Origin of the sequence: Cryobacterium sinapicolor (genome assembly GCF_004403465.1) — a bacterium.
GTDB lineage: Bacteria > Actinomycetota > Actinomycetes > Actinomycetales > Microbacteriaceae > Cryobacterium > Cryobacterium sinapicolor.
This window is the reverse complement of record NZ_SOGQ01000092.1, coordinates 1-57671: the sequence shown is the minus strand read 5'-3', so window position 1 is coordinate 57671 and position 57671 is coordinate 1. Positions and strand designations below refer to the sequence as shown.

Below are 57671 nucleotides of genomic sequence, written 5' to 3'. Positions count from 1 at the left end.
ACCTCCGTCATCTTCGACGACACCTGCGGCAACCTGATCCAGCTCCACGAAGACGAGCAGTAGCGGGCCCCCGGGGCCGACCGGGTTCCGAGCTCGAACCGTCTCCCGCCGCGCTTCTCCGGCCGACTCCCGTGGCTAACTCAGGAGATCCCGGCCGCCGGCATCACCAAGCGTACTGTTTCCGCGGCGGATGGGTCCCGAGCGCGACCGGACCAGCATATCTCCTGAGTTAGCCCCCGGACCGGGCGCGCGACACCCGGAATACCCGGACCGGGCGCGCGACACCCGGAATACCCGGACCGGGCGCGCGACACCCGGAATACCGGGCCCGGGTCATCCGTTGACGCCAGTGTGAATCGATCCGCGAACGACCTGCTGCCCGCGTCCACCGGTATGGGCGCGGTGACCCTGCGCGTGGGTGACCTCGACGCCATGATCACGTATTACCGCGACGCGGTGACCCTCGAGTTGCAGAGCCACGAGGGCCCGGTCGCCGTGCTCGGACGCGGAACCGTGCCGATCGTCATCCTGCAGCACGCCCCGGAGCTGACCGCCGCCGAGCCCCGCTCCAGCGGGCTGTTCCACACCGCCATCCTCTTCGACACTCAGGCGCAGCTCGCCGCGTCCGTCTACTCGGTGGGCACGACGCATCCGGGATCGTTCACCGGCAGCGCCGATCACCTGGTCAGCCAGGCCTTCTACTTCACCGACCCGGAGGGCAACGGCATCGAGCTCTACTGGGACCGCGACCGCACCGAGTGGAGTTGGAACCACGGCCAGGTCGAGATGGCCACCCTCCGCCTCGACCCGAACACCTTCATCGGCGAGCATCTGACCCGGGACGGCCAGGCGCATCCGTCGACGGGAAACGCCATCGTCGGGCACGTGCACCTGTCCGTCGGCGATGTGGGCACGGCCCGCGAGTTCTACGTGGACCGCCTCGGCTTCGAGGCCACCGCGAATCTCGGCGGCCAGGCCCTGTTCGTCTCGGCCGGCGGTTACCACCACCACATGGCGATGAACACCTGGAACAGCGCCGGCGCCGGTAAGCGCCGCCTGGCACTCGGGCTCGGCGAGGTCGACATCATTCTGCCGGGCACGGACGACATCGGTGCCCTGAACGAACGGATGTCCCACTTCGGCGTGCAGACCCGCCACGACGGGCAGACCCTCGGCTTCGACGACCCGTGGGGCAACCAGATCGTGGTGCGTACGAAGTAGCCCGGCGGCCCGCGCCCGCCCGTCCCGCGGCCCGCGCCCACCCGTCCGCCCGCCCGTCCCGCGGCCCGCGAATCCGCCGAGTGTCGCCGTTTGCGCCGAGGCGACCCACTGGGGCGGCGACTCTCGGTAGAAGTGGCGACTCTCGGCAGCCGAGGCTGCCCTCACGCGTCACCGCGACCGGCGCCGAGGTCGACACATCCGGTCGAGTTCGACCGGCGCACCACGTGAACTCGACGCAGAACCACGCCGAGGCTTCGGCTACGCGTCCGCGGCGGAGCCGGTTCCGGTTCCGGTTCCGGTTCCGGTTCCGGGGGCGGCGCCGGCTACGCGTCCGCGCCGGAGGCGGTTCCGGGGGCGGCGCCGGCTACGCGTCCGCGGCGGAGCCGGTGCCGGAGCCGGTTCCGGGGGCGGCTCCGGCACCACGGGAGGCCGCCCGGGTGGCGCGGCGGCTGAGGCCGTGCACCGCCGCCTGGTACTCCTTGGCGCCGAGCGGGCGTCCCGGCAGCTTGGGTCGGTCCCGGTCGATGGTCCGCAGTCCGTCGAGAACGATCGACAGCTGGCGCCGCCACTGGCCGGTGTAACCGCCGCCGAGGGTGCCGAGCGAGCCCACCATGGTGACGAGGACCGCGAGGTCGACCGTGTCGACATCCGTTCGGAGGTCGCCGTCGCGCTTGGCCTGCGTCACGAGGCCCGACAGCATCGTCTTGAACGAGGCGACCTTGCCGCGCGCCGGGTCGATCGTCTCCATGCGTTTGAGGATAGGCGGCAGGGACGGGTCCGCGACCAACCATTCGGCAACGCGTTCGGTGTAGACGACGATGCCGTCCCAGGCGGTGGGGGCGGCGGCGATCTCGTCGCGCACCGAGGAAAGCTCGGCGAGGGAAATGTCGTGCAGGGCTCGGACGAGGTCGTCACGGGTGGGGAAGTTGCGGTACAAAGTGGCAACGCCCACGTCAGCGCGGCGGGCGATCTCCTCCAGCGAGGCGTCGACACCGTGCACGGCGATCAGCGCCCGCGCCTCGACGAGGAGACGCTCACGGTTCTGCCGGGCGTCACGCCGTCTGGGCTGCGCCCCGTCCTGCGGGGTCGATTCGGACGAAGTCATGACCCTGATTCTAGGACCCGAACCTTGGCGTCGCGGAGGCTAACCTCCACGACCCCCGGGCGGGTGTCACCGGTTGCGCCGGGCCGGGCTGTCCCGCAGAATGCAGTCAGCACCCGAACGAAACGGAGCACCATGTCGGTCGAGTACAACACTCGCGAGTTCGATCCCGAGATCGTGACGGACTTCCGGGAGCGGATGAGCTATGGCTCCTACCTCGATCTCGACACCCTGCTCAGCGCCCAGAAACCGGTCAGCGCGCCCGAGCACCACGACGAGCTTCTGTTCATCATCCAGCACCAGACCACCGAGCTCTGGCTCAAGCTCGTGCTGCACGAGCTGCGCGCCGCAACCGCGTTCCTGCGCCAGGACCAGATCGCCCCGGCTCTCAAATGCATCGCCCGGGTCAAGCACATCCAGCGCACCCTGACCGAGCAGTGGTCGGTTCTGGCCACGCTCACGCCCAGCGAATACGCCGAATTCCGGCACTTCCTGGGCAGCTCCTCCGGCTTCCAGTCGTACCAGTACCGGGCCGTTGAATTCGCGCTCGGCAACAAGAACCGGCGCATGCTGAGCGTGTTCGAGAGCGACGCGGATGCCCACGCGCTCCTCTCCGAGATGCTCGAAGCCCCCAGCATCTACGACGAGTTCCTGCGCTACCTGCACCGGCAGGGGTTCGCGATTCCGGCATCCGTGCGGGGGCGCGACGTGACCGAGGCGTGGGTGCTGCACCCGGAACTCGTGGCCACCTTCCGCGGGATCTACGAGAACGCGGGCGAGCACTGGGGTGCCTACGAGGCCTGCGAGGAGCTCGTCGACCTGGAGGACAACTTCCAGCTCTGGCGGTTCCGGCACCTCAAGACCGTGCAGCGCATCATCGGCATGAAGTCCGGCACAGGCGGATCGAGCGGCGCGGCCTTCCTGCAGAAGGCGCTCGAGCTGACCTTCTTCCCCGAGCTGTTCGCCGTGCGCACCGAACTCGGAACCTGAGACCAGACCGGTGAGTGACACCGTGCTGCCGGGCTTCCTCGACGCGCATGTGCACTTCGCGCTGATCGACCCGGCGCCGCTCACCGCGGGCGGGATTGCGCGCGTGCTCGACCTCGGTGGATGGACGCCGCAGGGCTCCCCGGGTGCAGCGCAGCCGGCAGCCGTGTTCGCGGGAGCGTTCCTCGCCGCGCCGGGCGGCTACCCGAGCGAACGGTCCTGGGCCCCGGCCGGGAGCGTGCGCTTCGTGGCCCAGGCCACGGATGCCGCGGCAGCCGTCGATGACCAGCTGGAGCTCGGGGCATCCGTGATCAAGGTGACGCTGAACGGCGACGCCGGCCCGGTACTGCCACCCGAGGTGCTCGCTGCCATCACCCGGCACGCCCACGACCGCGGGGCCCCGGTGCTCGCCCACGCCGAAGGGGCCGGCCAGGCGCTCCGCGCGTTCGAAGCCGGGGTGGACGCCCTGGCGCACACGCCGTTCAGCGAGCGGCTCGACGACGAGCTGATCGCGGCTATGGCCGGGCGGATGGCGTGGATCAGCACCCTGGACATCCACGGCTGGGGCGAGCCGACCGATGACTTCGATCGCGCGGTCGAGAATCTGCGCCGCTTCCACCGCGCCGGCGGGCAGGTGCTCTATGGCACCGACCTCGGCAACGGCCCGTTGCCGGTGGGGCTGAACCGACGGGAGATCGATGCGCTGCTCGGCGCCGGGCTGAGCCGCGACGACGTGCTGGGGAGCCTGACCATGGAGCACCTTGGGGGCTTCCGGACCGTGCTGCGCGGCCCGGCGGGTGTCGGCGGGCGACTGGTCACCGTGTTGCGCGGCGAGCGCCCGGTCGACCCGTCCGCGTTCAGCGGCTGGCTCTGCACCGCCCGCGCGGTCAGCCCGACCGACCTCGCCCCACCGCATGCCTGACCGCACCACGGCGCGCATCCGCTGCCGCGCCGGCGACCGCACCGCAGACCGCACACCGAGCCGCGCACCCGGCCGCACTCGCGCCGCCCCCCGCGCGGGTGGGATACTTCCAGCGCGGCACGGTGTCGGCGACTCCCCGGGAAGCGCGCATCGCTGCGAGAGCGCTGCCCATCATCCGTTCGACCTCGAGGAATCCAGATGACCCCCAGCACCGACATCAGCCCCGCCGGCAACGGCAGCCAGGATGCCCACCTCGCCTTCGCCCGCCGGATGGACCGCATCGACGGACTCGGGCACTACCGGCGGCAGTTCGTCGGCATCGATCCCGCCACCGCGGCCGCCGGAGCGACCGGCGCGGCGGGGCATACCCCGAACCCCGTCGCCTACCTCGATGGCAACTCCCTCGGCCGCCCCCTCCGTGCCAGCGTGGCCCGCATCACCGAGTTCCTCACCCATGACTGGGGCACCCGGCTGATCCGCGGCTGGGACGAGGCCTGGATGGACCTGCCGCTGAAGATCGGCGACGACATCGGCCGCGCCGCCCTCGGAGCCGGACCCGGCCAGGTCTTCGTCGGCGACTCCACCACCGTGCTGCTCTACAAGCTGGCGCGGGCGGCAGTCGACTACCTCCGAGTCGACACGGAACCGATGCGCACCGAGATCGTGCTCGACACCGACAACTTCCCCACCGACCGCTACCTGCTCGAGGGCGTCGCGGCCGAACGAGGCATGACGCTCCGCTGGATCCACTCCGACCCCGCGAGCGGCGTCACCGTGGAGCAGGTGCGGCAGGCCGTGGGCCCGCAGACCGCGCTCGTGCTGCTCAGTCACGTTGCCTACCGCTCCGGGTTCCTCGCCGACATGCGCGCGATCACCACGGTGGTGCACGCCGCGGGCGGCCTCGTGCTCTGGGACCTCAGCCACTCGGTCGGCTCCGTGGTGGTCGAGCTCGACCTGTGCGACGTGGACCTGGCCGTCGGCTGCTCCTACAAATACCTGAACGGCGGCCCCGGCGCCCCCGCGTTCGCCTATGTGCGCCGCGACCTGCAGGACGTGCTCACCCAGCCGATTCAAGGCTGGATGGGAACGAAGGATGTCTTCACGATGGGCCCGGGGTATGTGCCGGCCGACGGCATTCGTCGTTTCATGAGCGGAACCCCGCCGATCGTCGGGATGCTGGCCATGCAGGATTCGATCGCGATGATCGAGGAGGCCGGCATCGACTCGTTGCGAGCCAAGTCAGTGGCGCTGACCGAATTCGCGCTGACCCTCGTGGACGCCTGGCTCGCGCCGATGGGCGTGACCGTATCGTCGCCTCGGGAGCCCACGCACCGCGGCGGTCACCTGACCGTGAACCATCCCGCCATGCTGCAGGTGACGCAGATCCTGTGGGAGCACGACGTGATCCCCGACTTCCGCACGCCCGACGCCCTGCGCATCGGCCTCTCCCCGCTGAGCACGAGCTTCGTGGAGACCTTCGAGGGGGTCGCCGCGATCCGGGACGTGCTGCGCGGCGTGCTGCTCGGGCAGAGCGGGCTCGCGGGCGGCAACGGCACGGGTCTCGGTAGCGGCCTGGGCGCCGGTGCCGCCGGTGCGCTCGGGGCCCCGGGGGTCGGCCTGTAGAATCGTGGCATCCACCCCCCGACGTCTCCGGAGTGAGCTATGCCAACAATCGTCGTAGAAGTTATGCCCAAGGCCGAGCTGCTCGACCCGCAGGGGAAGGCCGTCGCCGGCGCCCTGGGTCGCCTCGGCAAGACCCGGTTCACCAGCGTTCGCCTGGGCAAGCGGTTCGAGATCACCGTCGACGGCCACGTCGATGACGCCGTGCTCGCCGAGGTGCAGGAACTCGCCGACACCGTGCTCTCCAACTCCGTGATCGAGGATGTCGTCGGCATCCACGTGCTCGAGGCACCGGCCGGAGAGACGCACTGATGCGCATCGGCGTCGTCACGTTCCCCGGTTCGCTCGACGATCGCGACGCCGCGCGCGCCATCCGTCTGGCCGGCGCCGAGCCTGTCGCCCTCTGGCACGGTGAGCACGACCTGCACGACGTCGACGCGCTCGTGCTGCCCGGCGGGTTCAGCTACGGCGACTACCTGCGCTGCGGCGCCATCGCGAGCCTCTCGCCGATCATGGCCGAGGTCATCAGCGCTGCGAACGGTGGCATGCCCGTGCTCGGCATCTGCAACGGTTTCCAGATGCTGACCGAGGCGCACCTTCTCGAGGGTGGCCTGATCCGCAACGACCACGGCTCGTTCATCTGTCGCGACCAGGGGTTGCGCGTCGAGAACGCCCTCACCGACTGGACCGGCGGTTTCGCGGCCGGCCAGGAGATCACCATCCCGCTCAAGAACGGCGAGGGCGGCTTCATCGCCTCCGCCGACACGCTCGAGCGCCTCGAGGGTGAGGGCCGCGTGGTCGTGCGCTACGTCGGCATGAACCCGAACGGTTCCCTCAACGACATTGCCGGCATCAGCAATGCGCGCGGTAACGTCGTCGGCCTGATGCCGCACCCCGAGCACGCGGTCGAGCCCGGCTTCGGCCCCGACACCGACGACGCCATGCGCAGCGGCACCGACGGGATCACCTTCTTCACCTCCGTGATCGAACGGATGCTGGTCAGCGCGTAGCAGCATCCGCTCACCGCAGGGTGCCCGTTCCTCAGGTCACTCTCGACCGGAACGGGCACCCTCGCGAGACCGACTCCCCTCGCCGAGATCAGGCGTGCCGGGTGATCAGGCGATGATCGTCCACGGGTTCTCGATCAGACGGGTCAGCGTCTGCAGGAACCGCGCAGCCACGGCGCCGTCGATGATCCGGTGGTCGGCGGACAGGGTGTAGCGCATCCGGTGACGGGCGACGATCTCGTCCCCGACCACGACCGCCTCGCGCGCGGTGCCGCCGACGGCCAGGATCGCCCCTTCGGGCGGGTTGATGATCGCGGTGAACTGCTCCACCCCGAACATGCCGAGGTTGCTGATGGTGAACGTGCCGCCCGACATCTGACCGGCTGTGAGCTTCTTGGCATTGGCCAGGCCGACGAGGTGCTTGGCCTCCGTGCCGAGCCGGCTGACCGTCTTCTGGTCCGCGTCCTCGATCACGGGAACAACGAGGCCGTGGCCCGAGGCGACGGCCACACCGATGTTGACCCGGTGGTGCACCAACATCTCGCCGCTCGAATCGTCGATGTAGGACGCGTTGACCTCGGGGTGCTCGCGCAGGGCGAGCGCGCTCGCCCGAATCAGCAGGTCGTTGATGCTCACCTTCGGCCGACCGGCCAGAACGAGCTGCGCGTTCAACTCGGTGCGCAGCTGCACCAGGTTCTCGGCATCCGCCGCTCCGGTGACGAAGAAGTGCGGGACGGTGCGGGCGCTCTCACCCAGCCGCCGCGCGATGATGCGGCGCATGTTACTCAGTGGGACAGCCTCGGATGCGCGCTTGTCGACGGTGTCCGGTGATGCCACGGCAGCCGGCGTGGCGACGGGAGAGGCCACGGGCACGCTGGGCGCGGCGGCGGAGTCGGGTGCGGTCGCCTGCGAGAGCAGGGCGTCGGTATCCGAGCGGATGATGCGCCCGCCGGGTCCCGTGCCGCGCACCTGGCTCAGGTCGAGGTGGTTTTCCCGTGCGAGCTTGCGCACCAGCGGTGAGGCGAAGAGACGCTCACCGGTTCCGGCGTTAATCCCGGCGTTAGTCTCGACGACATTTTCGGCGGCCGGAGACGATGCCGGTGCCGGATCGGCCACCGGTGCCGGGCTCGCGGAGGTAGCCTCGGCCGCCGGGGCGGCAGCCGGGCTCGCGGCAGCAGCAGGTGCGTCAGCAGCGTCGGCCGGCGTCGCCGCCGCCGCCGGCGCGGCGCTCGGCTCGCCGTCGTCCAGGAGCGCGATGGGAACGCCGATGGAGACCAGTTTCCCCTCGGGCACGAGCTGCTCGGACAGCGTTCCGGCCTCGTAGGCCTCGTATTCCATCGTGGCCTTGTCGGTCTCGATCTCGACGAGCAGGTCACCGACCTCGACCCGGTCACCGGGCTGCTTGTGCCAGATCGCGATCGCGCCTTCCTCCATCGTGTCGGAGAGACGGGGCATTGTGATTTCGATCATGATTTTTCACCCATCGGGTAGCGGCGGCGACCGACGGCGTCGAGGGTCTGACGGATGGCGCCGATGACGTCCTCCGCCGACGGCAACGCGGCCGTCTCCAGCGGTTTTGAGTACGGCAGCGGCACCTCGGCCATGGCGACGCGTCGAACGGGTGCGTCCAGGTAGTCGAAGGCGCCGTCGGAGATCGTGGCCGCGATTTCGGCGCCGATCCCATAGGTCAGCCAGTCATCCTCGAGGATGACGGCGGCGTGCGTCTTTTTGACGGACTCGACAACCGTTTCGCGGTCGAGCGGACGCAGGCTGCGCAGGTCGATGACCTCGATGTCGAGGCCGTCCGATTCCGCGAGCTGCTGCGCCACCTGAAACGCGACGTGGGCCATCCGTGAATAGCCGATCAGGGTGATGTCGCGGCCCGTGCGCGTGACGGCGGCCTTGCCGATTTCTGCCGGAACGTCGCCGTCGGGCACCTCGCCCTTGACGTTGTAGAGGGAGAGGTTCTCCAGGAAGAGAACGGGGTCATCGTCCCGGATCGCCGCGATCAGTAGCGCCTTGGCGTCGGCCGGCGTGCTGGGCGCGACGACCTTCATCCCGGGGACGAAGGCGTAGAAGAGTTCGATGTTCTGCGAGTGGGTCGCTCCCAGCTGCTGTCCGCCGCCGCCGGGCGTGCGGATGACGAGGGGCACTCTGGCCTGTCCGCCGAACATGCCGTAGATCTTGGCGGCGTGGTTCACGATCTGGTCGAGCGCGAGCAGGGAGAAGTTGATGGTCATGATCTCGACCACGGGGCGAAGCCCGAGCATCGCGGCGCCGATGGCGGCGCCGGTGAAGCCCTCTTCGGCGATCGAGGTGTCCCGCACGCGCTTCTCGCCGAACTCGTCGAGCATGCCCGCGGTGATCTTGTACGCGCCCTCGAAGAGGCCGATCTCCTCGCCCATCAGGAACACGTTCTCGTCCCGCAGCATCTCGGAACGCAGCGTGTCGTGCAGGGCCTGACGATAGGTCATGATGCTCATCGGTTGACTCCGTAGTCGGGGATCGGCGCCGGCTCGAACAGGGGCTGCCCGGGCAACCGATGGGAGTCATTGGCCACGGGGGTGGCATAGGTGTAGTCGAACAGGGTCGACACGTCCGGGAACGGACTATTCTCGGCGAAGGCCGCCGCCTCGGTCGCCTGAAGGGTTGCCTCCGCGTCGATCTTCGCCAGTTCCTGCTCGTCGAGCAGGCCGTCGGCGACCAGCATGGCGGCGAAGGTGTGCACCGGGTCTCTCTCCGTGACCAGGGCCATCTCCTCGTCGGAGCGGTACTTGGCCGGGTCGACCACGGAGTGTCCACGAAGTCGTTCCGTCACGACCTCGAGCAGGAAGGGCTTGCCGCTGCGAGCCATCGCGACGGCGCGCTGGGCTGCCTCGAACACGGCGACGGGGTCGAGCCCATCGACGCGATCCGACGCCATCCGGTAGGCGGATGCCCGCTTGTAGAGGTCCGGTTCGGCCGACGCCCTGTCGACGGTCGTCGCCATTCCCAGCCTGTTGTTGATGATGACGTAGACGATCGGCAGGTTCCAGAGAGCCGCGATGTTCAGCGACTCGTGAAAGGCCCCGATATTCGTGGTGCCATCGCCCATCGTGCACAACACGATCTCGTCCCCGTCGCGGTAGTCGATGGCCAGGGCTGCGCCCGTCGCCAACGGGATCTGACCGCCGACGATGCCGTAGCCGCCCAGCATCCGCTTCTCGAGGTCGAACATGTGCATGGAGCCGCCCCACCCCTTGGACACCCCGTCGGAGCGGCCGTACAGCTCGGCCATCACCCGGTTGGGGTGGATGCCGCGGGTGATCGCGTAGCCGTGCTCGCGGTAGTTGGTGAAGAGGTAATCGCTCGGGCGCAGCGCGGACATGAGACCGACGACCGCAGCCTCCTCACCGAGATTCAGGTGGCAGTAGCCGCCGATCAGCGCCTGCGTGTAGGCGCGGGCTGCTCGCTCTTCGAACCGGCGGATGAGCATCATCTGCCGGTAGAAACCGGTCAGGCGCTCCCGATCAGCCGGCAAGACGACGGGTTGTGCGTCAGGGGTCGATCGACCCGAGGCAGTGGATGGTCGGGACTTGGTCGCCACGGCTGTTCGCGGTCGGGTTGACATGAAAGAACTCCCTGCTCGGCCTTCATGAGGCCGGGGATCGAAGAGTCGCATCGAATTTTAATGATACGAATTAGTTTCATTCTACATCCGAGAGTACGTTTGCCGTAAACCTTTTTCGCAGATCCGAAGGGCGGACCATGGAGCCGGCAACCACAGCGAGCCCGGTCCGCAAGCTCGGCCGGCCCACGGAGGAGGGGCGCATCGAACGTCGAGGTCAGATCCTCGACGCGGCCTTGCCGGTCTTCCTCGAATACGGCTTCGGCAACGCGACGGTGGACCGGATTGCCGCCGCGGCCCGCGTCACCAAACGCACCATCTACACCTACTTCGGCAACAAGGACGGCGTCTTCACCGAGATGCAGCAGAGGCTCGCCAAGAACGTCAGCGGCGAGCCTCTGCACCCGGAGACGCTGGAGTCCCTCGCCGCACGCATCGTCTACGGATTGCACTCCGCCCAGATGATCGGACTGCACCGCCTCGTGATCGCCGAGTCGCTGCGGTTTCCCGAACTCGCCCGACGGCTGCACGACAACGGTGACATGCGGCACGTCGCGCGCCTCGCGGATCACCTTCGGGCCGAGCACGGTGAGGCCGCGGCCGCCCATGCCGAATCGCTCTACGCCCTACTGCTCGGCGAAGACTACCGGCGGCGGTTGCTCGGGCTGCTCGGCCCGGTGACCGAGGCCGAGGCCACGGTTCAGGCTCGGTCCGCGCTGGCCCTCATCCAGCTGGCCGAAACGACTGCACCTCAGGCCGATGACGCCCCGTCGGCGCCCACCGCCACAGCAGGGTCGCGTTCCGGGGGCAGCGGTTCATAGTCCGTGCGGCTGATTTCGAGCGTGCAGGTGTTCCGCTCGACGAACGGGTGGAGTGCGTCGGCACTGAGCGGCCCGTCGGTCTGTTCGAGTATCCCCCGGAGCAAACCGAAGTGCACGCGGCAGACTTCCGGGTGCACTCGAGCCATCTCGCTGTAGGGGCATTCGTGCAGGTGGACGTGCCTGCCGTCAGCGGCGAGTTTTGCGTCGAATCCGGTCTGGTCGAGGTGGTCGTCCAGGGCGTCGATCTGGCGCTGCAGGGGCGAATGCAGAACCGCCTCGATCGGGAGCATCTGGCGCACCTGGTCGCCGCGTAGCTCTGATGCCTGCGCCTGGGCTTCCCTGATACAGCCGTCACGGGAGTCGGCGCCGCTGGCGGCGGTGTACAGGATGCGCGGGCGCCCCTTGGCCTCTCGGTGCTCCACCTCCCAGGTGACGAAACCGTCTCTGATCAAGCGCTGCAGGTGCTCCCGGGTGGTGTTGTGGTGGAGCTCGGCCGCCTCGGCCAGATCGCCCACGGTCATGGTTCCGCGCTGCATCAGGTGGTGAAGCAGAGTGATCCTGCTGAACGACGCGAGCGTGCGATAGCTCGATGACTGGTGGTGCGGCATCCGTTAAGTATTCATCTCGTGTCGGTGAAAGACCAGCAACTCGGTTGTAGTGGACGGCCTGCGCCGAGCACCCCAGGCTCGTCGCCATCCGGCCCGGTCGATACCGGGTGCCGCCGACAGGCCCCCCGGTGGGACGGTGCGTGCTCGGGCCGACGGCCGTGCACTGACGTCGGTGAAATCCGGAACCGCGATTTCGTGATCGATGACCGCGCCGTCGGCGATGAAGGCCCCGCGGCCGATCTGCGTATTGCTGGCCAGGCGCGCCTCGTTTCCGACGATCGCATCGGCCCCGACGTGAACGTTCGCTCCAACGAAGACCCGTGCGCCGATGATCGCCCCGTGGTCGATCCAGCTGCCCTGCCCGATCCACGATTCGGGCCCGACCTGGGCGTCACTCTCGACATAGGTTGCGCTCGAAACATAGGCACTCGGGTTCACCTGGGCCCCAGGCGACACCAGTCCACGCCCGTTCTCGTGCCGGCGGTATTTCGTCACCTCACCCTTGTCGAGTTCCACTTCTACATTCATTCTTGCCACTAGCAGCCTCCTCGATTTCATCTTGCGATGATTTAAAAGGATATATCTGCTTTTAAGGACTGTCGAGGAGAGATCTCCGGCCACCACCGGAACGGTCGTCGCACCGGCCGGCGCGCGGACCAGACCCGGGCCAGGATCGGACCCGGCCCCGGGCCGGGTGCGGGTGCGGGTCCGGGTCCGGGTCCGGGTCCGTCAGCCTAGACGGCGCTGGACGGCTCCCACAGGTTGATGCCCATGTCGACGGCTTGCTCGTCGATCGCGGCGATCTCTCCCGCCGTGAACGCGAGGTTGTCGATCGCGGCGATGTTCGACTCCAGCTGCTTCACCGACGAGGCGCCGACGAGCGCCGAGGTGACGGTGTCGCGTCGCAGCACCCAGGACAGGGCGAGCTGGGCGAGCGACTGGCCGCGGGCATCCGCGATCTCGGTCAGGGCACGGATGCGCCCCACCGTCGCATCGTTCACCATGTCACGACTCATCGAACCGGCCTGCGAGGCGCGGGAGCCCTCGGGCACCCCGTTCAGGTAGCGGTCGGTGAGCAGCCCCTGGGCCAGCGGGGAGAAGGCGATGCAGCCGACGCCGAGGTCGTCGAGGGTGTCGAGCAGTCCGTCTTCGACCCAGCGGTTGAACATCGAGTAGGAGGGCTGATGGATCAGCAGCGGCGTGCCCATCTCGGCGAGGATCGCGGCGGCCTGCCGGGTGCGCTCGGGCGAGTACGACGAGATGCCGGCGTACAGCGCCCGCCCGCTTGTGACAGCCGTGTGCAGCGCACCCATGGTCTCTTCGAGCGGCGTGTCCGGATCGGCCCGGTGGGAGTAGAAGATGTCGACGTAGTCCAGGCCCATCCGGCCGAGGGACTGGTCGAGGCTGGACAGCAGGTACTTGCGCGAGCCGAAGTTGCCGTACGGGCCCGACCACATGTCGTACCCGGCCTTGGTCGAGATGACCAGCTCGTCGCGGTGCGGGGCGAAGTCCTGCGCGAGGTGCACGCCGAAGTTGCTCTCGGCGCTGCCCTTGGGCGGTCCGTAGTTGTTGGCCAGGTCGAAGTGCGTGACGCCCAGGTCGAAGGCTCGGCACAGGATGGCGCGCTGCGTCTCCATCGGCGCGGTGCCGCCGAAGTTCTGCCAGAGGCCAAGCGAGATCGCAGGCAGTTTGAGTCCGCTGCGTCCGGTGCGGCGGTAGGGCATGGAGTCGTAACGGGTTTCTGCGGGAAGGTACGTCATTCCTTCAGACTCGCACAGTCGGCTGAGGGCCCTCGGCGCGACGGCCCCACCCCACAGCCGAAGCCGCCGAGCGAACCGGTGCTGACCTGCTGATCCACCGAGTCATCCTCTCGGCCGATGCGGCGCGCCCTGCAACCCTGCGAAGATCGAAGTTCCCCATTCATCCTGTTCCCCGCCTCCTGGAGTGTTGCCCGTGTCACCCCGACTGCTCTACCGCTCCCTGTCGATCGCCGAGGCGATCACCTGGACCATCCTGATCACGGCGATGCTGCTCAAGTACGTGTTCGCTCCCGGCGAGTTCGGCGACGGAGCGGTTCGGGTCGGCGGCTTCGTGCACGGGCTGGTGTTCCTGGCCTATGGGATCACCGCGGTGCTCGTGGGGGTCAACCAGCACTGGCGGCTCCGGCTGATGCTGCTCGCAGTGGCCACCGCGGTGGTTCCGTATGCCACGATCCCCTTCGACCGCTGGCTCGAGCGGCGCACCCTGCTTGAGGGCGACTGGCGCCGCAAGGCCACCAGCGACCCCCGCGACCACACCCTGGCGAGCCGGCTTCTGCGCATCGGCCTGGCGAGGCCGATCCTGCTGGCCTCCGTTCTGGTGGTTGGACTGGTCGCCGTGTTCACGGTGATGCTGTCGCTGGGCCCGCCCGGTGGCGGCGCCTGACTGCTGCGCCCCGACCGCTCAGCCAGGATCGAGGTTGTCCGGCCTCGACCGTCCGGCGCACGCGGCGAACTGCGACAGCGGCCAGATCGCGATCCAGCTGTACATCGCGGCGCGATGAACGCACCCGTGGGCTGGGGCGGGGAACAGCCCGGCGGGTAGACTGACCGGGTCAAGCATCCGTTATCTCTGGGAGAACGCCACTCGTGACCGCTGTTACCACCACACCCTCCCGCGGCATTGCGGACACCGTTGCGAACGCGATTGCGACGCCGGAGAAGGAGCAGCCGTTCGACGCGCTGGGGCTGACGCCGGGCGAGTACGCGGAGATCCGCCAGATCCTCGGCCGCCGCCCCACGAGCGGCGAGCTCGCCATGTACTCGGTGATGTGGAGCGAGCACTGCTCCTACAAGAGCTCGAAGAAGTACCTGCGCTCGTTCGGCGAGAAGGTCTCCCCCGCCATGAAGAAGAATCTCATGGTCGGCATGGGCGAGAACGCCGGCGTGCTGGATGTCGGCGAGGGCTGGGCGGTCACGTTCAAGATCGAGTCGCACAACCACCCCTCCTACATCGAGCCGTTCCAGGGTGCCGCAACCGGCGTCGGCGGCATCGTGCGCGACATCATCTCGATGGGCGCCCGCCCGGTCGCCGTGATGGACGCGCTGCGATTCGGGGACATCGACGATCCAGACACGGCCCGCGTCGTGCACGGCGTCGTCTCCGGCATCTCCTTCTACGGCAACTGCCTCGGCTTGCCCAACATCGGCGGCGAGACCTGGTTCGACCGGGTCTACCAGGGCAACCCCCTCGTCAACGCACTCTCCGTGGGCGTGCTGCGTCACGAAGACCTCCACCTCGCCAACGCCACCGGCGCGGGCAACCAGGTCGTGCTCTTCGGAGCCCGCACCGGCGGTGACGGCATCGGCGGAGCATCCATTCTCGCCTCGGACACCTTCTCTGAGGGCGGCCCCACCAAGCGGCCCGCCGTGCAGGTCGGCGACCCGTTCGCCGAGAAGGTGCTGATCGAGTGCTGCCTCGAGCTCTACCGCGAGAAGCTCGTCGAGGGCATCCAGGACCTGGGCGCCGCGGGAATCTCCTGCGCCACCAGCGAGCTGGCCTCCAACGGCGACGGCGGCATGTTCATCGAGCTCGACAGGGTGCTGCTGCGCGACCCCACCCTGACGGCCGAAGAGATCCTGATGAGCGAGAGCCAGGAGCGCATGATGGCCGTCGTCACCCCCGAGAAGCTCGCCGGCTTCCTCGCGGTGACCGCCAAGTGGGATGTCGAGACGAGCGTGCTCGGCGAGGTCACCGATTCCGGCCGCCTGATCATCGACTGGCACGGCGAAGAGATCGTCAACGTCGACCCGCGCACCGTCGCCGTCGACGGCCCGGTCTACGACCGCCCGGTCGCCTACCCCACCTGGCTCGACGCGCTGCAGGCCGACACCGCCTCCGCGCTGCCTCGCCCGCTCTCGCCCGAAGCGTTGCGCGAGCAGTTCCTCGCCCTGCTCGGATCGCCGAACCTGGCCGACCCGAGCTGGATCACCGACCAGTACGACCGCTACGTGATGGGCAACACGGCTCTCTCGTTCCCCGACGACGCGGGCATGATCCGCATCGATGAGGAGTCCGGCCTCGGCTTCGTCATCGCCACCGACGCGAACGGCCGCTACTGTCAGCTCGACCCGTACCGCGGAGCCCAGCTGGCCCTCGCCGAGGCCTACCGCAACGTGGCCGTCACCGGCGCGGTGCCGGTCGGCATCAGCGACTGCCTCAACTTCGGTTCGCCGGAGAACCCCGAGGTCATGTGGCAGTTCTCCCAGACCGTCGACGGCCTGGCCGACGGATGCCTGGCCCTCGAGATCCCGGTCACCGGCGGCAACGTGTCCTTCTACAACCAGACCGGCGACCAGCCGATCTTCCCGACCCCCGTGGTCGCCGTGCTCGGCGTGATCGACGACGTCGCCCGCCGTGTGCCCAGCGGATGGCAGGACGACGGACACAACATCTACCTGCTCGGCGTGACCCGGGAGGAGCTCGACGGCTCGGCCTGGGCAGGCGTCATCCACGACCACCTGGGCGGGCTGCCGCCGGTCGTCGACCTGGCCGGCGAGGCCGCCCTCGCCGGGCTGCTGCACGCGGCGTCGATCGAGGCGCTCGTCGACAGTGCGCACGACCTCAGCTCGGGCGGGCTCGCCCAGACCCTCGCCGAAGCCGTACTCCGGTTCGGGGTCGGAGCCCGCGTGTGGCTCGGCGACATCTGCGAGCGCGACGGGATCGACGCATCCGTCGCCCTGTTCTCGGAGTCGGCCGGCCGCGTGATCGTGTCGGTGCCGCGGGAAGACGACGTGAAGTTCCTCGGCCTGTGCGAGGGGCGCAACTACCCGGTGCTGCGCATCGGCGTGACCGACTCGACCTCGGCGAGCCTGGAGATCCAGGACCAGTTCACGGTGTCACTCGCCGACCTGCAGTCGCGTCACCGCAGCACGCTGCCGTCCCGCTTCGCGCAGTAGAGGCTCCCCCGACCGACCCCGTCTCTCCCGTGCGTGCGGCCAATCGGCCGCCATGGCCCGGCCGAAAGCGGACCTTTCCGCGCACGCGCGAGGCCCGCGGGTCGGCGGCTGCCTGTGGATAGAGCACCGGGCGACTGGCGACGAGTGACATCATCGTGCGATGAGGCCGCCTTCTGAGTTACCACCCGAGCTCGGTGATGGACCGTTTTCAGTTGCAGACGCCCATCAGCTGGGAGTCAATTCCGGGCGGCTGCGGCGCAGCGACCTCGCGCGGCCCTTCCACGGCGTGCGCGTGCGCGCGGGGCGCAGCCTGTCTCCACATCCCACCAGCGAAGCCGGCAGGTGGTCCCGCATCCGGGCAGCAGCGCGCGCCCGCGCCGAGCACTATGCGGTGCGGATGCCGGCAGATCAGTTCTTCAGCCACGCGACGGCCGCGCTTCTCCACGGGCTGCCTCTCCCCATCCGGCTCCTGGAGCAGTCAAGCGTGGATGTCGGTACGAGCGTTCGGACCCGTCGCCGCAGCGGCAAGGGCGTGCGCGGGCATTTCATTCCTCCGGATCGGGTGCGCATCGTCAAGGTGGGACACCTCCCCGTCGCTTCGGAGGTCGATGCGTGGGTCCAGCTGTCGACGGTGCTCACCCTCGATGAGCTGATCATCCTCGGCGACTCCCTCGTGCACCGGCAGCGGCCTCCGGCCACGATGGCAGAACTACGCGCAGCCGGGGCACGACAGGCCGGATTGCCCGGTGCACGTCGCCTGCGCGAGGCCCTCAGCCTGGTGCGTCCACGCACCGATTCTCCCAGGGAAACAGTGCTTCGCCTCCTGATCGTGCGGGCCGGTCTACCTGAGCCGGAAGTGAATCTGACACTACTCAATCGTTTTGGCGCCTTCATGGCATTGGGTGATCTCGCGTATCGCCGCTACAAGGTTCTCATCGAGTATGACGGCGGGCAGCACCGCGAAGACGAACGACAGTTTCACCGTGACATCGACCGCCTGGACGAGCCGATGGAAGAAGGATGGCGAGTCATCCGTGTCAACAAATCGCATCTTCCGCAGGCGATAATCGCTCGCATCCGCACCGCACTCCTTGATCGCGGTTGGATCCCCTGACACTCACCGGGCCCAGATCCGCGGGACGCGTGCGCTTGAAACGCCGCCATCCCCCGTCGGCAGGCGGCGTTTCGAGCGCACGCGCTGACGGCGGTCCGATAGACGGCGAAGCGCGAGCTAGACGGTGAAGGGGGCGCCGAGGAGCAGCTCCGTGCGCGACCACAGCGACTCCGCAACCGCGGGGTCGAGCGAGGTGCGCGTGGGCTCCTGCAGCGTCGGCAGGCCGCGCGTGAGGTAGCGCGGGCCGTAGTAGTCGCCGCCACGGGCATCCGGGTCGACGGCCGCGCTCACCGTGGGCCAGGCGCCGGCATCCTTGCCCTGCGCGCCGAAGGCCTGCAGATTGTCGGCGAACCGGCTCGCCCGCGACGGCTGATTGACCCCACGGATGCCCGGCGTCAGCCCTGAAATCGAGTAGCCGGGGTGAGCGACGAGGCTTTGCACCCCGTCAGTGCCGCCGGCTCCGGCCGCCCGCAGCCGTCGATCGAGCTCGAAGCCGAACACCTGCATGGCGATCTTCGACTGCGCGTAGGCCTTCCACCGGTTGTAGCCGGACTCCAGCTGCAGGTCGAGCAGCGGGGAATCCAGCAGCCGGGAAATCATCGATCCGAGCGCCACGACCCGGCTGCCCGGCGTGCGCAGCAGTGCCGGCAGGACCCGCGCGGTGAGCGCGAAATGGCCGAGGTAGTTGGTCGCGAAGACGATTTCGTGCCCGTCGGGACTCAGCTCGCGCATGCGCGGCGGATGCACGATGCCCGCGTTCAGGATCAGTGCGTCGATCCGCGGCAACTCCAGCAGCGCATCCGCGGCCCGGCGCACCTGGGTGAGATCGCTCAGGTCCAGCGGCACCGCCGACACGGATGCCCCGGGCACCCGGGCGCGGATGGCCGCCAGCGCGGCATCCGTCTTCGCCGGATTGCGGCAGGCCAGCACGACGTGGGCGCCCGCGGCGGCGAGCTGCTCGGCCGTGAAATAGCCGAGTCCGGCGTTGGCGCCGGTGACGACGAAGGTCTTGCCGAACTGGGCCGGGAGGGCGCGGGTCGCGACGGGCCGGGCTGAGGTCAGCGCGGTCATGAGGCCGCCGGCGACGTGATGGGAGAGGAATCGGGGCCGGTCGCCTCCGAGTGAGAATCGGGGCCCAATGAATCGGAGCGAGAGGCAGCGGTGCCCGTGCCCGACGCCGAGTCTGCGGTGCCTGTCCCCGCGTCCGAGGCTGCGGTGCCGGTGCCGGCAGTCGGAGATGCGGCATCCGCTCGCGCGCCCGCGGCCCGAGGCGCGGGACCGTGCGCCGACTCAGTACCGGCGATTCTCTCGTGGTGGTGGATGACCTCGGCGATGATGAAGTTGAGGAACTTCTCGGCGAAGGCCGGGTCGAGCCGGGCCTCCTCGGCGAGCCCACGCAGCCGCCGGATCTGCAGCAGTTCCCGCTCGGGGTCGGCGGGCGGCAGGCCGTGCGCGGCCTTGAGCCGTCCGACCTGCTGGGTGAACTTGAACCGCTCCGCGAGCAGGTGGATCAGCGCGGCATCGATATTGTCGATGCTCTGACGGATGCTGCCCAGCTCGTCGATCGCTTCCTGACCCGCGCCGGCGGGCAATTCCTCGTGTGCAGCCATGGTTCGACGATACCGTTTCGGACGTACTGCGCGCGCGGCCCGCCTGCCTCCCAGCGGCGTTCGGGCGCACTTCCCCGACGGATGCCCCGAGCAGCCACCCGGGGCGGCCATCCGTTCCCGCCGCATTCCGAACCTTTCCCGTCGAGTACGTCAGTTCCGGTCGAATTCGCCCGGCACAGCACGCGATCTCGGCCGGAAGTGTCGAGTTCGGCGCCGTCTCGGTCGCGGCTACCGCGGTGACCCGTGCAGCGCTGCGGGTGATTCGGCCGAGGACTCGGCCGATGTCTCAGTCACCGACCCGGATGGCTCGGCAGCCACCGAGGGCGAGCCCCGCGAAACCGCCCGCGAAGCCGCCCGCGAAGCACCCCGCCGAGCCCGTGCCCGCCGTGTCTTCAGCGCCCACGAGGGCGCCGACCACCCTGGCAACCGCAGCCGCCGCTGGGTCAGCAGGATGCCGAGCAGCACCAGCGCCGCCCCGGCCGGCTCGTGCCAGGAGAAGGTCTCCGACAACACGAGCACCCCCAGCAGAACCCCGACCACGGGGGTGACATACGTCACCGTGGACGCGTTCGTCGGACCCCAGGCGCGCAGCACGTTGATGTGCCAGATGTAGGCCAGTCCCGTGCCGAGCGCACCGAGGGTGAGCAGCCCGGCCACGATCGGCGCGGTCAGCGCCACCGGATGCCACGCCACCACAGGGGTGGCCAGGAGCATGATCACCCCGGCGATGCCGATGTTCAGGAACGCGAAGGTCGCGGGAGCGATCGGCCGCCCGCTCAGGAACCGCCGGGTGTAGCCGAAGGTGAAGCCGTAGCAGAGCGCAGCGCCCAGGCAGGCGAACTGGCCCCAGAGGTCGCCGGTCAGGGCCGCGTAACGCCACGGCGCGATGATCACGACAACGCCGGCGATGCCCACGAGGATGCCCGCCACCTGCCCGCGCGCGAGCCGCTCCACCCGGAACGCCAGCGTCGCCATCACCGCGGTCATGATCGGCGTCACGGCGTTGTAGATGCTGGCCAGACTCGAGGACACGTATTGCTCGGCCCACGCGAACAGAAGGTGCGGCACGACGCATCCGGTGATTGCGATCACCAGGAAATGCAGCCAGACGATCTTCTCGCGCGGCAGCACCGGGCCGTTGGCCACGCGTGGACGGCTGACCAGCACGATCAGGCCGAGCGTGAGCCCGCCGAGCACCAGCCGGGACCACGCGACCTGGCCGAATGTGACCCCCTCGAGGGCGATCTTCATGAATAGAAAGCTGGCTCCCCAGATGACGCCCATGCCCAGGAACTGGAGGGTGACCAGCGTTCGGCCGGCGGCGGGAGCGTCTGTCACCTGCCGACTGTACCGCGCCCCGCCGACACCCCGCGCCCGTACCGACCGTGCCCGTCTGCCACGGCCGAAACCCGCCGCCGCCCGTGAACGAATTCGACGGAGATGTTCACGAGAACGGATGCCGCGGGCCGGTTTTCGCCTCCGGGGAGCAAAATCTCCGTCGAATTCGTTCGGGCGCTGAGCCGATGGGGCGCGGAACCGGGCGCCGGCACGGGCCGGCCGTGCCCTGTCACGCCACGCGACGCCGTCACGCCACGCGCCCTGTCAGACGACGCGACGCCGTCACGCCACGCGCCCTGTCCGACCCCGCGACGCCGTCACGCCACGTCACTCGTCTCGAACGGCCGCACCCGGTACTGCACCGACCGCGCGCCGTATCCGTCGAGCCGCGCCCGCAGCCCGGCCCGCACTCGGGGCCACTCGCTGTCGAGGATCGAGTAGATCACGGTGTCCCGCCAACTGCCGTCGGCTCGGCGCCGCTCCCGGCGGATGATCCCCTCATACGTGGCCCCGAGGCCCGCGATGGCCGCGCAGGACCGAACGTTCATCACATCCGCCTGGATCTTCACCCGCCCGAACCCGTGGTCAAAGGCCAGCCCGAGCAGCAGCAGTTTCGTCTCCGCGTTGACAGCAGTGCCCCAGACCCGGGGGTCGTAGGCGGTCCAGCCGACATGCGCCGACTCGTGCTCCAGGTGCAGGTCGCCGAGGGTGGACATGCCCACGAGATCACCGCCGTGCGCGCCGCCGACGAGGCGCACCGCGTAGGGCAGTCCCGCCCAGTGCACGTAGGCATCCGCCCAGTCCGTGAACTCGGCCAGATCCGTGCGGAGCCCGCCCGGGCCACCGCCGAAACCACCGTCGAAGACCAGCGGATGCGCAATCGCGCCGTGCAACTCCGGCAGTAGCGCCCGGGTAAGAGGTTCGAGCCGCACATAGTGGCCCACGATGGCGATGCTCTGAGGTCGCTCGGCAGTCATCCCGATACTGTCGCAGCGCCGGGTTGCCGCCGAATGAACGGCAGCGGTCCGGTCAGTGCGAACGAATTCGACGGAGATTCTCACGAAAACGGATGCTTCGGGCCGGTTTTAGCCCTCCAGCAGCAAAATCTCCGTCGAATTCGTCAGGGCACCCCGGGCGGAGGCCCGCGCGGGCTCGCCGGCCCTGCACCGGCAGCAATACCGACAGCGACAGTGGCAGCAATACCGACAGCGACAGTGGCAGCAATACCGACAGCGACAGTGACCGTTCCGGTCGAGAGTGACCGCTACAACGGGCACTCTCGACCGGAACGGCCACAGGAGGCGCAACAGGCGGTGGAACGGATCAGGGGGGCGACCTCAGTCGACGAGATCGTGACGCGAAATGATCGCCTCGCGGCCGGGTCCGACGCCGATCGCAGATATGCGGGCGCCGCTCATCTTCTCGATCGCGAGCACGTACGCCTGGGCGTTCGGCGGCAGGTCCTCGAAGGTTCTGGCGCCGGTGATGTCTTCGGTCCAGCCGGGGAAGTCCTCGAAGATGGGCTTCGCGTGGTGGAAGTCGGACTGCGACACGGGCACCTCGTCGTAGCGCACGCCGTCGACGCTGTAGGCGACGCAGACGGGGATCGTAGCCAGGCCGGTCAGCACGTCGAGCTTGGTCAGCACGAAGTCGGTGACCCCGTTGATGCGGGCCGTGTACCGGGCGACGGGTGCGTCGTACCAGCCGCAGCGGCGCGGGCGCCCCGTGGTGGTGCCGAACTCGAAGCCGTTGGCACGCAGGAACTCCCCGGACTCGTCGAAGAGTTCGGTCGGGAACGGGCCGGCGCCGACGCGGGTCGTGTATGCCTTGACGACGGCGATGATGCGGTCGATCCGGTTCGGGCCGATGCCCGAGCCGGTCACGGCGCCGCCGGAGGTCGCGTTCGAGGAGGTAACGAACGGGTAGGTGCCGTGGTCGACATCCAGCATTGTGGCCTGGCCGCCCTCGAACAGCACGGTCTTGCCGACGGTGAGTGCCTCGTGCAGCAGCAGCGCGGTGTCGGCGACCATCGGGCGCAGGCGTTCGGCGTAACCGAGCAGGTCCTCGACGATCTCGTCGACCGTGATCGCGCGGCGGTTGTAGACCTTGACCAGCAGGTGGTTCTTCTGGGCGAGGGCACCCTCGACCTTCTGGCGCAGGATGTTCTCGTCGAACAGGTCCTGCACGCGGATGCCCACGCGGTTGATCTTGTCGGCGTAGGTCGGGCCGATGCCACGGCCGGTGGTGCCGATCTGGCGCTTGCCGAGGAAACGCTCGGTGACCTTGTCGACCGTGCGGTGGTACTGGGTGATGATGTGCGCGTTGGCGCTCACCTTGAGCCGGGACACGTCGACGCCGCGGGAGATCAGAGCGTCGAGTTCTTCGAAGAGCACCTCGATGTCGACGACCACGCCGTTGGCGATGATCGGGGTGACACCGGCGGTGAGGATGCCCGACGGCAGCAGGTGCAGCGCGTACTTCTCGGTGCCGATGACCACGGTGTGGCCGGCGTTGTTTCCGCCGTTGAACTTGACCACGTAGTCAACCCGGCTGCCGAGGAGGTCGGTGGCCTTGCCCTTGCCCTCGTCGCCCCACTGGGCTCCGATCAGAACGATCGCTGGCATTTAGTTTTCTCCTCGGATAAAGAACGCCTCGGTGGGCGGGGCCGGGTCGGTGGCCCGGTAGCCGTCCGGCGTGATGGTCTGCTGCTCGATGCGGCTGATCACGGTGGGATCGGCGTCGTTCAGGAAGGTGGTGAGACGGTCGAACTCGTTCTGTTCGCCGATCTCGCCCGCGGACCGGCGCAGCGCGTAGAGCGCCCGCAGGACTCCGCGGTTGGGTTCGTGGGTCCAGCGCACCGGGCCCTGGCCGTGCCAGCCGGCCTTGCGGAGCGCGTCTAGTCCGCGGTGGTAGCCCACGCGCGCATAAGCGTAGGACTCCAGGGTGCGACCCTCGAGGTGGGTGGCGTCCGCCAGCACCGCCCAGGCCAGGGAGGAGGTCGGATGCGCCGCCACCACGGCGGACAGACTGCTGCCATCGGCTCCACGGAGCGCCTCGATCACCTCCGGTTCCGCGGGAAGAAGGGTCTCGGGCTGCTCGATCAAGTTGTCGCCGGTCACACTCGATCCTAACGTGGCCCGGGCCGCTCCTCGCCGAACAGTCCTCCGGAGAGGGATTCGAGGATGGCCGCAGCCACCTCGTCCCGCGGCCGTTCCGGCTCGAAAACGAGCCATTCCAGACCCCCCATCAGCACGGCGCCGAACACGCTGGAGGCCATCAGCCCGCAGGTCGCGTCGGCGCGGAGCTCCGGCTTCGCCTCCGCGATCGCCTCGGCGAACACGGCGAGCGCCTCGTGCCGCAGGGCGAAAAGTGTCTTCTGCCAGGTGCGGTCGGTGCGGAAGATCTCCGCCGCCATCAGCTTCGACAGTGCCGTGTTCGCCGCGATCCCCTCGAGAAGCGCGTGCACCAGCGCCTCGAGGGCCGCGCTGCCGTGCAGCCCGACCGAGGATTGACGGAGGGTTTCGGCGAGCGCGCCGACCCCCTCCTGCAGCAGTTCCTCGAACAATTTATCCTTGGAGCTGAAGTTGTAGTACAGGCTGCCCTTGGCCACCCCGGCCCGTTCCGCGACCTCGTCCATCGTGGTGCCGCTGATGCCCTTGGTCGCGGCGAGTTGCAGCGTGGCGTCGAGGATGGCGCGTTTCGTTCCGGTGGCGCGTGCCATGGGAGGTCCTTTCCGGGAGCCGGTTCGGTCCCAGCCGGTTCGGTCCCGGCCGGGGCCACTCTAGATGGTCAGTTCCGGGTGCAGCCGGCCCACGGTCCAGATCCGCTGGCGGCCGGCGCTCCAGGCGCTGATCGCGATCGAGCCGACCAGCATGACGGCGAGAACGACTACCGAAACCCACAGTCTAGAGTCGATGCCGCCGGTGATCAGTTCGCGCAGCCCGGTGACGACGTACGACGCCGGCATGAACGGATGCAGCACCTGGAAGAACACGGGCGTGGTCTCCACCGGGTAGGTCCCGCCCGACGAGCTCAGCTGCAGCATGAGCAGCACGAGGCTGACCACCCGGCCCGCCGCGGTGCCGAGCAGGATAATGAACATTTGCTGCAGGGCCAGGAAGGCGAGGGTCGTCAGGTAGAGGAACGCGCTCATCCCGAGCCAGTGTTCGGGCTGCAGGCCGATCCCGTAGACCAGCACAAGCACCATGATTACGACCTGGGCGAGCCCGATGGCCATCGCCGGCAGGAAGCCGGTCATGGTCGATCGCAGGCCGGAGGCGGCGCTGGCGAGGGCCCGGGTGGGCAGCGCCCGCAGGATCAGCCAGGTGATCAGCCCGCCGACGAAGGTGGCCAGGGCCAGGAAGAAGGGCGCGAACCCCTCGCCGAAGCTACCGGAGGCGTTCTCCCACTTCTGCACGAGCGTGACCGGGCTGGCGATCACGGCCGTCTTCGCTGCGATCTGGTCGACGGAGAGGTCCGGGGCGCTCTGCCCGCCCTCGGCGAGGGCGTCGGAGAGGGTGCCGCTGCCGGTGGCGAGTTCGGCGGCGCCGGTATTCAGGCTCGAACCGCCGGCGGCGAGCTCGCTGGTTCCACCGACCAGGGCCGCCGTGCCCGCCGCGAGTTCCGTGCTCCCCGCGGAGAGTGCGTGAGCACCGGAGGCCGCGGTTCCGGCCCCGTCCGCCAAGGACGCCGCGCCGGCCGCGAGCTGCCCGGCACCGGTGGCGACCTCGGCGGCGCCGGGTGCCCCGGCGGTCAGCCTGCCGGAGAGTTCCTGAGTCCCGGCGGAGAACTGGGCGCTGAGTCCGGCATAGGTCTGGGTCTGCGTGAGCGCCCCCTGAGCGCCCGTGTTCACGGTGGCGGCGCCGGCGCCGAGCTGCTCCACGGCCGGCAGGAACGCCGACACCGGGGTGCCTGCCGGTGCCGCCTGCATCTGCAGGAGCAGGTCCTTCAGTCCGGTCGACACCGAGGCGGTGCCGCCGGCGAGGGTAACGGTTCCGTCGGCGATCCGGTCGGCGCCGTCGGCGAGTCCCACCGACTTCTCGGACAGGGTCGCGGCACCCGCGGCGGCGGCCTGCAGCCCCTCGGACACCTGCACGGTGCCGTCGGAGAGCGTCACCGAAGACCCGGCGAGGGTCTGGGCGCCGTCGGACAGCGTGTCCAGCCCCGTCGCCAGGGTTCCGGTGCCGTCGGTGAGCCGCGCGGCGCCGTCGTCGAGGGCCACCGCACCATCGGCGAGGGCGTCGAGGCCGACCAGGAGGGAGCCAGCCCCGGCCGACGCGGTGGTGAGCCCGTCGAACAGTCGACCCGCGCCATCCGCTGCCGAACGGATGCCGTCACCGGCATCGTCCACTCCCACCAGGAGCGCGTTCACGGTCTGGTCGCCGATCTCGGTGGCGACCGCGTCCCGCAGTTGCACCATGGCCTGCTTGCCCATGGTGGTGGCGAGGAAGCTGTTGCTGTCGTTGTAGTCGACCTGCACAGTGGCCGGCAGCGGGGTGCCGGTGCCCGCGGAGACGGCGCTGGCCGAGAAGTCGCTCGGGATGGTGACCGAGAAGTAGTAGTCGCCGTCCTTGACGCCCGCGGCGGCCTCCTTCGCGTTCGTCACGGTCCAGGCGAGCTCGTGCCCGTCGACCAGCTCATCGACCAGGTCCTGGCCGGCAGTGACCGGTTCGCCGTCGCGGCTGGCACCGGCGTCCACGTTGACGAGCGCCACGGGGAGGTGGTCGAGTTCGTGGTCGGGCGCCCAGAAGGCCCACAGGTAGAGCGCCCCGTAGATCAGCGGGATGAACATGAGCACGACGAGTGCGATCTTGGGCATCTTGCCCCTGCCGAAGCGGTGCAGCTCAGTGCCGGAAGAGAGGAAGGCGAACATCTAGCGGGTCTCCTGATTCACAACGGCCTGGTTCAGCGGAACGGCCGGGGTCATCCCGGCTTTGTTCATCACGACGACGGTCGGGTCGAGGCCGAGCTCGGCCCACATCTCGGTTTCGGGCGCGGTCGCGGAGGCGATCACGCTGGTTCCGGCAGCGGCGAGCGCCGCCAGGCGCTGCCAGAGGATGCGCCGGGACTCCGGCTCGTGCACCTGCTCGACCTGGTCGAAGAAAAGGATGCTCGGCTGGTTCATGACCGCGAGCGCGGCCCGCAGCAGCACGGTCTGCACCTCGTCGAGGTCCCAGATCACGGTGTCCGCGGCCGGAATCGGCACGTCACCGAAAACGGGGGCACACACGCGGCGCACCTCCGAGTCGTCGACCGAGCGGATGAACGCCCACCAGGGCGAGATCCAGGCCGTGCGTTCACGGATGGCGGCTCCGACCGTGACCGACTCCTCGAGGGCGTCGATGTCGTGGAAGCCCGAGATGCCGGTGCGCTTCTGCACCCGGCGGGCCCGTCGGGGTAGCTCGTGGCCGAGCACCTCGAGGGTTCCCTCGCTCGGCTTCATGCGACCGGCCAGGGTCAGCATCAGGCTGGTGCGGCCGCTGCCGGTGGGGCCGCAGAGCACGGTGAGACCGGCGCCGGCCTCAAAGCTCAGGGGCCCGTAGACAGCGCCCCGCTTGAATCGCAGGGCCAGGTCGTGCGCCCTCACTGTCGACTGCACGTCGATCCTTTCGTTTGTACTGACTAGTCAGTATAGAACGAAAGATCGACGCGCTGCACCCCACGGTGCAGGCCGGCGTGCTCCGGGCGCCGCCCGGACCGCCTATTCCGCTGGAGCCGCCGTCGGCACGGCCGTCGGTTCCGCAGTCGGTTCCGCCGTGGGCACAGCCGTGGCCAGCTCCGCGAGGATGTCCTGCACTTCCTCGTTCTTCAGCAGTCGCCAGGGTGAGGCGGTCGCCCCCTCTAGCGCCGCCTGGGGGCTGTCGCTTTGGTTCCACCACTTCGCGATGAGCGCCCGTCCGCCGAACAGGACCAGGTCATCCTGCTGGTAGACGGTCTCGGTGGACCACTCCGGGTAGGTTCCCGCCGGCACGGTCAGAACGGGAACGGGCTTGTCGCCCGGTAGGACCGGCCCGATCAGGCTCCAGGCCGCGTCCGAGGCCGCAGCCGACGGGTCGTCGGGCAGATCTCCGCTCGTCCACCACTTCGCGGCATAGACGTTGCCGTGCCAGACGATGCGGTCGCCCTTGACGTACGCGACTTCCTCGTCCCAGATCGGATACGGACTCGTGGCCGGGTTGTCGACCACCGCGGCGTTCGCGGTGGGCTCCACCTCGGGAACGTCCGAGTCCAGCTGGCCGGTGATCTTCTGGCCGAGCACATCCACGAATCGAAGATCTCCCTGATCGACGCCGCTGCAGCCATCGGACACGCGCTTCACGTCGGGATAGTTCGGCGCGCAGGTCGCGTCGCGGTTCAGCGACCACAGCGACACCCGCCCGAGGCCCTTGTCCCGGGCGAACGCGTTCAGCCCGGCGGCGTCCTCCAGTGTGAAGATCTCCCCCGGAACGTCGTTCTGACCGATCATGGGCGTCACACCGATCTGGCGCCAGAGCGTCTGCGAGCCGATCGCCCGGCCGTCGTTCTCGTAGAGGTCGGACACCTGCGAGTGGGTGGCCTCGGCCGCCGCGATCGACGCGTCGAGCATCGAGGTCGGACGGCTTCCGAAGTCCATGGTCATCACGTTGACGCCGGCCAGCTCGACCTCGGCGTCGAGCATCTGCTGCACCGCGGTGAGACCCGCCTCGGTGAGGCCGGTTTGGGCCACCGGGAGGGTCAGCCAGACCGTGAGGTCCTCATCGGCGGCGCGCTTCTTCTTCTGCAGGGCGGCGATCGCTTCGGCCCGGCGCTCGCCGGCGGCCGTGTCGGTGAGGTTGTCCCCCTCGACGTCCAGGTCGATCGACGTGAGGTTGTAACGATCTACGACGGCGGCATAGGCCTTGGTGAGCTTGCGGGGGTCCGTGCAGGCCGTGGCCAGCTCGTCGTTGGCCAGGCCGCCGAAGGAGACGGACACCTCGCCGCCGTCCCCGACCAGCCGGGCGATCCGCCGGTCCAGGTCCAGGTTCATCTCGGCCTCGCCGAGGGTCTGGGTGGCACCCCAGGTGGGCGTGCAGCCATCGGCCGGGTCGGCCACGATGAAGGACAGCACCACGTTGGCGGCCTCATCGGAGGCAGGCTGCTCGAACGCGTAGGTGGGCGTTGCCGTGACGTCGACGTAACCGGCGAAGCCGGACGAACCTGCGGCCGCGGCGCGGGAATCCTCGAATCCGTTCCAGCCATAGCCGGCTCCGACGACGACGGCTCCGGCCGCAACACCGAGGGCGAGCACCCTGACGAGCGACAATTTGCGACCAGGAAAGCGCTTTGACAAAAAATTTCTCCCCACAATGATCCGGCCAGACCGGCACGGCGTTTCTCCATCGCCTATTATGAAGGCAATTATCGGATGATAGGGGCCCGATTTGGAGCCCAAGGTCCGAAAGTTCCACGGGCGACTGACCCGTTCGGCCAGTGCTCGGAGAAACATGACGGATCAGGCACTATCTTCAGACGCAATTGTGGGCGTCCCCCTGCTCGACGCGGATGCGGCCTCCCGCGTCACCGCGGCCCGCAAGAGGCAGTGGGGTTCCGAGAAGCGCTCCGAGCCGCTGTCGATCGTGCATCCGGTGCCGTCGCAGCGCAAACTGACGCTCGGCCGGCTGGGCATCGTCATCACTATTCTGGCCTGGGCCTACTACCTGTTCTCGACGATCTTCAAGCAGCTCGCCAACAACCCCGACGCGGGCTTCCGGTTCCAGGTGGAGACCCTCTCCTACGTGGTCGTGGTCACCTTCCTGACCTTCTCGGCCCTGATGTACCTGCTGGCCCGCCAGGGGGCGCTCTACCGGTTCAAGGACCACCAGCGGGTTCCCCGCGGCGAACTCGACCGCCACTATGCGCACTACACCGAGGGCATCACCGTCCTCGTCCCCTCCTACGCGGAGGAACCCCATGTGGTGCGGGCCACGCTCTGGTCCGCTGCACTCCAGGAATTCCCCGACCTGAAAATCGTGCTGCTCGTCGACGATCCGCCTTTCCCGACCGATTCGGCCATCCGGGCCCGACTCGAGGAGACCCGGGCGCTGACGGATGACATCGCCGCGGTCATGGCCGGTCCCGCAGCCCGCTTCACGGCGGCCCTTGAGGGCTTCCGGCACCGTGTGCACGCCGACGCGGCCGGCTCCCGGGCGGAGCTCCCGCTCCTCATCGTCGAGTACGAGGCTGCCGCCGCCTGGCTCGAGCAGATGGCCGAGGCGGAGCGCATCGAGGATCACGTCGACGAGTTCTTCGTGGACCTGGTCGTCATGGGTCTCGCCCGCGAACTGCGGCTGACCATCCTCGCCCTCACCTCGGCCCTGGCCCAGGGCACGGCACCGGACAACACCCGGATCAGGCAGCTGTACCAGCGCCTGACCTGGATCTTCAGCGTGCGCACCGAAACCTTCGAGCGCAAGAAGTTCAGCAACCTGTCGCACGAGGCCAACAAGGCGATGAACCTCAACTCGTACATCTCCCTGATGGGGCACCGCTGGCAGAGCGAGGAGACCGCCGGCTCCGTCGTGCTCCGGGAGGCCGATGACACGCCTCACCCCGACGATCTGGTCGCCCCCGACACGACCTACCTCCTGACACTCGATGCCGACTCGCTTCTACTGCGCGACTACTGCCTGCGGCTCGTCTACTTCCTGGAGTCGGCCGGCAACGAACGCGTCGCCGTCACGCAGACTCCGTACTCCTCCTTCCGGGGTGCCCCGACCCGGATCGAGCGCCTGGCCGGCGCCACCACCGACATCCAGCACATCCTGCACCAGGGCATGACGTACTACGGCGCGACCTTCTGGGTGGGAGCCAACGCCATCATCCGCAAGAAGGCCATCGAGGACATCGTCGAGGTGGAGACCGTGGGCGGGTTCGAGATCCGCACCTACATCCAGGACCGCACGGTGATCGAGGACACCGAGTCGAGCGTCGACCTCGGCACGCACGGGTGGACGCTCGCCAACTACCCGGAACGTCTCAGCTACAGCGCCACGCCCCCGGACTTCGGCTCCCTCGTCGTTCAGCGTCGACGCTGGGCCAACGGCGGCCTGCTCATCCTGCCCAAGCTCTGGACCCAGCTGACCCACCGTCGTCACCAGCGCGAGAAGATCCTCTTCCGTGAGGTGCTGCTGCGGGTGAACTACATGGCGTCCATCGCCTGGGCCAGCTTCGGCCTGCTGTTCCTGCTCGGCTACCCCTACGACAGCCGCCTGCTCAGCCCCGTCGTCTTCATCGCGGCGCTGCCGTACTTCCTGGCCATGGGCAGCGACCTCCGGGACTCCGGGCACCGCTTCAGCGACATCTTCCGCATCTACGGGTTCAACCTCGTGCTCCTGCCCGTCAACCTGGCGGGCGTGCTCAAGTCCATGCAGCAGGCCATCACCGGGGAGAAAATCCCCTTCGTGCGCACGCCGAAGGTGAAGAACCGCACGGCCGCGCCGGCCCTGTACGTGGTCGTCCCCTACCTGATCGTCGCGTTCTCGCTGCTCACGATCTGGCGCAACTACCTGGACCAGAGCTGGGGCAACGTGGCCTTCGCCACGTTGAACGCCGTGCTCGCCGCATCGGCCATCAAGTCGTACATCGGTATCCGCAACTCGATCGTGGACATCGTGCTGGGAATGGTGAGCTGGCTCTATGTCGCGCCGAAAAAGCCCAAGGCGACGGCGCCGGTGATCGTGCCCAGAACCCCGGAAGAGGTCGACTGGGCCTCCGTGCTGTACTTCGGAGACCGCCGCCTCAACCGTGACCTTCGCGGAGGCAACGACCGACGCCGTCGCGCAAACCTGAGCTGAGCCGGGGCCGCCCCCGCGGCGGGGCGCTACCGCTCTGGCCGGTCACGACCGGTCGACAGACCGCCGGATGAAGCGCGGCGACGCGGGAACGTCACCGCGTCGCCGCGGCTGGGGAGCCCGGAGAGCTCTGCCTCTGCGGGGGTCGGAGCTTCGGCCGGGGCCGGGAGAGTCGACCAGCGCAGCAGCGCGGCGATACTCGTCTCCGCCGGAAGCTCGCCGGGAGACACAACCATCACCCGCGCATCCGTCAGGATTGCCGCACGGATCAGCGCGTCGGCGGCCGGCACCGAGCCGAGTTCGCCTGCGCCGAGGGCATCGGCCGAGCTGCCGGCCAGCCAGGGCTCACGGTCGAGGGCGATCAGGGTCTCCCCCGGCATCCGATCCGGGGCCAGCATCAGCACGTCGACCTGGTGCTGCTGCAGGGCGCGCACCACGGCCGCGAAGTCGAGCTCGGAGAGGCCGCTGCCCTGTCCCGCCCCCAGCCGTTCGAGGGCATCGTGCTCCTCCTGCGCGAGGATCGCAGCAAGGTGGCGGTTGAGGTCCCCTTCGAGTTCCTCCTGGGCGGCGCCGCCCGGACGGGTGTTCGTGGGCAGGACCTGCAGCACTTCGCGGCTGGTGGGCGAGAGCTGGTCGACGAGAAGCTGTCGCGCACGCACGTCACCGGTGAGCATGAGAAGTTCGGCCTTGCTGTCACGCACGACCTCGTCGATCGCGGCGGCGATCTGGCCCTCGTTGCGCTTCCACACCTCCTCCGTGCGGTGCTGATAGCGTCCGTTCGCGAGGAAGTCGTCTTCGGAACCCACCTTCGTGAGGAACTCGGTGTCGCCCTTCACCCTCACCTTCGACAGCGGGTGCGTGCGGCTCAGCCGGTACAGGGTGACCTCGCCGCCGTCGCGCCCGACCTCGGCCACCACGTAGTTGAGGTCCCGTGGGCGGTGGATCAGCAGTGGGATCAGAGCGGGCACGGGCCCGTAGGAGACCAACAACTCGCCGAGCGGCTCTCCTGAGAGCACCTCGTTGAACTCGACCACCCCCTCCCGCACGACCATCAGCCGGCCCATTCGGCCTCCCACACCCGGCGGCTCCTCGATCAGCTCGATGATGGTGCCGATGTCGATCTCCGGGGCGCCGGCTTCGGTCAGCGCCTCCCGCAGGGTGCGCTGGCGCAGGGAGGAGGTGCGCCGGGGGTTCTGCGCGTCCTGGGTCACGTCCACATAGGCGCTCGACACCGAACCGGCTCGACGGTACAGGTCCGCGAGCCCCTCATTACCGAAATCAGCCATTGCCGGAGTCCCTTCTGTGGCAGTTTGTCGGCCACGGTATCCCCGGGTTCCGGCGTCCACAACCCTGCCGGGACGGGCCACAACACAGCGGACCGGAGCGGGAAAACCGCCCCGTCGGGCCGCTACCGGGCGGTCTGCTGGTGCGCCGCGACACACCAGCCGCCGTCGGCGAATACGTAGGTCGTGGCCGCGTTCGTCTCGATCATCTCGTCGCCGCGGTGGGCCAGGAGCCGGTAGACGAGCACGCCGGCGTGGTCGTTGAGGCGCACCACGGCCGGCTCGCGCAGCTGGTAGCCGGTGATGGCAGGCATCCCCTTGAAGAAGGCGATCGCCTCGTCACGGGTGACGATCCTGCCCGGCAGGATCAGCAGCCCGTCCGCGGTCATCGTTCGCCGGTAGTAGTCACCGCCGTGGCCGGCGACGATCGCCTGCCACCCCTCGTGCTCTTCGTGCAGGAGGCGGGCGGGCAGATCGTCAGTGATCGCAGTCATGAGCCAACGCTAGCCCTAAACGATGACAGCCGGGGTCCCCCTCCCGCCGCAACCGTGGCCCGGTCGGACAACTGTTGCCCGCACACGGGCGACAGTCGTCCGCTTCGGCAACAGTTGCCCCCGGTCGCGGGCGGTCAGCGCTCAGAATCGGTGCTGCAGCACCCAGTCGTGCATCGTGACGGCCGCGGCGGCCGACGCGTTGAGCGAGCGGGTGGAGCCGAACTGGCTGATCTCGACGACGGCATCCGCTGCCTGGATCGCCTCCGGAGACAGTCCGGGACCCTCCTGCCCGAACAGGAGCACGCAACGCTCGGGGAAGCGGAAAGTTTCGATGATCACGCTGCCGGGCACGTTGTCGATGGCGATGATCGGTAGGGTCTCGGCGGCGGCCCACTCGACGAAGGTGGCGACATCCGGGTGGTGCAGCACGTGCTGGTATCGGTCGGTGACCATGGCCCCGCGCTTGTTCCACCGCTTCCGGCCGATGATGTGCACCGTGTCGGCGGCGAACGCGTTGGCGCTGCGCACGATCGAGCCGATGTTCATGTCGTGCTGCCAGTTCTCGATGGCGACGTGGAACGGATGCCGCTTCTCGTCAAGGTCGGCGACGATCGCCGCCATACTCCAGTAGCGGTAGCGGTCGATCACGTTGCGCGTGTCACCGCGCTCGAGCAGCTCGCGGTCGTAGAACGACTCCTCGGGCCAGTCTCCGGCCCAGGGTCCGACGCCGTGGGTGGACAATTCGGGCGTGGGGTTCTGCGACTCTTGCACTGATCCACCGTATCCCGCCGAGCACCGCAGGGCGTGCCGGGATCAGCGTCGGGTACTCTAGCGTGCAGGGTTCGCGTTTCGCCGGCTCGCACCCCGATTGAAGGAACCACCACCATGCATCCCACGCTCTTCGGCATCGACTTTCTCGACTCGGAGTGGCTGATCGGCTGGTTCGGGTCGTTCGTGCTCCTCGGCGTCGCCGCCGTCGTCTTCGTCGAGACCGGCTTCATCGTGCTGTCCTTCCTGCCCGGAGACTCCCTCCTCTTCACTGTGGGCCTGCTCACCGCCACCGGGGACGTGCCGTTCCCGATCTGGGTGACCTGCCTGGTCATCTTCATCGCCGCGTTCTCCGGCGACCAGCTCGCCTATTACATCGGTCGGAAGGCGGGTCCCGCCGTCTTCGCCCGCGAACAGAACCGCCTGTTCAACCCGAAGAACGTGGAACGCACCAACGCGTTCTTCGCCAAGCACGGCGGCAAGGCCGTCATCATCGCCCGCTTCCTGCCCGTGTTCCGCGCCTTCGTGCCGGTCGCCGCCGGCGTCGGCCGGATGAAATATCGCACCTTCGTGCTCTTCAACCTGATCGGTGCCTTCGCCTGGGGTGTCGGCCTCACCCTCGTCGGCTTCCTGCTCGGCCAGATCGAGTTCGTGGCGAAGTACTCCGAGTACTTCATCATCGCCATCGTGCTGCTCTCGGGCGTGCCGATCCTGTCCGAGCTCTACAAAGCAGGCCGCGAGACGATGCGCACCCGCGGCAAGAGCCCCGTGCCCGTCACCACGATCCCCGAGGACCTGCGCGAGGAGTAACCACTACGGCGGTGCGGCGGCGATCTTTCGGTCTGCCTAAATCTGCCCTATCCTTTCGGTGTGGCTAAAAACAACGTGCGCACGGATGCGAGAGGCCCGATCCCGGAGATCGCGACCGCGCCATCCTCTCGCTTGCTCTGGCTGCTCGGCCCGGCCCTGGTCGCGGGCGTCGCCTACCTCGACCCCGGCAACGTCGCCAGCAACATGACCGCCGGCGCCCGCTACGGCTACCTGCTGGTCTGGGTGGTCGTGGCCGGCAACGTGATGGCCTGGCTGATCCAATACCTCTCGGCCAAGCTCGGCATCGTCACCGGCACGAGCCTGCCGGAGATCCTCGGGGTGCGGATGCGGCGTCCCCTCACCCGGCGCCTCTATTGGGTGCAGGCGGAACTGGTGGCCATGGCCACCGACCTGGCCGAGATCATCGGCGGCGCGGTCGCGCTGAACCTGCTCTTCGGCCTTCCCCTGCTCGCCGGCGGCGTGATCACCGGCGTCATCTCGATGATCGTTCTCACGGTGCAGACCCGTCGCGGCCCTCGCATCTTCGAACGCGTCATCGTGGCACTGCTGCTCATCATCACCGTGGGCTTCACGGCCGGGGTGTTTTTCGCCCCACCGGATGCCGGCAGCGTCCTCTCCGGCCTCGTGCCGCGCTTCGACGGCGCGAACTCGGTGCTCCTGGCCGCGTCCATCCTCGGTGCGACGATCATGCCGCACGCCATCTACGCGCACTCCGCTCTCACCCGGGACCGCTTCCCGGTCGTGGCGGACCGCGCGGCGACGCGTCGCCTGCTCTGGGCCACCAAGTGGGACGTCACGATCGCGATGGTGATCGCCGGAACGGTGAACCTGTCGATCCTGTTGCTCGCGGCATCCGCTCTGCAGGGCGTCGCCGGCACCGACACGCTCGAGGGTGCCCACGTGGCCCTGGAGGCAACCCTCGGGCCGGTGATCGCGACGGTGTTCGCGGTCGGGCTGCTGGCCTCCGGGCTGGCGTCGACCTCGGTCGGGGCGTACGCGGGCGCGGAGATCATGCACGGCCTGCTGCGCGTGCGGGTGCCTCTGGTGGCGCGCCGGGTGGTCACCCTCATTCCGGCGCTGCTGATCCTCGGCGTGGGTTTCGACCCGACCGAGGCCCTGGTGCTCAGCCAGGTCGTGCTGTCGTTCGGCATCCCGTTCGCGCTGATCCCGCTGGTCTGGCTCACCATGCAGCACGGGGTGCTCGGTGAGCACGCCAACCGCTGGTTCACGACCCTCGCCGGCGCGATCTGCGCGGTGCTCCTGGTGGCGCTGAACGTGGTGCTGCTGGTGCTCGTGTTCACCGGGGCGTGAGGGCGTCATGAAGCACACCACCCCCGCGGCCGAGGACTACCTCAAGACCATCTACGCGCACACCGAGTGGCAGCCGAGCCCGATCACGCCCTCGGTGCTGGCCGCGCGGCTGGGGGTGGCGCCGTCGTCGGTCACCGAGATGGTGAAGAAGCTCGCCGCCGGCGGCCTGATCGAGCACGTCCCGTACGGGCCGCTCACCCTGACCCGGGCCGGTTTCCTACGCGCGACCGCGGTGGTGCGCCGGCACCGGCTGATCGAGACCTGGCTCGTGCGGGAGATGGGCTACGACTGGCACGAGGTGCACGACGAGGCGGAGGTGCTCGAGCATTCCATCTCCGACCGGCTGCTGGCCGCGATCGACGACCGGCTGGGGCATCCGTCCGCCGACCCGCACGGCGACCCGATCCCGGCCGAAGATGGAACCCTGGCCCGCCCTGCCGCCGTGCTGCTGGCGGAGGCCGCCCCCGGCCATGTCGGGGAGGTGGTGCGGATCAGCGACCGCGACCCGGACATCCTGCGCGACCTCGCCGTGGATCGGGTCGGCCCGGGAACCCGGCTCACCGTGCTCGAACCCGGCGCGGTGCGGCTGCCGGGCGGCGGCATCCGTCGGCTGTCGACAGCGGCGGCCCGGTCGATCTGGCTCACCGCGTAACTGACTGGAAACCTCGCGCCGCTAGGCTTGTCCCCGAACCGAGGGAGCACCAATGACACGCCGCGAAGACATCGAATGCTGGCTCACCGATATGGACGGCGTGCTCGTCCACGAAAACAGCCCGCTTCCGGGCGCCGCAGAACTGCTGCAGCAGTGGAGCGACGCCGGTACGCCGTTCCTGGTTCTCACCAACAACTCGATCTTCACCCCTCGGGACCTCAGTGCCCGCCTGCGGGCATCGGGCCTGAACGTGCCGGAGGACCGCATCTGGACCTCCGCCCTGGCGACGGCCGACTTCCTGCGCTCCCAGGCGCCCGGCGGTACCGCCTTCGTGATCGGGGAAGTCGGGCTGACGACCGCGCTGCACGAGGCCGGCTTCATCATGACCGAGACCAACCCGGACTACGTGGTGGTCGGCGAAACCCGCAACTACTCGTTCGAGGCCATCACCAAGGCCATCCGTCTGCTCCTGAACGGCGCCCGGTTCATTGCGACGAACCCGGATGCGACCGGCCCCAGCGCGGACGGCCCCCTGCCTGCCACGGGTGCGATCTCGGCCCTCATCACCAAGGCCACCGGCATGGAGCCCTATGTGGTGGGCAAGCCGAACCCGATGATGTTCCGTTCGGCGATGAACAAGATCGGCGCGCATTCGGAGAACACCGCCATGATCGGCGACCGAATGGACACCGACATCGTCGCCGGCATCGAGGCCGGGCTGCACACCATCCTCGTGATGACCGGCATCAGCGACACGGCTGAGATCAGCCGCTACCCGTTCCGCCCGGACGAGATCCTCTCCGGCGTTCACGAGCTCGTCTCCAAGGAGCCGGTGGAGTCCGACGCGATCTAGGGTGCGTCGCGCGGCGAGCCGCGGCGGCGGCGCCCGCCGAACCGGCGGCGCCCGCCGCCGCATCCGTTGCCCCGCCGCGGGGGTGTCCTGACGAATTCGACGGAGATTTTGGCCTGGAACCCCGTTTTCAGACCGAAACAGGCCATTCTCGGCACAATCTCCGTCGAATTCGTTCGGGTAGCGGTTAGCGGGCGGTTAGCGGGCGGTTAGCGGGCGGTTAGCGGGTAGCAGAGGGCGGGCGACGGATGCCGCGAGTCGTCACACCCGCTCAACCATTCTGCCTGGGCAGTGCAGTTAGGCGGCCGGTTCCGGACCGGGACCCGCGACGCTCGCGGTGAGCGGCTCACCCGAGGCCCGGCTCACGAAGCAGTAGTAGTAGCGGGCACCCTCAAACCACTGTTTCTCGGTGATCGGGTAACTGCCCTGCACCTGCACGTCGTCGTAGGCCGACGCCGCGGCCAGGTCGATGACGCCGGTCGCGCTGCAGAGCAGGTTGATCTGCCCGGCCAGCTCGGCCTCCCCCGGGAAGGGGGCGGCGGTATCCCCGGCGAACAGGCCGCGGTACACGAGCTGCGCGGCATGCGGTGCGGCGCAGTCGGCGACCGTGAACTCGTCTTCCCAGGGGCTCACATAGGGCTGAAGGCATTCGCCGCCGAACAGTGTGTCCCACGGGTGGTCGCCGACCGGCTGCGGGCCGGTGGCCTCGGCCGGCGCCGACGGCGCGGTACTTGGGGTGGCGCTCGGGGCCGGTGCGGCACTGGACGTGGACACCGCGACCGGAGTGGCGTCGCCGCCGACCAGACTCTGCCCGAGGAAGAACAGCGCCGCCAGCGCGAGCACCAGAACCAAGCCGCCCGCGATCCAGATGCGGAGCCGGGGCTTGCCGGGTCGGGATCCTCCGGGCGGGCGACCAACCGAGGCAGGCCGTGCCGTGCCTGCACCGGCACCGGCACCGGAACCGGCACCGGACGATGCACCCGCCGAGGCACGCGCCCCGGACGCGGCGACCGGGGCATTGGTGCCCGACGAGGCGCTTGTGCCGAGCGCGGAGCGCGGGGCCGCCGTGCCGACCAGGCTGTTCGTGCCGGTCGTGCCCGCCGAGGCGATCGGGGTGGTCGGGGCTTCCGTAGCCCCCGCGGCGGTCGGGCCGGTCGTACCGGCGGAGGCGAGCGGGGCGGCGGCAGCACTCGGACCGGCTTGGGCGGTGGCCACGGTCGGAGCTGGTGCGGGTTCGGGGGAACGCGGGGCGGCAGCTGCGGCTGCGGCTGCGGCTGCGGCTCCGGCTGCGGCCGGTTGCACCGAAGGCGCGGCTAAGGGAGATGCGGGGGTCCCGGCGGGCGCGGCTGCGGCGCGGGCCGCGGCGGAGGCCTGCGCGGCCGTCTCGGCCAGCCGAGTGTGAGAGTGGGTGCCTGGTGCGGGAACAGCTGCCGCGGGTGCGGGGGTCGGGCCCGCGACGGAGGCGGGAACCGACAGCGACGCGGCCAGGCGTGCCCGCAAACGGCCGCGGGCGGAGACCGGAGCCGGCAACGGGGTCGGCTCGGGTGCCGGCGCAGGCGGCGTGCGCCCGGCCAGCAGGTCGGCGGCCGCGATCTCTTCGGGGGTCAGCTCGAGTGGGGACTGGGCGAGGCTGGCCCACCACGGCGCCGGCGCGAGATCGGCTTCCACCGAACGGATGCCGTCGCTCCCGTGTGCACGGTCCGATCCGTTCCCGCCGGGCACCGGCATGGGCGCTGGGGCCTCGACGGGCCGCGAAGGTGCGGGTGCCGAAGGTGCGGGTGCCTCGGTCGACACAGGGTCGGGTACCGAACGGGCGGGCACCGAGCCCGAAGGCGGACGCGGGCCGGCCGGAGTCAGTTCCGAAGCCAAGTCATCCGTGCGCGCAGCGGTCGACGGGTTCGATCCGGCAGCGGCCGTGTTCGCGTACGCGGCCGGCTGCAGCTCGGAAGAGGCCGACGCAGGGGCAGACGCAGGAGAAGAGGGAGAAACAGGAAGAGACGCAGCCACGGAAGAAGACGCGGAGACGGGAGAAGACGCAGCGACGGGAGCAGACGGCGCAGTCCGGGCGGCACCTGCCGCATTGCCGGCTGAGGCGGCACCGGTCGTGGTCACACGCGCCGGATTCGCGGGCGTCACGACGAACAGGGCCGCTGTCGTGGTCGGCACGGATCCCGTCGCGGTCGACGACACCGCAGACGGCGACCCCGCAGGCAGCGGACCAGGCACCGACGTCGACGGCGCCGAAGCGGCGGGAATCACGGGGACCGCACCGGCCCCACCAGCAGCAGCAGCAGCGGCCGCCGCCCGTGCCGCTGCCCCCTTGGCGAGCCGAGGATCAGGCTGGGAGGTGGGCTTGAGCCCCCAGAGGAAGACGCCGGTATGGGTCGTCGGCTCGACGGGCGCCGGTGGAACGATGCGCGAGGTTCTCGGCCAGCGCGGCGACTGGCGGGGCGAGTACTCGTCCGGCAGCGCCGGGCGCGCACCATCACCGAGCTGAGATGCCAGCCACGCCATACCGTCTTCGCCGGGCACCTCGTCCTTGGGCACTAGTTCAGCCCCAGGTCCTCAAGGCCGATGGCGGCGTAGTAGGGGTAGCCCGCGGCTTCGATCACTTCGCGGGCACCGGTGTTGCGGTCGACGACGACGGCGACGCCGGCGATGATCGCGCCCACTTTGAGGAGCGCGTCGATGGCCGCCAGCGGGGAGCCGCCCGTGGTGGACGTGTCCTCGAGCACGACGACGCGCTTACCGGCGAGGTCGGGTCCTTCGACCTGCTTTCCCCGGCCGTGGTCCTTGGGCTCCTTGCGCACGACGAACGCGTCGTACGCGGCGCCGCGGGCCACACCCTGGTGCAGGATGGCCGCGGCCACCGGGTCGGCACCCATGGTCATGCCGCCGACCGCGGTGACATCAGGGATGTCCGCGATCAGGTCGAGCATGACCTGGCCGATCAGGGGGGCGACGCGGTGGTCGAGGCTGACCTTGCGCAGATCGACGTAGTACGTCGCCTTCTTGCCGCTGGTCAGGGTGAAATCCCCATGGAAAACGGCCTCGGCCGAGATGTGGGCGATGAGCTGCTGGCGTGTGTCCGTCACAGGTCCAACTTTAGGCCATCGGCCGGTCGGAGAGCCTGAGGGCAAGCGAGCCCTTAGAAGATGCGAACGAGCTTGCGCTCGGGCACGCGACGGAAGCCGTCCTTGTGCACGTCGACGACGACGGCAACGACGGAAGAGATGACGATGAGAACGAGAACGGCGAGAAGAACAAACACGGTCGTACCTTTCGGGTAATGGGGTTGAGTGTCGGGGAGACGGAGGCACCATTGCACGAGTTCGACATATTTATTTCACCATCTTTAACTTTGCAGCACAATCGCATTGTTCTGCACGGAGTGTGTAGCTTTGCTACATGGATGTCCAACGACTCGAACTGCTCCGCGAACTGGCCGAACGCCACAGCATCACGGAGGTCGCACGCGCCACGCACCGCACGCCATCTGCTGTCTCGCAGCAGCTGAAAGTGCTCGAACGCGAGGCCGGACTGCCGCTCACCGAGCGCAGCGGCCGCGGCCTCGTTCTGACGGATGCCGGACGCGCCTTGGCCCGCAGCGCAACGGATGTCGCGGTCGCCCTCGCCCGCGCCCGGGCGGTCTGGGACGAGTTCCGCAACGACGCCACCGGCGAGGTGAGCCTGGTCACGTTTCCGACCGCGGGTGAGATGCTGCTGCCCGGAGCGGTGAAGGCCATCGCCGCCGTGCCCGGACTCGTGGTCAACTGCACCGACAAGGACCCGGAGCTGAGCGACTTCCCCGCACTCACGGCGGAGTACGACATCGTGCTCGCCTACAGCCTGCGCGGCCAGCTTCCGTGGGGCGGCCGGGGGCTGACGGTGGTTCCGCTGATGACCGAGCCGCTCGACGTCGGGGTACCGGCCGACCACCGGCTGGCCTCCCGGTCGTGGATCACCCCGGCGGACGTCATCGGCGAGACCTGGATCGGCGCGCCGACCGGCTACCCGTTCGAGCGCATCCTGCACCAGATCGAGCAGAAGGCCGGCAGCCAGATCACCGTCGCCCAGCAGTTCGCCGACCTGCGGGTGATCGAGGCGTTCGTCGTGGCAGGCCTCGGCATCGCCCTGGTGCCCCGGTACACCTGGGGCGGTGACCAGCCGGGCCGGCTCGTGCTCAAGCCGCTGCGCGGGGTGGACGCCGAACGTCAGATCGTGGCGCTGATGCGCCCCGACCGGGCCGAGCGTCTGGCCGTGCGCACCGTGCTCGAGGTGCTGCGCACCGAGGCCGCCCGGGTGCAGGCCCAGCACGCCCTCATCCCCTAGGCCTCTGGCCCATGCACCGGCCGCGAATGCGGGCGAATTGTCGGTTAGGAAGGGTCATACCGACGATTCACCCGCACTCGCGGCCATACGGGCCGTGGCGAGCGGAGAAGACAGGGTGCTAGGCGTTCTGCGGGAAGCCTAGGTTGATGCCGCCGTGGCTCGGGTCCAGCCACCGGCTCGTGATGGCTTTCTCCCGAGTGTAGAAGGCGATCCCGGCCGGGCCGTAGGCCTTGGCGTCGCCGAACAGGGAGTCCTTCCAGCCGCCGAACGAGTGGTAGGCCACGGGCACGGGGATCGGCACGTTGATGCCGACCATTCCGACCTGCACCTCGTTCTGGAACCTTCTCGCCGCACCGCCGTCATTGGTGAAGATGGCCGTGCCGTTGCCGTAACGGCTGCGGTTGATCAGGTCGAGTCCTTCGGTGTAGCTGGCGACCCGCACGACGGAGAGCACCGGGCCGAAGATCTCGTCGAGGTAGACGTCGGAGTCGGTTGTCACCTTGTCGAAGAGGGTCGGGCCGAGCCAGAAACCGGATGCGTCGCCGTCCACCTCGATGCCGCGACCGTCCACGACGACCTCGGCACCGTCGGCCCTGGCGATGTCGATGTAGGAGGCCACCTTGTCGCGGTGCACCTCCGTGATCAGCGGACCCATGTCGCATCCGCGCATGCCGTCGCCCACCCTGAGGCCCTGGAGCCGTTCGGTGATCTTCGCGACCAGCTCGTCGGCGACCGGTTCCACGGCCACCACCACGCTGATGGCCATGCAGCGCTCCCCGGCCGAGCCGAAGCCGGCATTGACGGCGGCATCCGCGGCCAGGTCCAGGTCGGCGTCGGGCAGCACGAGCATGTGGTTCTTCGCGCCGCCGAGAGCCTGCACGCGCTTGCCGTGGTGCGCGGCCGTCTCGTAGATGTACTTCGCGATCGGCGTGGAGCCGACGAACGAAATCGCCTGCACATCGGGGTGCACGAGCAGGGCGTCGACGGCTTCCTTGTCGCCGTGCACGACGTTGAGCACACCGTCGGGCAGCCCGGCCTCGGTCATCAGGGCGGCCATCCAGTTCGACGCGGACGGGTCCTTCTCGCTCGGCTTGAGCACGACCGTGTTGCCGGCCGCGATGGCGATCGGGAAGAACCAGAGCGGCACCATGGCGGGGAAGTTGAACGGGCTGATGATGCCCACCACGCCGAGCGGCTGACGCAGCGTGTAGACGTCGACGCCCGTGGACACGTTCTCGGAATACTCGCCCTTGCTCAGGTGCGGCATGCCGAGCGCGAACTCGACGACCTCGAGGCCGCGCGCGATCTCGCCGAGCGCATCCGAGGTCACCTTGCCGTGTTCGGCGGTGAGGATGTCGGCCAGCTCGCCCTTGCGCGCGTTCAGAAGTTCCCGGAAGTTGAACATGACGCCCTGCCGCTTGGCCTGGGACGTGTCGCGCCAGAGCGGATAGGCGGCCTGAGCGGAGGCGACGGCGGTGTCGACGTCGACGCTGCTGGCCAGGAGCACGTTCTTCGCTACGGCGCCGAGCGCCGGGTTGAAGACGGGCGCGGTGCGGGTCGAGACTCCCAGGAGGGGAGCCCCGTCGATCCAGTGGGTGATGACGGGCAGTTCGGTCAGGGCGGTCTCGGTCATGGGCGTTCGTCTCTCTTCATTCTCGTCGTCGAGTTGTGGTCAGGGTGCCCGTTCCGGTCGAGAGTGACCCGCGGAACGGGCACTCTCGACCGGAAAGGTGCAGGTGGGGAGGGTGTGGGGGCGGGCGGTCAGCCGAGCAGGTCGAGGCTGAGGACCTCGTCGTAGATGGCGAGCGCCTCGGCGACCTCGGCGTCGGTGACGACGCACGGCGGCACCACGTGGATGCGGTTCTCGGCCAGGAACGGCAGCAGATTGCGGGCCAGCAGCTCCGCCTTGATCCGGCCCATCACGGCGCCGCTGAGTGGCTGGCGGGTCTCCCGGTCGGCAACGAGCTCCAGCGCCCAGAACACTCCGAGCCCGCGCACCTCGCCGATGACCGGGTGCTTGGCCTGCAACTCGGCGAGCCCCGGCGCGAGCACGTCGCGCCCGATCCGGGCCGCGTTCTCCACGATGCCCTCGTTCTGCATGGCGTCCAGGGCCGCCACGATCGACGCCATCGCGAGCGGATGTCCGCTGTAGGTGAGGCCGCCGGGGTAGACCATGGTGTCGAAGTCGTGAGCGATGGAATCGGAGATGATCACCCCGCCGGTGGGGACGTACCCGGAGTTGACGCCCTTCGCGAAGGTGATCAGGTCAGGCACCACGTCGAAGCCGTCGAACGCGAACCACTTGCCGGTGCGCCCGAAGCCGGCCATCACCTCGTCGAGGATCAGCATGATGTCGTAGCGGTCACAGAGGGCCCGCACGCCGGCCAGGTAGCCGGGCGGCGGCACGAGCACGCCGGCGGTGCCGGGGATGGATTCCAGCAGCACGGCCGCGATGCCCGCGGGTCCCTCGCTCTGGATCACGTGCTCGAGGTGGCGCAGGGCGCGCTCCGACTCCTGCTCGGGGCTGGTCGCCCAGAACTCGCTGCGGTAGAGCCAGGGGCCGAAGAAGTGCACGTGCCCGCGGGCGAACTCGTTCGGGATCCGGCGCCAGTCGCCGGTTGCGACGATGGCCGCGCCCGTGTTGCCGTGGTACGAGCGGTAGGTGGAGAGCACCTTGTCGCGCCCCGTGTGCAGGCGCGCCAAGCGGATCGCGTTCTCGATCGCATCCGCCCCGCCGTTGGTGAAGAAGACCTTGTTGAAGCCCTCCGGCGCCCGTTCGACGATGCGCTTGGCGGCCTCGCCGCGGGAGAGGGTCGCCGTGGAGGGTGCGACCGTGGCGAGCTCACCGGCCTGCTCGATGATGGCCGCGGTGACGGCCGGATGCTGGTGGCCGATGTTCACATTGACGAGCTGGCTGGAGAAGTCCAGGTAGCTGCGCCCGTCATAGTCCCAGACCCGGGAGCCCTGCCCGCCGGCGATCACCAGCGGCTTGAGGGCACCCTGGGCCGACCAGGAGTGGAAGACGTGCGCCCGGTCGAGGTCGTAGGCGAGCTCGTTCCGGCTGGCCGTGGCGCTGGGGGAAGTGATGTCATTCACGAATATCGGGTACTTTCTCTCTGCGTTGAGATGGTGGGGTCGCGGATCGCTCACCTTCAGTGTGACCGTGATCGGCTCGAATCTGCACCATTCGCGTGGATCGGGTCATTTCTTGGCCACGATCTGCTCGGCCATCGCCGGGATCACGGTCTCCCCGTAGACGCGCAACGTCTCTTCCTTGTTGTCGTGCTGCAGGTAGCCGGCGAACTGGTCCACGCCGATCGCGCGGAGGGCCTCGAGTTTCTCGATATGGTCCTTCGCGGGGCCGAGCAGGCAGAACCGGTCGACGATCTCGTCGGGCACGAACTCCGCGTGAACGTTTCCGGCGCGACCGTGCTCGTTATAGTCGTAGTCCTGCCGGCCGGCGACGTAGTCGGTCAGCGCCTTCGGCACCTGCGATTCCGTGCCGTACTTGGCGACGATGTCGGCCACATGGTTACCCACCATGCCGCCGAACCAGCGGCACTGGTTGCGCATGTGGCCCCAGTTGTCGCCGATGTACATCGGCGCGGCCACGCAGAATTTGACCGCCGAAGGGTCGCGACCGACATTGGCCGCGGCCTCACGTACGGTCGTGATCATCCACTCGGCCACGTCGAGGTCGGCCATCTGCAGGATGAAGCCGTCGCCGACCTCACCCGCGAGCTTGAGGGCCAGCGGCCCGTATGCCGCCACCCAGACGTCGAGGGTCGAGCCGCGACTCCACGGGAATTGCAGGGTCGCGCCGTTGTACTCGACCGACCGGGAGTTCGCGAGTTCCCGGATGACGTGCACCGACTCGCGCAGGGTCTTGAGGGTGGTGGGCGTGCCGTTGATCACGCGAACGGCCGAGTCGCCGCGACCGATGCCGCAGATGGTGCGGTTGCCGTACATCTCGTTCAGGGTCGCGTAGGTCGACGCCGTCACTGTCCAGTCGCGGGTGCCGGGGTTGGTGACCATGGGACCGACCATGATCCTGCTCGTCTCCGCGAGGATTCGGCTGTAGATGACGTAGGGCTCCTGCCAGAGCAGGTGCGAGTCGAACGTCCAGACGTGGCTGAAGCCGTGCGCCTCGGCCAGTTTGGCCAGTTGCACAGTGCGGGCGGATGGGGGGTTGGTCTGCAGTACTGCTCCGAAGTCCATCTGGTGTCCCGTCTAGACCAGGTACTGGCTCAGGCCGCGCTTGACGAACCGGCCGTCACCCTTGGCGCCGAGGTAGGAGTCGTCATCGATGACGACCTTGCCGCGGGACAGCACGGTGTCGACGTGGCCGTCGATCTCGTAACCCTCCCAGGCCGAGTGGTCCATGTTCATGTGGTGGGTCTTGCCGTTCCCGTTGACCGGCATGCCGATCGAGGTGTGGCCGTTCGGGTTGTAGATGACGATGTCGCCGTCCGCGCCGGGCTGGATGACCCCTTTCCTGCCGTAGAGGCCGAACATCCGGGCCGGCGTGGTGGAGGTGATCTCCACCCAGCGTTCGAGCGTGATGCGGCCGTTCACGACGCCCTGGTAGAGCAGGTCCAGGCGGTGCTCGACCGAGCCGATGCCATTCGGGATCTTCGAGAAGTCGCCGAGGCCGAGCTCCTTCTGCCCCTTCATGCAGAACGGGCAGTGGTCGGTGGAGACCATCTGGATGTCGTTGGTGCGCAGGCTCTGCCACAGGTGGTCCTGGTGGCCCTCGGCCCGGGAGCGCAGCGGTGTGGAACAGACCCACTTCGCGCCCTCGAACCCGGGTGCCCCGAGGTTCTCCTCGAGCGAGAGGTAGAGGTATTGCGGGCAGGTCTCGCCGAACACGTTCTGACCATGGTCGCGGGCGGTGGCGATCTGCTCCACCGCCTGCTTGGCGCTCACGTGCACCACGTAGAGCGGGGCCCCGGTGAGGTCGGCGAGCATGATCGCGCGGTGCGTGGCCTCCTCCTCCAGCTGCCAGGCGCGTGCGACGCCGTGGTAGTAGGGGTCGGTCTTGCCCGCTGCGAGCAGCTGCTTCACGAGCACGTCGATGGCGGGGCCGTTCTCGGCGTGCATCATGGTCATCAGCCCGGTCTCGGCGGACTTCTGCATGGCGCGCAGCACCTGCGCGTCATCCGAGTAGAAGACGCCGGGGTAGGCCATGAACAGCTTGAAACTGGAGATGCCCTCATCGAGCAGCCCGTCCATCGCCTGCAGCGAGTCGTCGTTCAGGTCACCGATGATCTGGTGGAAGCCGTAGTCGATGGCGCAGTTGCCGGCCGCCTTCTCGTGCCAGGCCGCCAGCCCGTCGAAGACCCGCTGGCCGTAGCTCTGCACCGCGAAGTCGACGATGGTGGTGGTGCCGCCCCAGGCCGCAGCCCGGGTGCCGGTCTCGAAGGTGTCGCTGGCCGCGGTGCCGCCGAAGGGCAGCTGCATGTGCGTGTGCGCGTCGACGCCGCCAGGGATCACGTACCTGCCGGTGGCGTCGATCACACGGTCGACGGATGCGGCGAGGTCGTTTCCGAGGAGGGTGGAGCCGGGCGCCAGCACGGCGACGATAATCTCGCCGTCGATGAGGACATCCGCCGGCACCCGACCGGTCGCGCTGACCACGGTTCCGTTCTGGATCAGGGTCTTCATGATGTGCCCCGGGCCTACGGTGCCGCGATCGGGCCGTAGGAGTCGGGTCGGCGGTCCCGGTAGAACTGCCACGAGTTGCGCACCTCGCGGATGACGCCGAGGTCGAGGTCACGGATGACGATCTCCTCGGTGTCGGTGGACGCCACCTCGCCGACGTAGTTGCCGCGCGGGTCGACGAAGTAGGAGCTGCCGTAGAACGTGACGGCGTCGTCACCGAATTCCTCGGTCTCGGTGCCGATGCGGTTGTTGGCGCCGATGTAGTACTGGTTGGCGACGGCGGCGGCCGGCTGCTCGAGCTCCCAGAGCCGGTTGGACAGGCCGGGCTTGGTGGCCGAGGGGTTGAAGACGATCTCGGCGCCGTTCAGGCCGAGCACGCGCCAGCCCTCCGGGAAGTGCCGGTCGTAGCAGATGTAGACGCCGATCTTGCCGACCCTGGTGTCGAAGACGGGGTAGTCGGCGTTGCCGGGGCGGAAGTAGAACTTCTCCCAGAACTGCGGCAGGTGCGGCAGGTGGTGCTTGCGGTACTTGCCGAGGTAGGTGCCGTCGGCGTCGATCACGGCGGCCGTGTTGTAGAGCACGCCGGGCTGCTCCTCCTCGTAGACGGGGAGCACGATCACCATCCGGTGCTCGGCGGCCAGTTTCTGGAACCGCTGCACGAGCGGGCCCGGCACGCTCTGCGCGTAGTCGTAGTACTTGGCGTCCTGCACGATTCCGAAGTATGGGCCGTGGAACAGTTCCTGGAAGCAGATCACCTGCACTCCCGCCTCGGCCGCGGTGCGCACGAAACCCTCGTGCTTCACAATCATCGACTCCTGGTCACCCGTCCACTCGGTCTGGGTGATTGCTGCCCGAACTACAGTCATCTTGTCTCCACATTCGCCAGGGATGGAACAACGTCAGGCCGAACGGCACTTTTCGTGTTGGTCACGGTTCGTGTTCGTTACGCGCGTTCCTCATCCTGTCGAGCGAATCAGCCGGTGGCAAGGGTTTATCCGACCGGAGGTCCGGCACGCCCGGGGCGGTCCGATCATCCGTCGCCTGCCTGCCCTCCTGTGCCCGCGGCGCCGGCGGCGCTCGCGGAGCGCGCGGGATGGGCCGTGCCGACGTTCTGGCCTAGGCTGAAAGAAGACCGCCGGTTGGCTCTGACCGGTTGAGTCGCCTCTGACTTGAGCGACAGGTCGCCGACACTCCCTCGGTCGCACCCTCCCTGCCCTGCAGCTCTCCCGACGCTCGCGGGAGTGGGTGAATCGTCGCTATGACGCGCTCATACCGACGATTCGCCTGCTCTCGCGGCCCCGAACCGGATCGGCAACATGTCCCCATCACACTTTTTCCGTGGATCCCTAGCGGTGGGCGTTGTCGCGTCCGCGCTGCTGCTGAGCGGATGCGCCGGGGCTGGTACCGCGAGCGAGTCCGGCACAGAGTCCGGCAGCGTGCCGAACGCGAGCGCGAGCGGCGGCTACCCGGTCACGATCGACAACTGCGGCACCGACGTGACCGTGGCCGCCGCGCCCGAGCGCATCGTGACGATCAAGTCGTCGGCGACCGAGCTGCTGCTCGCGCTCGGCCTCGGCGACCGCATCGTGGGCTCGGCGTTCCTCGACGGGCCGCTGCCGGCATCCCTCGAAAAGGCCGGTGCCGACCTGAACGTGGTCAGCGACTTCGTGCCCGGCCAGGAGGCCGTTCTGGGTCTCACGCCCGATTTCGTCTACGGCGGCTGGGAGTCCAACTTCTCCGCCGAGGGTGTGGGCGAACGCGCCGGCCTCGCCGATCTCGGGATCGGCAGCTACGTCTCCCCCGCGGCCTGCAAGGGTGAGGGCTACATGCCCGACCCGCTCACCTTCGACTCGGTGTTCGACGAGATCACCGAGGCCGGCGCGATCTTCGGCGCCGAGGCGGCCGCGGCCGACCTGGTCGCCGACCAGCAGGAAACCCTCGCCGCCCTGGACCCGACCGACGCGGCCCCGACCGCGCTCTGGTATTCGAGCGGCACCGATACCCCCTACGTGGGGGCCGGCATCGGCTCCCCCAACATGATCATGGAGGCCGCGGGCCTGAACAACGTGTTCGCCAACGTGGACGACACCTGGACCTCGGTCGGCTGGGAGTCGGTCATCGAGGCGAACCCGAGCGTGATCGTTCTCGTCGACGCCACCTGGAACACCGCCGCGTCGAAGATCGCGAACCTCGAGTCGAACCCGGCCACCCAGCAGCTCGATGCCGTGCAGGCGAAGCGCTACATCGTGCTGCCGTTCGCGGCCACCGAGGCCGGCATCCGCAACGTCGAGGCAGCCGCATCGAGCATCGAACAGCTCGCCGCGCTCGACCCGACGACGGCGAACTAACTGCCCGGCGACCGACCGGGCCACACAGCAGGACAGGACCACGAAGCGGAACCGGGCCACACAACGGAACCGGGAAGCACTCAGCACGGCAGAGCGGAACGGACCAGGCAGGTGAATCGGGTGGAGCTGCAGCAGGAGGAGCGCACGGCGGCCCAGCGCCGTCGCGTCGCCGGGCGCGCGCGCTACCTTGCGTGGCTCGCCCTATCGGTTCTGTCGCTCCTGCTCACGGCGGGGCTGGCCGTGACCATCGGACCGGCGGACGTGAGCCTGACGGATGTCGCCGCGAGCCTCGCCGCACACCTCGGCCTGCCGGGCGCCGCCGAGGTGGCCCCGCTGACCGACTCGATCGTGTGGCAGCTGCGCCTGCCGCGGGTGCTGACCGCGGCGGCGGTCGGTGCGGGGCTCGCGCTCAGCGGCGCGGTCATGCAGTCGGTGACCCGTAACCCACTGGCGGACCCGTACCTGCTCGGACTCTCGAGCGGCGCCTCCCTCGGCGCGGTCTGCGTGATCATCCTCGGCGTTGCGGTCGCGCTGCCGGCCGCGGCGTTCCTCGGCGCGTTAGCCGCCCTCGTCGCCACTCTCAGCATCGCGAGGGTCGGCGGCACGATCACCCCCGGGCGCGCGGTGCTGTCAGGCCTGGCGATCGCTCAGCTGGGCGGAGCCGCCACCTCCTTCATCATCTTCTGGGCGGCCAAGGGCGACTCCTACCGGGAGATCCTCAACTGGCTGCTGGGCTCGCTGGCCGGCAGCTCGTGGTCCAGCGTCGTCATCTCGGGCACCGCCCTGGTGCTGGTCGGCGCCGGGATCGTGCTCTCGGCCACCCGCCTGGACGCATTCACGTTCGGGGACACGGCCGCGGCGACCCTCGGCATCAACGTCAACCGCACCCGGTGGATACTGCTCGGAGCGGTGGCGCTGATGACCGGCGCGATGGTGGCCGTGAGTGGGGCCATCGGCTTCGTCGGACTGATTCTGCCGCACCTCGTGCGCGGCCTGAGCGGGCCCGGCCACCGCCGCCTGCTGCCGCTGACCGTGGTGCTCGGCGCCCTGTTCCTGATCGTGGCCGACACCCTCGCCCGCACCGTCTTCGACCCGCGCGAGCTGCCCGTCGGCATCATCACCGCGCTGATCGGCGTTCCCGTCTTCATCGTGCTGATCAAGAGCAGGAAGGCCGCCGCATGGTCGTGATCCTCGACCGGGTGTCGTTCCGCATCAACGGCACCCCGATTCTGACCGACGTGTCGGCGGTCGTGCCCACGGGCGCGGTGACCGGGCTGCTCGGGCCCAACGGTGCCGGCAAATCCACGCTGCTCCGCCTGATCGCGGGGCTGGAGACACCGGATGCCGGCGGCGTCGAACTCGACGGGGCGCCCGTCGGCGGGGCGCGAACCCGTGCAGGGTCGGGTCTGTCCCGCCGCGAGACGGCCCGGCGGGTGGCGCTGCTGGAGCAGAACGCCGCGCCCAGCGTCGACCTCACGGTGCGTGAGGTCGTGCTGCTCGGCCGGATCCCGCACCGCAGCCGGGTGCTCGGCAGTTTCGGCGGCGACGACGACCACCGGGTCGCCGAGGAATCGCTGGCCATGGTCGGCGGCACCGATCTCGCCGACCGGGCCTGGCGCACCCTCAGCGGCGGCGAGCAGCAGCGTGCGCAGATCGCCCGGGCGCTGGCCCAGCGGCCGAGCCTGCTGCTGTTGGACGAGCCGAACAACCACCTCGACGTGAGCGCGCAGCTCGGGCTGCTCGGGCAGGTGCGCGGGCTCTGCGCGGGTGCCGCGTCGAGCTCAGGTTCCGGTCCCAGGTCAGACGACCGCGCAGGCCTGACCGCGATCATGGCACTGCACGACCTGAACCTGGCGGCCGCGTTCTGCGACCAGATCCTGCTGCTGCACCACGGCCGGCTCGTCGCGGCCGGCACCCCCGACGAGGTGCTGGCGCCATCGGCCATCGCGGAGGTCTACGGCGTGGACTGTGACGTGATCCCGCATCCCCGCGGCGGACATCCGGTGATCGTGTTCTCCCCGTCCGCCTTTATTCCGGGGTTCCCGCCCAGCCGTGAAACCGAAGTCACCCAGCAGGGACGAGGCAGCCGATGACGGCCATCACGGTCCTGGCCGGCGGCATCGGCGGCGCCCGCTTCACCCGCGGGCTGCTGCAGCACCTGGCCGCGACCGACCCGGATGCGACGGTGACCGTGATCGTGAACACGGGCGACGACATGTGGCTCGACGGGCTGCGCGTCTGCCCCGACCTCGACACCGTGATGTACACCCTCGGCGGCGGCATCAATGAGGAGCAGGGCTGGGGGCGGCCGGGCGAGTCCCGCCGCGCCTCCGCGGAGATCGCCGCCTACGGGCGCGGCTGGTCCTGGTTCACGCTCGGCGACCTGGACCTGGCCACCCACATCGTGCGCAGCGACCTGCTCCGGGGCGGGTCCACCCTGAGCGAGGCAACGTCGTTCCTCTGCCGCCGCTGGCAGCCCGGCGCCCGCCTGCTGCCGATGAGCGACATCCCGGTCGAGACACATACCCGGCTGGCTATGGATGCCGACGAGCATCGCGCCGGCGAGCTGATCCACTTCGAGGAGTGGTGGGTGCGCTACCGGGCCGGCGTACCGGTGACCGAGTTCGTGCAGGTCGGGCTCGAGTCCGCCGTGCCCGCGCCGGGCGTCGTCGACGCCATCCTGACGGCGGACCTGGTCATCCTGCCGCCGTCGAACCCGGTCGTCTCGGTCGGCACGATCCTCGCCGTCCCGGGCATTCGGGAGGCCCTGCGCTCCACCGCCGCCGCTGTCGTCGGCGTCTCCCCGATCATCGCGGGCGCGGCCGTGCGCGGCATGGCCGACGCCTGCCTCAACACGATCGGCGTGCCGACCTCGGCCGAGGCCGTGGGCCTGCACTACGGCTCCCGCGCCGCGAACGGTGTGCTCGACGGGTGGCTGGTGGACGAGACGGATGCCGGTGCGCTGCCCGCGCTGGCGGCCGCCGGCATCCGCGCCGTCGCCGTGCCGCTCTGGATGCGGGACGCCCCCACGACCGCCGCGCTGGCCGCGGAGGCGCTGGCCCTCGGCGGCATGGGCGCCCACCCCGCCCAACGCGCTCACGCCTGAGGCCCGACCCCGCCCGACACTGGACCTCCCCCCGGCGACCGGTCTAGGGTCACGGCATGACAGTGATCGGATTCCACGCCTCGCACGAACAGTTCCATCCCTCCGAGTTGCTCCGCGCGGTGCAACGGGCGGAGCAGGCCGGCTTCACCGCGGCCATGTGCTCCGACCATTTCGCGCCCTGGAGCGAGCGGCAGGGGCAGTCGGCCTTCGCCTGGGCCTGGCTCGGGGCCGCACTGCAGTCGACCGGCCTCCCGTTCGGCGTCGTGAACGCGCCGGGCCAGCGCTACCATCCCGCGATCATCGCGCAGGCAGCGGCGACGCTGGCCGCCATGTACGAGGGCCGCTTCTGGGTGGCGCTCGGGTCGGGAGAGGCCGCCAATGAGCACATCACCGGCGACGGCTGGCCCCGCAAGGACGTGCGGAACGAACGGCTCCTCGAATCGGTGCAGATCATCCGCGCCCTCCTCGCCGGCGAGGAGGTAAGCGCCGACGGTCTGGTGAGGGTCGACCGGGCCAGGCTCTGGACTCGCCCGGAGACACCGCCTCTCCTGCTGGCCGCCGCCGTGAGCGCCGAGACGGCGGGCTGGGCGGCGGACTGGGCCGACGGGCTCGCGACCATCGCCCAGCCGGCACCGACGCTGCGCCGGGTCATCGGCAGCTACCGCGATGCGGGCGGCACCGGGCCGGTCGCCCTGCAGGTGCACCTGAGTTACGCCGACAGCGACGGCGAGGCACTGTCGATCGCGCACGACCAGTGGCGCACCAACGTGTTCTCGCCGCCGCTGTGCTGGGATCTCGACACCCCGGAAGCGTTCGACGAGGCAGCGAAGCATGTGCCGCCGGAGGCGATGCGCGACTCCGTGCTCATCTCCCCCGATCCCGGGCAGCACGCCGACTGGCTGGCCTCCCTGATCGAGCTCGGCGTCGACGAGATCTACCTGCACCACGTGGGCCAGGACCAGGACCGCTTCATCGACGTGTTCGGCGAGCACGTGCTGCCCCGGCTCCACCCCACCAGGAAGGCATCCGCGTGAAGGTCACCGACACCAGCGACCTGTGGTGGAAGAGCGCCATCGTGTACTGCCTCGACGTCGAGACGTTCATGGACTGGAACAACGACGGAACCGGGGACTTCACCGGCCTGGCCCACCGCATCGATTACCTGAACGAACTCGGGGTGACCTGCCTCTGGCTCATGCCGTTCTATCCGACACCGGATCGGGACGACGGCTACGACATCACCGACTTCTACTCGGTCGACCCCCGGCTGGGCCATCTCGGCGACCTGGTCGAAACAATCCGGCTCGCGAAGGATCGAGGGATGCGTGTGATCGCGGACCTGGTGATCAACCACACCTCCGACCAGCATCCGTGGTTCATCTCGGCCCGGTCCAGCCGCAACTCCCCCTACCGCGACTACTACGTCTGGCGCGACGAGCCGCCGGCGAAACAGGGCGAGCCGGTCTTCCCCGACCAGGAGACCAGCAATTGGGAACTTGATCCGAAAACCGGCCAGTACTATCAGCACGTCTTCTACAAGCATCAGCCCGACCTCAACGTGACCAACCCGGTGGTGCGCGACGAGATCGCCAAGGTGATCGGCTTCTGGTTGGAGCTGGGCCTGTCGGGATTCCGCGTCGATGCGGTCCCGTTCCTGCTCGAGACGACCGATGTGGTCGGCGGCAAGGGCGCCTTCCCGGACCCGCACGACTACCTGCGTGCGCTGCGGGCGTTCCTCGGACGTCGCTCCGGCGACGGGGTGCTCCTCGGCGAAGTGAACCTGCCCCGCGCCGAGCAGGCCCTGTATTTCGGCGGCGCCGAGGGCGACGAACTGACGATGCAGTTCGACTTCATCGGTATGCAGCAGATGTACCTGTCCCTGGCCCGGGCGGATGCCTCCCCGCTGATCGACGCCCTGCAGTCGCGTCCGATCGGGTCGCCGGACTCGCAGTGGGCCAACTTCGTGCGCAATCACGACGAGCTGACCCTGGACAAGCTGACCGATGCGGAGCGCGCCGAGGTCTTCGCCGCCTTCGGCCCGGAGGAGAGAATGCAGGTGTTCGGTCGCGGGCTGGTGCGGCGACTGCCCCCGATGCTCGACGGCGATCCCCGTCGCGTGCGAATGGTCTACAGCCTGCTGTTCTCCCTGCCGGGAACCCCGGTGCTGTTCTACGGCGAGGAGATCGGCATGGGCGAGAACCTGGAGGAGAAGGGCAGATTGGCCGTGCGCACCCCGATGCAGTGGAACGACGGCAAGAACGGCGGTTTCTCCCTTGCTCCCCAGTCGAAACTCTGCGCCGGCGTGGTCGAGGGCGGTTTCGGGCCGGCCCATGTCAACGTGCGCAGCCAGCGGCGCGATCACGATTCACTGCTGGGCTTCATTCAGACTCTGATCCGGCACTATCGCAACGCACCGGAATTCGGTTGGGGCGCCTTCGCGGTGCTCGAGCAGCCGGACCCCGCGGTGCTCGCCCACATGCTCAGCCTGGAGGATGGCCGCGTGGTGGCCTTGCACAACTTCAGTTCCGAGCCGACCGAGGTTCGCTTTTCCGTTCCGGCGCCCCGCGGAGCCACGCATCTGGACGACCTGTTCACGGGCGAGTCACTCCCGCTGACCAAGGCGGGACGGGCCGACGTCCCCCTGGACGGCTACGGCTACCGCTGGTTCCGGGTCGAGAACGGGCCGGACCCGCACCGCTACTGAGTGAGGTCGATCCGGGGCCCGTGATACCGTTAGCCACGCTTATGATATTTGCCGCCGGGTATTAGCGCGGATTTCCGGATGGCCTCATCCGGAAGGACGTTTTTGTCATGCCCGAAAATCGCACCGATTCCCCAGGGACGCCACCCGCCACCCTGATCCTCGCGATCACCGCCTGCCCCACCGGCATCGCGCACACCTATATGGCGGCCGAGAAACTCGAATCCGCGGCCGGGGAGCTCGGCTACGACGTGCGGATCGAGACCCACGGCTCCGTGGGGGTCGAGGGCACCTTCAGCTCGGATGAGATCACGCGCGCGGAGGCGATCGTCGTCGCGGCCGACACCCAGATCGACCTGTCCCGGTTTGCCGGCAAGCGCCTCATCTCAGCCAAGGTCGCCGATGGAATCCACCACCCGCAGCAGCTGATCGCGCAGGCCCTGGCCGCCGAACCCCGCGCTGCGGGCACCCCCGACGCGCCCGCCGGCCCGGCCGCCGGCAAAGCCGACTTCGGAGGCACGCTGTACCGCGCGCTGATGAACGGCGTCTCCTACATGATCCCGTTCGTCGTGGTCGGCGGGCTCCTCATTGCCATCTCGCTCTCGCTCGGCGGCGAGGCAACCCCGCAGGGCCTCGTCATCCCGGAGGGCAGCTTCTGGCTGACGATCAACCAGATCGGCGTGATCGGCTTCACACTGATGGTGCCCATCCTCTCCGGATTCATCGCCTACGCGATCGCCGACCGGCCGGGGCTCGCACCGGGCATGATCTGCGGCTGGATCGCCACGACCGGCTCCTTCTACAACTCCGAATCGGGCGCCGGCTTCATCGGCGGCATCGTCACCGGTTTCCTCGTCGGCTTCGTCGCCCTCGGCATCAAGAAGATCCCCGTGCACCGTTTCATCCGCCCGATCATGCCGATCCTCGTCATCCCCGTGCTCACCACCGTGATCGTCGGAGGTGCCTTCGTACTCGCGCTCGGCCGGCCGATCAGCTGGGTCTTCGAGAGCATGACCACATTCCTCACCGGCCTCGAAGGCGGCAGCGTCGTCATCCTCGGCCTGATTCTGGGCGCGATGGTGGCCTTCGACATGGGCGGCCCGATCAACAAGACCGCGTTCCTCTTCGGTGGCGCCCTGATCGCGGCCGGAAACCCGGCCCCGATGGGCATGGTCGCGGCCGCCATCGCCGTGCCGCCGCTCGGCATGGGCCTGGCCACCCTGATCCGCGGCCGGCACTTCTCCAAGCCGGAACGGGAAGCCGGCATCGCCGCCCTGTTCATGGGCTTTTTCGGCATCACCGAGGGTGCCATCCCGCTCGCCGCCGCCAAGCCCCTCCAGGTCATCCCCGCCAACATGATCGGTGGCGCCGTTGCCGGCGCCATCGCCGCCCTGGTCGGCGTGACCGACTCGGTCCCGCACGGCGGTCCGATCGTCGCCGTCTTCGGCGCGGTCTCCGGCGTGCCGATGTACTTCGTGGCCCTCATCACCGGTGCGGTCGTCACGGCCCTCGTGGCCGTGCTGCTGCTCGGCATTTCCGCCCGTCGCGCCGGCCGACGCGAGGCGCCCGCCGAGCCCGCCGCGCCCGCCGCGCCCGCCGCCGGGACCGCTGCCGAGGCATCCGTCGCGGGAG

At 69.0% G+C, this 57671-nt stretch carries 52 protein-coding genes and 1 pseudogene (1 of these 53 running past the window's edge); 25 read left to right on the top strand and 28 right to left on the bottom strand.

Annotated elements, in window-relative coordinates; all coding sequences use genetic code 11:
• Together E3T28_RS16445 and E3T28_RS16440 are read left to right on the top strand one after the other, a co-directional pair.
• A protein-coding gene (locus tag E3T28_RS16445; RefSeq protein WP_134433311.1) for a VOC family protein crosses the window boundary here: on the top strand, positions 1–63 show its final stretch. 321 nt of this gene lie to the left of the window's left edge; only the last 63 of its 384 coding nucleotides appear in the window; its start codon lies off the left edge, out of view; the stop codon is at positions 61–63.
• Positions 64–393: 330 nt separating this feature from the next.
• Entirely contained in the window at positions 394–1221 is an 828-nt protein-coding gene (locus E3T28_RS16440) for a VOC family protein (protein ID WP_134433325.1), read from the top strand.
• Between the two features lie 364 nt (positions 1222–1585).
• On the opposite strand, the gene E3T28_RS16430 is transcribed toward E3T28_RS16440, so the two are convergent.
• The gene (locus E3T28_RS16430) at positions 1586–2326 is read right to left on the bottom strand and encodes a TetR/AcrR family transcriptional regulator (protein ID WP_134433309.1); all 741 of its coding nucleotides are present in this window, start codon (positions 2324–2326) and stop codon (positions 1586–1588) included.
• Positions 2327–2458: 132 nt separating this feature from the next.
• On the opposite strand from E3T28_RS16430, the gene kynA reads away from it, so the two are divergent.
• The 5 genes from kynA to purQ all read left to right on the top strand — a co-directional run bounded on the left by kynA (position 2459) and on the right by purQ (position 6862).
• Positions 2459–3313 carry a tryptophan 2,3-dioxygenase gene (gene kynA, locus E3T28_RS16425; RefSeq protein ID WP_134433307.1) on the top strand — a complete coding sequence of 285 codons (855 nt, stop codon included), beginning with the start codon at positions 2459–2461 and terminating at the stop codon, positions 3311–3313.
• Between the two features lie 10 nt (positions 3314–3323).
• Positions 3324–4232, top strand: coding sequence for an amidohydrolase family protein (locus E3T28_RS16420; protein ID WP_134433305.1), 909 nt, complete (start codon positions 3324–3326; stop codon positions 4230–4232).
• Between the two features lie 198 nt (positions 4233–4430).
• Positions 4431–5855: a kynureninase gene (locus E3T28_RS16415; protein ID WP_134433303.1), complete on the top strand. Its 1425-nt coding sequence runs from the start codon at positions 4431–4433 to the stop codon at positions 5853–5855.
• Between the two features lie 39 nt (positions 5856–5894).
• Complete coding sequence (gene purS, locus E3T28_RS16410; RefSeq protein ID WP_134433301.1) at positions 5895–6164, top strand: phosphoribosylformylglycinamidine synthase subunit PurS; 270 nt, start codon at positions 5895–5897, stop codon at positions 6162–6164.
• Complete coding sequence (gene purQ / locus E3T28_RS16405) at positions 6164–6862, top strand: phosphoribosylformylglycinamidine synthase subunit PurQ (protein WP_134433299.1); 699 nt, start codon at positions 6164–6166, stop codon at positions 6860–6862. Before purS ends, purQ begins: the two co-directional genes overlap by 1 nt.
• A gap of 105 nt (positions 6863–6967) precedes the next feature.
• On the opposite strand, the gene E3T28_RS16400 is transcribed toward purQ, so the two are convergent.
• Genes E3T28_RS16400 through pdhA form a run of 3 tightly spaced genes read right to left on the bottom strand, consistent with a single transcriptional unit; the run spans position 6968 to position 10379 of the window.
• Complete coding sequence (locus E3T28_RS16400; protein ID WP_174844023.1) at positions 6968–8329, bottom strand: dihydrolipoamide acetyltransferase family protein; 1362 nt, start codon at positions 8327–8329, stop codon at positions 6968–6970.
• A complete protein-coding gene (locus E3T28_RS16395) occupies positions 8326–9342 on the bottom strand; it encodes an alpha-ketoacid dehydrogenase subunit beta (RefSeq protein ID WP_134433298.1) in 1017 nt (338 codons plus the stop codon). Before E3T28_RS16395 ends, E3T28_RS16400 begins: the two co-directional genes overlap by 4 nt.
• Positions 9339–10379: a pyruvate dehydrogenase (acetyl-transferring) E1 component subunit alpha gene (pdhA, locus tag E3T28_RS16390; RefSeq protein WP_241979410.1), complete on the bottom strand. Its 1041-nt coding sequence runs from the start codon at positions 10377–10379 to the stop codon at positions 9339–9341. The genes E3T28_RS16395 and pdhA overlap by 4 nt, the downstream gene beginning before the upstream one ends.
• A gap of 227 nt (positions 10380–10606) precedes the next feature.
• Here pdhA and E3T28_RS16385 point away from each other — a divergent pair, with 227 nt between their 5' ends.
• Positions 10607–11287 carry a TetR/AcrR family transcriptional regulator gene (locus E3T28_RS16385; RefSeq protein WP_134433294.1) on the top strand — a complete coding sequence of 227 codons (681 nt, stop codon included), beginning with the start codon at positions 10607–10609 and terminating at the stop codon, positions 11285–11287.
• Here E3T28_RS16385 and E3T28_RS16380 read toward each other — a convergent pair.
• The 3 genes from E3T28_RS16380 to mgrA all read right to left on the bottom strand — a co-directional run bounded on the left by E3T28_RS16380 (position 11218) and on the right by mgrA (position 13655).
• Positions 11218–11895, bottom strand: a complete 678-nt coding sequence (locus E3T28_RS16380; protein ID WP_134433292.1) for a helix-turn-helix transcriptional regulator — start codon at positions 11893–11895, stop codon at positions 11218–11220. The genes E3T28_RS16385 and E3T28_RS16380 overlap by 70 nt on opposite strands.
• Positions 11896–11898: 3 nt before the next feature.
• Positions 11899–12423 (bottom strand): hypothetical protein, encoded by a 525-nt coding sequence (locus E3T28_RS16375; RefSeq protein ID WP_241979412.1) that lies wholly within the window; start codon positions 12421–12423, stop codon positions 11899–11901.
• 206 nt (positions 12424–12629) lie between these two features.
• Positions 12630–13655: an L-glyceraldehyde 3-phosphate reductase gene (gene mgrA, locus E3T28_RS16370; RefSeq protein WP_134433288.1), complete on the bottom strand. Its 1026-nt coding sequence runs from the start codon at positions 13653–13655 to the stop codon at positions 12630–12632.
• A 193-nt stretch (positions 13656–13848) separates the two neighbouring features.
• Between mgrA and E3T28_RS16365 the strand changes: the two genes are divergently transcribed.
• From E3T28_RS16365 to E3T28_RS16355, 3 genes are all read left to right on the top strand, one after another.
• Positions 13849–14319: a DUF3817 domain-containing protein gene (locus E3T28_RS16365; RefSeq protein ID WP_241979409.1), complete on the top strand. Its 471-nt coding sequence runs from the start codon at positions 13849–13851 to the stop codon at positions 14317–14319.
• A 203-nt stretch (positions 14320–14522) separates the two neighbouring features.
• On the top strand, positions 14523–16832 hold the full coding sequence (gene purL, locus E3T28_RS16360; RefSeq protein WP_134433284.1) for a phosphoribosylformylglycinamidine synthase subunit PurL: 2310 nt from the start codon (positions 14523–14525) through the stop codon (positions 16830–16832).
• 397 nt (positions 16833–17229) lie between these two features.
• Positions 17230–17946: a hypothetical protein gene (locus tag E3T28_RS16355; RefSeq protein ID WP_241979408.1), complete on the top strand. Its 717-nt coding sequence runs from the start codon at positions 17230–17232 to the stop codon at positions 17944–17946.
• Between the two features lie 117 nt (positions 17947–18063).
• Here E3T28_RS16355 and E3T28_RS16350 read toward each other — a convergent pair whose 3' ends face one another.
• From E3T28_RS16350 to E3T28_RS16300, 10 genes and pseudogenes are all read right to left on the bottom strand, one after another.
• Positions 18064–19017, bottom strand: coding sequence for an SDR family NAD(P)-dependent oxidoreductase (locus tag E3T28_RS16350; RefSeq protein WP_134433280.1), 954 nt, complete (start codon positions 19015–19017; stop codon positions 18064–18066).
• A 212-nt stretch (positions 19018–19229) separates the two neighbouring features.
• Positions 19230–19556: pseudogene (locus tag E3T28_RS17500) on the bottom strand (chorismate mutase); the annotation flags it as partial.
• A 228-nt stretch (positions 19557–19784) separates the two neighbouring features.
• Entirely contained in the window at positions 19785–20894 is a 1110-nt protein-coding gene (locus tag E3T28_RS16340) for a DMT family transporter (RefSeq protein ID WP_241979407.1), read from the bottom strand.
• A gap of 317 nt (positions 20895–21211) precedes the next feature.
• Positions 21212–21871, bottom strand: a complete 660-nt coding sequence (locus E3T28_RS16335; protein WP_134433276.1) for a GNAT family N-acetyltransferase — start codon at positions 21869–21871, stop codon at positions 21212–21214.
• 360 nt (positions 21872–22231) lie between these two features.
• Positions 22232–23518: an adenylosuccinate synthase gene (locus E3T28_RS16325; protein WP_134433272.1), complete on the bottom strand. Its 1287-nt coding sequence runs from the start codon at positions 23516–23518 to the stop codon at positions 22232–22234.
• On the bottom strand, positions 23519–24013 hold the full coding sequence (locus E3T28_RS16320) for a DUF3151 domain-containing protein (protein WP_134433270.1): 495 nt from the start codon (positions 24011–24013) through the stop codon (positions 23519–23521).
• A gap of 8 nt (positions 24014–24021) precedes the next feature.
• On the bottom strand, positions 24022–24615 hold the full coding sequence (locus E3T28_RS16315; protein ID WP_134433268.1) for a TetR/AcrR family transcriptional regulator: 594 nt from the start codon (positions 24613–24615) through the stop codon (positions 24022–24024).
• A gap of 60 nt (positions 24616–24675) precedes the next feature.
• Complete coding sequence (locus E3T28_RS16310) at positions 24676–26766, bottom strand: YhgE/Pip family protein (RefSeq protein WP_134433266.1); 2091 nt, start codon at positions 26764–26766, stop codon at positions 24676–24678.
• Positions 26767–27492, bottom strand: coding sequence for an ATP-binding cassette domain-containing protein (locus E3T28_RS16305; protein ID WP_134433264.1), 726 nt, complete (start codon positions 27490–27492; stop codon positions 26767–26769). It abuts the gene before it with no gap.
• Between the two features lie 102 nt (positions 27493–27594).
• The gene (locus E3T28_RS16300; RefSeq protein WP_241979406.1) at positions 27595–29175 is read right to left on the bottom strand and encodes a carbohydrate-binding protein; all 1581 of its coding nucleotides are present in this window, start codon (positions 29173–29175) and stop codon (positions 27595–27597) included.
• 181 nt (positions 29176–29356) lie between these two features.
• Here E3T28_RS16300 and E3T28_RS16295 point away from each other — a divergent pair, with 181 nt between their 5' ends.
• Positions 29357–31705: a glycosyltransferase family 2 protein gene (locus E3T28_RS16295; RefSeq protein ID WP_134433260.1), complete on the top strand. Its 2349-nt coding sequence runs from the start codon at positions 29357–29359 to the stop codon at positions 31703–31705.
• A 26-nt stretch (positions 31706–31731) separates the two neighbouring features.
• On the opposite strand, the gene E3T28_RS16290 is transcribed toward E3T28_RS16295, so the two are convergent.
• From E3T28_RS16290 to E3T28_RS16280, 3 genes are all read right to left on the bottom strand, one after another.
• Entirely contained in the window at positions 31732–32988 is a 1257-nt protein-coding gene (locus tag E3T28_RS16290; RefSeq protein ID WP_134433258.1) for a baeRF2 domain-containing protein, read from the bottom strand.
• A 122-nt stretch (positions 32989–33110) separates the two neighbouring features.
• On the bottom strand, positions 33111–33479 hold the full coding sequence (locus E3T28_RS16285) for a DUF4440 domain-containing protein (RefSeq protein ID WP_134433256.1): 369 nt from the start codon (positions 33477–33479) through the stop codon (positions 33111–33113).
• A 141-nt stretch (positions 33480–33620) separates the two neighbouring features.
• A complete protein-coding gene (locus E3T28_RS16280) occupies positions 33621–34250 on the bottom strand; it encodes a TrmH family RNA methyltransferase (protein ID WP_134433254.1) in 630 nt (209 codons plus the stop codon).
• A gap of 114 nt (positions 34251–34364) precedes the next feature.
• Between E3T28_RS16280 and E3T28_RS16275 the strand changes: the two genes are divergently transcribed.
• The 4 genes from E3T28_RS16275 to E3T28_RS16260 are packed head-to-tail and all read left to right on the top strand — an operon-like array spanning position 34365 to position 37894.
• The gene (locus E3T28_RS16275) at positions 34365–35057 is read left to right on the top strand and encodes a DedA family protein (RefSeq protein ID WP_134433252.1); all 693 of its coding nucleotides are present in this window, start codon (positions 34365–34367) and stop codon (positions 35055–35057) included.
• 60 nt (positions 35058–35117) lie between these two features.
• The gene (locus E3T28_RS16270; protein ID WP_420898279.1) at positions 35118–36389 is read left to right on the top strand and encodes an Nramp family divalent metal transporter; all 1272 of its coding nucleotides are present in this window, start codon (positions 35118–35120) and stop codon (positions 36387–36389) included.
• Between the two features lie 7 nt (positions 36390–36396).
• Positions 36397–37041, top strand: a complete 645-nt coding sequence (locus tag E3T28_RS16265) for a metal-dependent transcriptional regulator (protein ID WP_134433250.1) — start codon at positions 36397–36399, stop codon at positions 37039–37041.
• 52 nt (positions 37042–37093) lie between these two features.
• Positions 37094–37894 carry an HAD-IIA family hydrolase gene (locus E3T28_RS16260; protein WP_134433248.1) on the top strand — a complete coding sequence of 267 codons (801 nt, stop codon included), beginning with the start codon at positions 37094–37096 and terminating at the stop codon, positions 37892–37894.
• A 294-nt stretch (positions 37895–38188) separates the two neighbouring features.
• Here the strand turns inward: E3T28_RS16260 and E3T28_RS16255 are convergent, their stop codons facing one another.
• Positions 38189–39559, bottom strand: coding sequence for a hypothetical protein (locus E3T28_RS16255; protein ID WP_134433246.1), 1371 nt, complete (start codon positions 39557–39559; stop codon positions 38189–38191).
• A gap of 7 nt (positions 39560–39566) precedes the next feature.
• On the opposite strand from E3T28_RS16255, the gene E3T28_RS16250 reads away from it, so the two are divergent.
• A complete protein-coding gene (locus E3T28_RS16250) occupies positions 39567–40388 on the top strand; it encodes a hypothetical protein (protein ID WP_134433244.1) in 822 nt (273 codons plus the stop codon).
• 49 nt (positions 40389–40437) lie between these two features.
• Here E3T28_RS16250 and pyrE read toward each other — a convergent pair whose 3' ends face one another.
• Positions 40438–40986: an orotate phosphoribosyltransferase gene (gene pyrE / locus E3T28_RS16245; protein ID WP_134433242.1), complete on the bottom strand. Its 549-nt coding sequence runs from the start codon at positions 40984–40986 to the stop codon at positions 40438–40440.
• A gap of 53 nt (positions 40987–41039) precedes the next feature.
• Positions 41040–41162, bottom strand: a complete 123-nt coding sequence (locus tag E3T28_RS17615) for a hypothetical protein (RefSeq protein WP_255408580.1) — start codon at positions 41160–41162, stop codon at positions 41040–41042.
• A 137-nt stretch (positions 41163–41299) separates the two neighbouring features.
• On the opposite strand from E3T28_RS17615, the gene E3T28_RS16240 reads away from it, so the two are divergent.
• Positions 41300–42223: a LysR family transcriptional regulator gene (locus E3T28_RS16240; RefSeq protein ID WP_134433240.1), complete on the top strand. Its 924-nt coding sequence runs from the start codon at positions 41300–41302 to the stop codon at positions 42221–42223.
• Between the two features lie 118 nt (positions 42224–42341).
• Here the strand turns inward: E3T28_RS16240 and E3T28_RS16235 are convergent, their stop codons facing one another.
• The 5 genes from E3T28_RS16235 to E3T28_RS16215 form a co-directional block, all read right to left on the bottom strand.
• The gene (locus E3T28_RS16235) at positions 42342–43856 is read right to left on the bottom strand and encodes a CoA-acylating methylmalonate-semialdehyde dehydrogenase (RefSeq protein ID WP_134433238.1); all 1515 of its coding nucleotides are present in this window, start codon (positions 43854–43856) and stop codon (positions 42342–42344) included.
• 128 nt (positions 43857–43984) lie between these two features.
• Entirely contained in the window at positions 43985–45319 is a 1335-nt protein-coding gene (locus E3T28_RS16230; protein WP_241979405.1) for an aspartate aminotransferase family protein, read from the bottom strand.
• Between the two features lie 105 nt (positions 45320–45424).
• On the bottom strand, positions 45425–46441 hold the full coding sequence (locus E3T28_RS16225) for a TIGR03842 family LLM class F420-dependent oxidoreductase (RefSeq protein ID WP_134433236.1): 1017 nt from the start codon (positions 46439–46441) through the stop codon (positions 45425–45427).
• Positions 46442–46453: 12 nt separating this feature from the next.
• Complete coding sequence (hydA, locus tag E3T28_RS16220; protein WP_134433315.1) at positions 46454–47890, bottom strand: dihydropyrimidinase; 1437 nt, start codon at positions 47888–47890, stop codon at positions 46454–46456.
• Between the two features lie 11 nt (positions 47891–47901).
• Complete coding sequence (locus tag E3T28_RS16215; RefSeq protein WP_134433234.1) at positions 47902–48750, bottom strand: nitrilase-related carbon-nitrogen hydrolase; 849 nt, start codon at positions 48748–48750, stop codon at positions 47902–47904.
• Between the two features lie 486 nt (positions 48751–49236).
• Between E3T28_RS16215 and E3T28_RS16210 the strand changes: the two genes are divergently transcribed.
• The 7 genes from E3T28_RS16210 to E3T28_RS16180 all read left to right on the top strand — a co-directional run.
• Complete coding sequence (locus E3T28_RS16210; protein ID WP_241979404.1) at positions 49237–50232, top strand: putative F420-0 ABC transporter substrate-binding protein; 996 nt, start codon at positions 49237–49239, stop codon at positions 50230–50232.
• Positions 50233–50352: 120 nt separating this feature from the next.
• The gene (locus E3T28_RS16205; protein ID WP_420898278.1) at positions 50353–51420 is read left to right on the top strand and encodes a putative F420-0 ABC transporter permease subunit; all 1068 of its coding nucleotides are present in this window, start codon (positions 50353–50355) and stop codon (positions 51418–51420) included.
• Positions 51411–52325, top strand: coding sequence for an ABC transporter ATP-binding protein (locus E3T28_RS16200; protein ID WP_134433230.1), 915 nt, complete (start codon positions 51411–51413; stop codon positions 52323–52325). Before E3T28_RS16205 ends, E3T28_RS16200 begins: the two co-directional genes overlap by 10 nt.
• On the top strand, positions 52322–53338 hold the full coding sequence (gene cofD, locus E3T28_RS16195) for a 2-phospho-L-lactate transferase (protein WP_134433228.1): 1017 nt from the start codon (positions 52322–52324) through the stop codon (positions 53336–53338). Before E3T28_RS16200 ends, cofD begins: the two co-directional genes overlap by 4 nt.
• 56 nt (positions 53339–53394) lie before the next feature.
• Entirely contained in the window at positions 53395–54372 is a 978-nt protein-coding gene (locus E3T28_RS16190; protein WP_134433226.1) for a TIGR03885 family FMN-dependent LLM class oxidoreductase, read from the top strand.
• The gene (locus tag E3T28_RS16185; RefSeq protein WP_134433224.1) at positions 54369–56042 is read left to right on the top strand and encodes an alpha-amylase family protein; all 1674 of its coding nucleotides are present in this window, start codon (positions 54369–54371) and stop codon (positions 56040–56042) included. The genes E3T28_RS16190 and E3T28_RS16185 overlap by 4 nt, the downstream gene beginning before the upstream one ends.
• 107 nt (positions 56043–56149) lie before the next feature.
• Positions 56150–57671: PTS fructose transporter subunit IIC (locus E3T28_RS16180; protein ID WP_134433222.1), on the top strand; the 1522-nt coding region annotated here is incomplete at its 3' end.

What these genes read in the sequence shown, in the direction of transcription:
- E3T28_RS16440 (WP_134433325.1), top strand. Translation starts at nt 394, where the DNA reads ATGGGCGCGGTGACCCTGCGCGTGGGTGACCTCGACGCCATGATCACG.
- E3T28_RS16430 (WP_134433309.1), bottom strand. Translation starts at nt 2,326, where the DNA reads ATGACTTCGTCCGAATCGACCCCGCAGGACGGGGCGCAGCCCAGACGG.
- kynA (WP_134433307.1), top strand. Translation starts at nt 2,459, where the DNA reads ATGTCGGTCGAGTACAACACTCGCGAGTTCGATCCCGAGATCGTGACG.
- E3T28_RS16415 (WP_134433303.1), top strand. Translation starts at nt 4,431, where the DNA reads ATGACCCCCAGCACCGACATCAGCCCCGCCGGCAACGGCAGCCAGGAT.
- purS (WP_134433301.1), top strand. Translation starts at nt 5,895, where the DNA reads ATGCCAACAATCGTCGTAGAAGTTATGCCCAAGGCCGAGCTGCTCGAC.
- purQ (WP_134433299.1), top strand. Translation starts at nt 6,164, where the DNA reads ATGCGCATCGGCGTCGTCACGTTCCCCGGTTCGCTCGACGATCGCGAC.
- E3T28_RS16400 (WP_174844023.1), bottom strand. Translation starts at nt 8,329, where the DNA reads ATGATCGAAATCACAATGCCCCGTCTCTCCGACACGATGGAGGAAGGC.
- E3T28_RS16395 (WP_134433298.1), bottom strand. Translation starts at nt 9,342, where the DNA reads ATGAGCATCATGACCTATCGTCAGGCCCTGCACGACACGCTGCGTTCC.
- E3T28_RS16385 (WP_134433294.1), top strand. Translation starts at nt 10,607, where the DNA reads ATGGAGCCGGCAACCACAGCGAGCCCGGTCCGCAAGCTCGGCCGGCCC.
- E3T28_RS16380 (WP_134433292.1), bottom strand. Translation starts at nt 11,895, where the DNA reads ATGCCGCACCACCAGTCATCGAGCTATCGCACGCTCGCGTCGTTCAGC.
- E3T28_RS16375 (WP_241979412.1), bottom strand. Translation starts at nt 12,423, where the DNA reads ATGAATGTAGAAGTGGAACTCGACAAGGGTGAGGTGACGAAATACCGC.
- mgrA (WP_134433288.1), bottom strand. Translation starts at nt 13,655, where the DNA reads ATGACGTACCTTCCCGCAGAAACCCGTTACGACTCCATGCCCTACCGC.
- E3T28_RS16355 (WP_241979408.1), top strand. Translation starts at nt 17,230, where the DNA reads ATGCCGGCAGATCAGTTCTTCAGCCACGCGACGGCCGCGCTTCTCCAC.
- E3T28_RS16350 (WP_134433280.1), bottom strand. Translation starts at nt 19,017, where the DNA reads ATGACCGCGCTGACCTCAGCCCGGCCCGTCGCGACCCGCGCCCTCCCG.
- E3T28_RS16335 (WP_134433276.1), bottom strand. Translation starts at nt 21,871, where the DNA reads ATGACTGCCGAGCGACCTCAGAGCATCGCCATCGTGGGCCACTATGTG.
- E3T28_RS16325 (WP_134433272.1), bottom strand. Translation starts at nt 23,518, where the DNA reads ATGCCAGCGATCGTTCTGATCGGAGCCCAGTGGGGCGACGAGGGCAAG.
- E3T28_RS16315 (WP_134433268.1), bottom strand. Translation starts at nt 24,615, where the DNA reads ATGGCACGCGCCACCGGAACGAAACGCGCCATCCTCGACGCCACGCTG.
- E3T28_RS16310 (WP_134433266.1), bottom strand. Translation starts at nt 26,766, where the DNA reads ATGTTCGCCTTCCTCTCTTCCGGCACTGAGCTGCACCGCTTCGGCAGG.
- E3T28_RS16295 (WP_134433260.1), top strand. Translation starts at nt 29,357, where the DNA reads ATGACGGATCAGGCACTATCTTCAGACGCAATTGTGGGCGTCCCCCTG.
- E3T28_RS16290 (WP_134433258.1), bottom strand. Translation starts at nt 32,988, where the DNA reads ATGGCTGATTTCGGTAATGAGGGGCTCGCGGACCTGTACCGTCGAGCC.
- E3T28_RS16285 (WP_134433256.1), bottom strand. Translation starts at nt 33,479, where the DNA reads ATGACTGCGATCACTGACGATCTGCCCGCCCGCCTCCTGCACGAAGAG.
- E3T28_RS16275 (WP_134433252.1), top strand. Translation starts at nt 34,365, where the DNA reads ATGCATCCCACGCTCTTCGGCATCGACTTTCTCGACTCGGAGTGGCTG.
- E3T28_RS16265 (WP_134433250.1), top strand. Translation starts at nt 36,397, where the DNA reads ATGAAGCACACCACCCCCGCGGCCGAGGACTACCTCAAGACCATCTAC.
- E3T28_RS16260 (WP_134433248.1), top strand. Translation starts at nt 37,094, where the DNA reads ATGACACGCCGCGAAGACATCGAATGCTGGCTCACCGATATGGACGGC.
- E3T28_RS16250 (WP_134433244.1), top strand. Translation starts at nt 39,567, where the DNA reads ATGCCGTCGCTCCCGTGTGCACGGTCCGATCCGTTCCCGCCGGGCACC.
- E3T28_RS16240 (WP_134433240.1), top strand. Translation starts at nt 41,300, where the DNA reads ATGGATGTCCAACGACTCGAACTGCTCCGCGAACTGGCCGAACGCCAC.
- E3T28_RS16235 (WP_134433238.1), bottom strand. Translation starts at nt 43,856, where the DNA reads ATGACCGAGACCGCCCTGACCGAACTGCCCGTCATCACCCACTGGATC.
- E3T28_RS16225 (WP_134433236.1), bottom strand. Translation starts at nt 46,441, where the DNA reads ATGGACTTCGGAGCAGTACTGCAGACCAACCCCCCATCCGCCCGCACT.
- E3T28_RS16215 (WP_134433234.1), bottom strand. Translation starts at nt 48,750, where the DNA reads ATGACTGTAGTTCGGGCAGCAATCACCCAGACCGAGTGGACGGGTGAC.
- E3T28_RS16200 (WP_134433230.1), top strand. Translation starts at nt 51,411, where the DNA reads ATGGTCGTGATCCTCGACCGGGTGTCGTTCCGCATCAACGGCACCCCG.
- cofD (WP_134433228.1), top strand. Translation starts at nt 52,322, where the DNA reads ATGACGGCCATCACGGTCCTGGCCGGCGGCATCGGCGGCGCCCGCTTC.
- E3T28_RS16190 (WP_134433226.1), top strand. Translation starts at nt 53,395, where the DNA reads ATGACAGTGATCGGATTCCACGCCTCGCACGAACAGTTCCATCCCTCC.